The sequence below is a fragment of the Rathayibacter sp. PhB152 genome, from assembly GCF_003751395.1.
In the GTDB taxonomy this organism is placed as follows: domain Bacteria; phylum Actinomycetota; class Actinomycetes; order Actinomycetales; family Microbacteriaceae; genus Rathayibacter; species Rathayibacter festucae.
Window position 1 is genome coordinate 1 of sequence record NZ_RJUT01000008.1, and the last position, 54,661, is coordinate 54,661.

The window sequence follows — 54,661 nt, forward strand, 5'->3', positions numbered from 1 at the left end:
AAGCGCTTCGTCGCACGCCGCGTCTTCCACGACCTCGCCACCGACCTCCGACCACCCAGACTCACTGCTTGACATCCATAGGACCATCCAGCATGTGTGCGGACACCGGACAGGAACTCTGCAGATCGCCGACCGCCCGCAAGGCGAACGTGCGAATCGCGTGCCAGCGATTCGCGCTAGGCGGACGCAGGACGCTCTGCGGAACGCGACCGCCTCGTCAGCCGACCGCGGTCGGGATCGCCGAAGGCGATCCCGACCAAAAGGTTCAGTCCTGGGCGGCGATCAGTGCCGTGTCGGTCGTCGCGCGGACCGCCGGGTGGCCGGCGCCCTTGCGGCCGCCGGTCTTGGTGCGGATCTCGACCCACTTGGCGATGCCGGAGAGGATCAGGCAGATGCCGATGTAGATCGCGCCGACCACGATGGCGGCGGGGATGATCGGGCTGTCCAGGCTCGGCTGGTTGCCGAGGTAGCGGGCGTAGTAGAGCAGCTCGTTGTAGGTGATGATCGAGCCGAGCGCCGTGTCCTTGAGGGCGACGACGAGCTGGGCGATGATCACGGGCAGCATCGAGCGGATCGCCTGCGGGAAGAGGATGAGGCGCATGACGCCCGCCTTGCGCAGGCCGATCGCGTAGCCCGCCTCCTTCTGGCCGCGCGGGAGGGCCTCGATGCCGGCGCGGAAGATCTCGGAGAAGACGGAGCCGTTGTAGAGCGTCAGTGCGATGACCACGGCGAGGTACGGCGTGAGCTTGAGCCCGACGAACGGGAGCCCGTAGTACATCAGCATCATCAGGATGAGGACCGGGATCGCGCGGAACAGCTCGATGAAGAGCGTGACCGGAATGGTGATCCAGCGGCGGTCGGAGAGGCGGCCGATCGCCAGCAGCAGGCCGAGCACGATGCTCGCGACGCCGGCGGTGGCGAAGGCGGCGAGCGTCTGCCCGAGAGCCGCGCCGATGCTCTGCCAGACCAGCGGGTAGCCGAAGGCACGCCATTTGGCCGCGGAGAACTGCCCGGACTCGGCGAAGCGCCAGAGCACGAAGGCCAGCAGAGCGACGAGGACGAGCAGGACGACGGCGCCGATGACGCGGTAGCGGGCGACCGCGCGGGGTCCGGGGTTGTCGAAGAGGACGGAGCTCATCGGGCGACCCTCCACTTCTTCTCGAGCTGGCGTTGGAGGAGGGAGAGCCCGGTGACGAGGATCACGAAGGCGAGCGCCACCCAGAGCACGACGATGAGGCTGTTCTCGCCGCGCTCGTTGAGCACGCGGACGATCGTCCCAGCCTCGGCGACCGAGAAGCCGGCGGCGACGGTCGTGTTCTTGAGGAGGGCGATCAGCACGCTCATCAGCGGCGGGATGACCGAGCGGAACGCCTGCGGCAGCACCACCTGGGTCATCGTGAGCCCGAAGTCGAGGCCGATCGCGCGGGCCGCCTCGGCCTGGCCGATCGGCACGGTGTTGATCCCGGAGCGGAGCACCTCGGCGACGTAGGTCGCGGTGTAGATGCTCAGCGCAGTGATGGCGAGGTTCGTGTAGCCGACGTCCGGCAGGTCGAGCTTCGGGTACCCGAAGGCGAAGAAGAACATCAGCAGCGTCAGCGGCGTGTTCCGGATGGTGTTGACGTAGACGGTGCCGACCGCTCGCGCGATCGGGACGGGCGAGACGCGCATCGCTCCGACCACGGTGCCGAGGAGGAGATCGAAGACGAGCGACACGACGAACAGCAGCAGGGTGTTGCCGAACGCGGGGACGAACACGTCGAGGTTGTTCAGGAGAACATCCATGCTGCGTGCCCTTTCATCGGGGAGGTGGAAGCGGACGCCGGTGCGGCGCGGGGCAGAGGAGGTCCCGGGGCGGTGCGCGACGCGCCGCCCCGGGACTCCTCAGGGGTGTCGGCCTAGTAGGCGTCGACTGCGGGCTGCTCGACCGTGGTGCCGGACTGGCCGAGGGTCTCGTCGTAGATCGCGCTCCAGGTGTCACCGCCGTCGGTCAGCATCTCGTTGATGAAGCCGCGCAGTGCGGTGTCGTCCTTCGCGAGGCCGATGCCGTAGAGCTCGGTGCTGAAGGGCTCGCCGACGACTTTGAGCTCGTCGGGCTTCTGCGCCGCGTAGCCGATCAGGATCGCGCCGTCGGTGGTGACCGCGTCGACCTGACCGTCGGCCAGGGCGTCGACGCACTGCGAGTAGGTGTCGAACTCGACGGGCGGGACCTCGGGGTAGTTCGCGCGGATGTTCTGGATCGGGGTGGAGCCGGTCGCGGAGCACACGGTGGTGTCGGCCGAGAGATCCTCCGGACCCTTGATCGTGTCGTTGTCCGCGGCGACCAGCAGCTGCTGTCCGGTCTCGAAGTACGGTCCGGCGAAGCCGACCTGCTCCTTGCGCTTGTCGGTGATCGAGTAGGTGCCGACGTAGTAGTCGATGTCGCCGTTCACGATCGAGGCCTCGCGGTTGGCGGAGGGGATCGGCTGGTAGTCGATCTTGTCGGCGGAGAAGCCGAGGGACGCGGCGACCCACTTCGCGATCTCGATGTCGAAGCCGGAGCGCTCCCCGGTCGCGGCGTCGAGGTAGCCCAGACCGGGCTGGTCCTCCTTGACGCCGATGGTGACCCGGCCATCCGCCGTCATGGCGTCGAAGGTGGGGCTGCCCTCGAGGGTGACGTCGGTGGCGACCTCGTACGCCGCTCCGCTCCCCTCGGAGCCGGAGTCCGAGCCGCCGCCGGTTCCGGAGTCACCGGCGCAGCCGGCGAGGGTGAGGGCCGCTGCGGCGAGTCCCGCGGTCATGAACATGAGCTTGGTGCGCATGATCGTCCTTCCTGGGGTGTGGCCCGCTGGAGCGGGCGATGTCCGGTCGCTCCCCGGGGTTCGGGGGGCGACCTGTCGAACGGCGGCCGAGGCGGGGTCCGCCCGCGGCGCCGGAGACCTAGTGGGTGATCAGCTTCGAGAGGAAGTCCTTGGCCCGGTCGGTCCGGGGGGCGGTGAAGAACGACTCGGGATCGGTGTCCTCGAGGATCTCGCCGTCGGACATGAAGACGACGCGGTGCGCGGCCTTGCGCGCGAAGCCCATCTCGTGGGTGACGACGATCATCGTCATCCCCTCCTCGGCGAGGCCGACCATGACGTCGAGGACCTCGTTGATCATCTCGGGGTCGAGCGCGGAGGTCGGCTCGTCGAAGAGCATCACCTTCGGCTTCATCGCGAGGGCGCGGGCGATGGCCACGCGCTGCTGCTGACCGCCGGAGAGCTGGGCGGGCGTCTTGCCCGCCTGGTGCCCGACGCCGACGCGGTCGAGCAGCGCCTGCGCCTCCGCCTCGGCGGCCTTGCGCGAGAGCTTGCGAACCTTGATCGGCCCGAGCGTGACGTTCTCGAGGATCGTCTTGTGCGCGAAGAGGTTGAAGGACTGGAAGACCATGCCGACGTCGGCGCGCAGGGCGGCGAGCCCCTTGCCCTCCTCCGGCAGCGTCTGACCGTCGATCGAGATCGTGCCGCCGGAGATGGTCTCCAGCCGGTTGATCGTGCGGCAGAGCGTGGACTTGCCCGACCCGGAGGGACCGAGCACCACGACCACCTCGCCGCGGTTGATCGTCAGATCGATGTCCTTCAGCGCCTGGAACTCGCCGTAGTGCTTCTGGACCCCGTCGAGGACGACGAGGGGCTCGCGGGCGGCAGCGGACGATCGCCCGGCCTGGGAGGGTGCTTCCATTCCGTCAGAGAATCACACGGGCATGGGTGGGTCAAATCATGAGCGGATTCTTAACCAGAGCGCAACAACCGGGGCTCGCTCCCAGCCTCATACCATGCCGAGGTGGTCTTCTCTCAGTTCTGGCGTGAAACGTCTCAGATCGAGTGCGCGTCGGGACTTCAGGAGCGGAGCGCGAAGGCGCTCTCGTAGAGGCAGACCGAGGCGGCGGTGGCGAGGTTGAGCGACTCCGCGGCGCCGTAGATCGGCACGGCGACGACGCCGTCCATCAGCTCGAGCGACTCGTCCTCGAGGCCGCGGGCCTCGTTGCCGAACACCCAGACCGTCGGCTGCGCGAGGTCGCCCCGGGCGCGCACGTCGAGCAGGCCCTCGCCCTTGACGTCGGCGGCGACGGCGCGGAGGCCTGCGGAGCGCAGCCGCTGCAGCACGTCGGGCAGCTCGGCTCCGACCGCGACGGGCAGGTGGAACAGCGAGCCCGTGGTCGAGCGGACGACCTTGGGGTTGTAGAGGTCGACGGAGCGGCCGGTCAGCACGACGGCGTCGGCACCCGCGGCGTCGGCCGCCCGGATGATCGTGCCGAGGTTGCCGGGGTCGCGGACCTCCTCGAGCACGGCGACGAGGCGGGGCTCGGAGGCGACGACGTCCTTGAGGGAAGTCGGGAACTGCCGGCAGACGGCCACGAAGCCCTGCGGCGTGACGGTGTCGGCCATCGAGTCGAGGACGTCCTCGGTCACGTACTCGATCTCGACCTCCGCCTCCTCAGCCGCGGCGACGATCTCGGGGTGGCGCTCGAGCGCGGTGGGGGTCGCGAACGACTCCATCAGCAGCTCGGGCCGGTAGCGCAGCGCCTCGGACATGGCCTGCGGGCCTTCGAGGAGGAAGAGCCCCGACTCCTGCCGTGCCGGACGCCGGGTGAGCTTGGCGACGGAGCGGACACGGGGAGAACGGGGGTTGTCGAGCATGCGGCGAGCCTATCGGCGCACCGTCGCGGGGCCCGGTCGACACGTCGCCCGCGGGGAAGGCCAACCCGCGGGAAGGAGGTCCTGCGACAATTCGGTCCTGCGGGAACGACGAAGGGGGCCACAACTCTCGTCGTGACCCCCTTCGGGGACGTGCTGCGGACTACGCGGCCTTCGGGGCCGAGGTGTCGGCCGGCAGTGCGGCCTTCGCGCTCGCCACGAGGGCGGTGAAGGTCGCGGGCTCGGTGATCGCGAGGTCAGCGAGGATGCGGCGGTCGACCTGGATGCCGGCCAGGGCGAGGCCCTGGATGAAGCGGTTGTAGGTCAGGCCGTTGGCGCGGGACGCGGCGTTGATGCGCTGGATCCAGAGGCGGCGGAACTCGCCCTTCTTCGCACGGCGGTCGCGGTACGAGTAGACGAGGGAGTGGGTGACCTGCTCCTTGGCCTTGCGGTACAGACGCGAGCGCTGGCCGCGGTAGCCCTTGGCGCGCTCGAGGATGACGCGACGCTTCTTGTGGGCGTTGACCGCCCTCTTGACTCTTGCCATTTCTCTTTCTTCCTTACGATCCGGGTCGGTTGTCGAGGACTACGACGGCAGCGGACTGCCGCGGTGGTCGACTACAGGCCGAGAAGCTTCTTGGCGACCTTGGCGTCCTGCGGGGCGAGGACCTGGTCCTGGTTCAGGCGGCGGGTGCGGACGCTGGACTTCGACTCCAGGTTGTGACGCATGCCGGCCTGCTGCTTCATGAGCTTGCCGGAGCCCGTGACCTTGAAACGCTTCTTGGCACCCGAGTGGGTCTTCATCTTGGGCATGTTCTCTCCTTGTCGACGTCGCACGCGCACTCGGCGGGCGAAACTGGTGCCCCGCGAGCGGGGCGTCCACCGGCCCCGAGGACGGGGCGGCGAAGTATCAGACGGATTCGGACTCGGCCGATTCCTCTTCGGGGGTGTTGGCCTCGCGACGAGCGGCGCGGACGGCGTTCGCCTCGGCCTTCGCCTCGGACTTGTTCTTCAGCGGGCCGATGACCATCACCATGTTGCGACCGTCGATGGTCGGGGTGGACTCGACCTGGCCGAACTCGGACACGTCCTCCGCGAAGCGCTGCAGGAGCCGGACGCCCATCTCGGGGCGGGACTGCTCGCGACCGCGGAACAGGATCATGGCCTTGACCTTGTCGCCGGCCTTCAGGAAGCCCTCGGCGCGCTTGCGCTTGGTCTCGTAGTCGTGCTTGTCGATCTTCAGGCGGAAACGGACCTCCTTGAGGATCGTGTTCGCCTGGTTGCGACGGGCTTCCTTGAGCTTCTGGGCCTGCTCGTACTTGAACTTCCCGTAGTCCATGATCTTGGCGACGGGAGGCTTGGAGTTGGGAGCAACCTCGACCAGATCCAGGTCTGCGTCCTGCGCGAGTCGCAGGGCGACCTCGATTTTCACGACGCCGACCTGTTCTCCGGCGGGACCCACGAGGCGGACCTCGGGGACGCGGATTCGGTCGTTGGTACGGGGATCGCTGATTGCGTTTCTCCTCTGATCTCGGTGAGTTGCTGCTCTGCGGCCGGATTCTTCGTCCGGCGCATCCCGAGAGAGGTGATTCCCTGTGCGAAGCGCGTCTACCGCGCTGCGCTGCACCCTACGACGCGCTCCCCGAGACGTGTCTCGAGGACCGCAGCCCTGCCCCCGTTGCCGGAGGCGGAGTGCTTCTGACCCGGTAACCTAGTGAAGCGGTCAAGCGCGGGTGGGAGAATCTCCACTTTCGAACCGAGGACATGCCTCGGAGCCCGCATCACCATAGCAGACTTCCGGCCGGAAGGGCAGCGGGCGGCGCCCGCCACTCGCCCTCCCCCGCGAGTGCCCCCTCGAGCACCGCCTCGGGGTCCTCGCGAGCGCCGGACTCACCGAACGAGGGACCCATGGCTCAGCACGACGACGATTACGCCCGACGGTTCGGCGACGACTCCGACGTGGAGGCGACCCGCGACATCGCCGAGGTGCCGGCGGTCGAGATCATCACGACCGCCGCGGTGCACCTGATGAGTGCCGCCGCGGTGAAGTGCGGTCTCGCCGACGAGCCGGGCGCGCAGGTCGACCTCGACGAGGCGCGCAAGCTGATCAACGCCCTGGCCGGACTGGTCACGGCCGGTGCTCCCGACATCAGCGACATGCACGCGCGCAGCCTGCGCGACGGACTCCGGACGCTGCAGCTCGCCTTCCGCGAGGCCTCCCCGATCGCCGACCCGATCGGCAAGGGCCCGGGCGAGAAGTGGACCGGCCCGGTCACCTGAGCGGCTAAGCCCGGGTCAGCCCGTCGAAGCGGACGCCAGCTGGAGGGTCATCGAGTCGACCCGGGCGGCGACGATCTCGTCGGCGGCCCAGCGCTCGCCCAGTCGCGCGACCAGCTCGCCGAGCGCCGCGCGGTCGAGGCCGGGCCGCAGCTCCAGCACGATGACGAGCTCCGGTCCCGTCAGCCGCTGACGGGCGTCGCCCGGCCGCACGGCGAGCGAGACGACGGCGTCCTCCCCCTCGGCGCTCGCCCGCAGCGCGGCGAGGACCTCCGGATCGGCCGGGCTCGACCGCCACGGCGAGCCCTCGGCGATCGCCCAGAGCGCGGGGCGCCGGACGGCGAACTCGTGCGGCGAGGCGGGGTCGAGGACCATCAGCTCGGTCTCCTCCGCCACTGCGGCCAGCGCCGCGCGCCGGCCGTCGACCGGGACGGGGCGCGCGATGCGGTCCCAGCGCCGCATCGCCTCGACGTCGCTGAAGACCGGGAGCACGGTGCGGCCGTCCGGACCGGCGACCGTGACGATCGACAGCTCCTGCGACTTGTCGGCACGCAGGCCGGCGACCCCCTCGGCCTCCTCGCCGAGCTTCGCGACCAGGGGGATGAGCAGGCGCGAGACGCGCAGCGCGTCGACCACCGCCTCCGGACCCGCGTCGCCGGCGCCGAACGAGCGCAGGGCAGCGACCAGGGCCTCGGGCGCGCTGCCGTCGTCGTCCGTCGAGGCGCTCTGCTCGAAGTGGCGGCCGGCCCACGGGGTCCCTGCCGAATCGGTCAGGTGCGCGGGAAGCGCCCGGCCCTCACCCGAGGGCGACCCGGTCACTCGGAGGCGACGTCGAGCGCCTCGGCGAGCGTGAACGCTCCGGCGTAGAGCGCCTTGCCGACGATCGCGCCCTCGAGGCCCTGCGGCACGAGGTCGCGGAGCGCGGCGATGTCGTCGAGGTTGGAGATGCCGCCCGAGGCGATGACGGGGCGGTGGGTGCGCGCCATGACCTGCTCGAGCAGCTCGAGGTTCGGGCCCTTGAGGGTGCCGTCCTTGGTGACGTCGGTGACGACGTAGCGGGTGCAGCCGGCCTCCTCGAGGCGCTCGAGGACCTGCCAGAGGTCGCCGCCCTCCTTGGTCCAGCCGCGGGCCGCGAGGGTGGTGCCGCGCACGTCGAGGCCGACGGCGATCTGGTCGCCGTACTGCGCGATGACGCTGGCGGCCCACTCCGGGTTCTCCAGGGCGGCGGTGCCGAGGTTGATGCGCTTCGCCCCGGCGTTGAGCGCGGACTCCAGGCTGCGGTCGTCGCGGATGCCGCCGGAGAGCTCGACGTTCACGCCCTTGACCTGGCGGATGACCTTCTTCATGATGCCGTGGTTGTCACCGCGGCCGAAGGCGGCGTCGAGATCGACGAGGTGGATCCACTCCGCGCCCTGGTCGGCCCAGTCGCCGGCCGCGTCGATCGGGTCGCCGTAGTTCGTCTCGGTGCCCGCCTCGCCCTGCGTCAGTCGGACGGCCTTGCCGCCGGCCACGTCGATCGCGGGGAGAAGGACCAGGCCCGGGGCCTTGGTGAACTCGCTCATCGTCATCCTCAGTCTCGGAGCTGGTGCGGCCGCGGCTCCACCGGAGCCGCCGACCACCGGCCGATCCTAGTTCGTGCGGAGCCCGCCCAGCCAATTCGAGAGCAGGCGCAGGCCCGCGGCACCGGACTTCTCGGGGTGGAACTGCGTCGCCGAGAGCGGGCCGTTCTCCACCGCGGCGATGAAGGGGCCGCCGTGGTCGGCCCAGGTGACGGCCGGACGCGGGAACGGCGGCATGACGTCCAGCGTCCACTCCCGGGCGCCGTACGAGTGCACGAAGTAGAAGCGCTCGTCCTCGATGCCGTCGAACAGCCGCGAGCCGGTCGGCACCGCGACGGTGTTCCAGCCCATGTGCGGCACGACCTCGGCGGGGAGCAGGTCGACCGTCCCCGGCCACTCCCCCAGGCCCTCGCTCTCGACGCCGCGCTCGACGCCGCGCTCGAAGAGCACCTGCATCCCGACGCAGATGCCGAGCACCGGGCGACCGCCGGCGAGGCGCTTCTCGATGATCTCGCCACCGCGCGCCGCGGTCAGCGCCGACATCACCGCACTGAACGCGCCGACCCCCGGGACCAGCAGGCCGTCGGCCTCGAGGGCGCGGGTGCGGTCGGAGGTCAGCTCGACGTCGGCGCCGGCGAGCTCGAGCGCCTTGACGGCCGAGTGGACGTTGCCGGAGCCGTAGTCGTAGACGACGACGGACGGCTGGGCGCCGCTCACAGCGCGCCCTTCGTCGACGGCACCCCGGCGACCAGCGGGTCGAAGGCCTTGGCCTGGCGGAACGCCCGCGCGAACGCCTTGAACTCGGCCTCGGCGATGTGGTGCGGGTCGCGCCCGCCGAGCACGGTGACGTGCACGGTCAGGCCGGCGTTGAAGGCGATCGCCTCGAAGACGTGGCGCACCATCGATCCGGTGAAGTGGCCGCCGATCAGGTGCAGCGCGAAGCCCTCCGGCTCGCCGCCGTGCACGAGGTAGGGGCGGCCGGAGATGTCGACCACGGCCTGGACGAGCGCCTCGTCGAGCGGCACGAGGGCGTCGCCGAAGCGGGAGATGCCGGCCTTGTCGCCGAGCGCCTGCTTGATCGCGGTGCCGAGCACGATGCCGATGTCCTCGGCGGTGTGGTGGATGTCGATCTCGATGTCGCCGGTGGCGCGGACGGTCAGGTCGGTCAGCGAGTGCTTCGCGAACGCCGTCAGCAGGTGGTCGAAGAAGGGCACGCCGGTGGAGAGGTCCGCGACACCGGTGCCGTCGAGGTCGATCGACAGCTCGATGCTCGACTCGCTGGTGGCACGACGGAGGGAGGCGGTGCGCCCGGGAGCGGCGCTCGAGGAGGTCATGGTCTCCAGTGTATTCGGGGGCCGCCGACCCTCCGGGCGGCTACTCGCGGGCCAGGGCGACCGCGCGGTCCGCCGACGGGGCGGGCAGCGCGGCGACCGCCTCGAGGAAGGCGGTGGTCTCGGCCTCGGTGCCCGCGCTCACCCGCAGGTGGTTCGGGATGCCGACGTCGCGGATCAGGATGCCGCGGGCGAGGAGCGCCTCGAACATCGCTCCGGGGTCGGCGACGCCGCCGAAGAGGACGAAGTTGCTGCCGGTCTCGTGCGGGGTGTAGCCGAGCTCGCGCAGTCCGTCGATCATCCGATCGCGCTGGACGATGATCTCGCCGACCATCGCGAGCATCTCGTCCGCGTGGGCGAGCGCCGCGGTCGCGGCCGCCTGGGTCAATGCGGAGAGGTGGTACGGCAGGCGCACCAGGCGGAGGGCGTCGACGACGGCGGGGTCCGCGGCGAGGTAGCCGAGGCGGACGCCGGCGAAGGCGAAGGCCTTGCTCATCGTGCGGGAGACGAGCAGGCGCGGGCGGCCCTCGAGCAGGCTGAGGGCGGTCGGCGCGTCCCGTCCGGCGAACTCGGCGTAGGCCTCGTCGACGACGACGATCCCGTCGGTGGCGTCGTAGACGGCGGCGATCGTCTCGAGGTCGAGCGGCGTTCCGGTGGGGTTGTTCGGCGCGCACAGGAAGACGATGTCGGCGCGCTCGCGGCGCACCGCGTCGGCGGCGTACGAAGCGGACACGCGGAACTCGGCCTCGCGCTCGACGCCGATCCAGCGCGTGCCGCTGCCGGAGGCGAGGATCGAGTACATCGAGTAGGTCGGCGAGAAGCCGAGCAGCGAGCGGCCCGGGCCGCCGAAGGCCTGCAGGATGTGCTGGAGCACCTCGTTCGAGCCGTTGGCGGCCCAGATCGAGTCGGCGGTCAGACCGTGGCCGAGGTAGCCGGCCAGGGAGTCGCGCAGCTCCCGGAACTCGCGATCGGGGTAGCGGTTCACCGTGCGGAGGGCGACGGACACCCGCTCGACGATGTCGGCGATGACGTCGTCGGGAACGGGGTGGGTGTTCTCGTTGACGTTGAGGGCCACGGGCACGACGGCCTGCGGAGCGCCGTAGGGCTGCTGACCGCGCAGGTCGTCGCGGAGGGGGAGATCGTCGAGAGTCGTCACCCCGGAATGGTACCGGGGCACTCGATGCGCTCGATCAGCCCGCGAGGTCGTACTGCGCCGGGATCGCGAGGCGCTGCCCGGGCTCGAGGCCGGCGTTCGCCAGCTGGTTGAGCGACTGGATGTCGTAGACGACGTCGCGCGGGTCGGAGTCCGGTGCGAGCTCCTCCGCGAGGGACCAGAGGGACTCGCCGGCGCGGACGGTGACGTACTGGAACTCGACGTCGGCGCTCTCGCCCGAGGCGACGGCTCCACCGCCGTTGAGTCCGAAGACGAAGGCGCCCGCGACGAGGGGCAGGGCGCCGAGCGTCGCGAGGACGGCGCGGCCACGACGGGTCAGGCGCAGGCGGGTGCGCGCACCAGGCTGCTCGGCAGCGGTGACGTGCTGTGCGGAGGTCTGGTGCTGCGCGATGGTGGAGGGCTGTGCGGTCATGGTGATCGCTCCTTTCAGCAGGGGTTCGGGCCGGGTCCTCGGCCGGGAGGACCCGGTCCGAACCTCTGTTCCGAATATATCTTCGAATACCGCGCCGGGCAAGACCCGGTCGCGTCGCATCCGTTGCTGGATCGCGCGACACACTCGAACGAATGTTTCGAACGCGGACCCCCGCCGGATACAGTTTCGAGAGTCCGCAGTCAGTACAGCAGCGACCACCGACATCGGTGCTCGACGCGGACGGAGAGGGCGCGCACGCGGCGTGCGCACCGAGAGAGGGACGATCGTGAGCGACGCGCAGACGGCCGGGGCGAAGGCGGCCGGGGCGAAGGCGGCCAGGACGACGACTCCGGCGCCGAAGGCGAAGGCGGCGGCGAAGCCCGCGGCGGGCCGCCGCCGGAAGAACCTCAGCGCGAAGCAGCTCGCGATCCTCGACGCCATCCAGCGCTCGGTGTCCAGCCGCGGCTATCCGCCGAGCATGCGGGAGATCGGCGACGCCGTCGGCCTCGCCTCGCTCTCCAGCGTGACCCACCAGCTCAACCAGCTCGAGCTGAGCGGGTATCTGCGCCGCGATCCCAACCGCCCCCGGGCGCTCGAGATCCTCATCGACGTGCCGAGCTCGACCGAGGACGACGGCTCGTTCGAGTCGACGGCGACGGTCGCCGACGCGGCGATGGTGCCGCTGGTGGGCCGGATCGCGGCGGGTGTGCCGATCATGGCGGACCAGCAGATCGACGAGGTCTTCCCGCTCCCCCGCCAGCTGGTCGGCAAGGGCGAGCTCTTCATGCTCAAGGTGGTCGGCGAGTCGATGATCGACGCCGCCATCTGCGACGGCGACTGGGTCGTCGTCCGCTCGCAGCGCACCGCGGAGAACGGCGAGATCGTCGCCGCGATGCTCGACGGCGAGGCGACCGTCAAGGTCCTCCGCCAGCGCGACGGCCACACCTGGCTGCTCCCCCGCAACTCCAACTTCGAGCCGATCCTCGGCGACGAGGCCGAGGTCCTCGGCAAGATCGTCGCGGTGCTCCGCTCCGTCTGACGCGGCGGCGCACACGCGCAGGAGGGGCGGACGGCGTCGAGCCGTCCGCCCCTCCTGCGTTCACCGGGAGGCACGGCGAGCAGCTCGCGCAGCGTGACGACGAAGCGCCCGCGACCGCGGAGGTGATCCGTGGTCGCGGGCGCTTCAGGCGCGGGTGCCGGCTCCGCCGCTACGCCTCGACGGCGGCGACGGGAGCCGCGAACTCGCCGAGCGAGCCGGCCAGGTCCTCGTGCACGAGCGCGTGGACGTGCGTGCCGCCCTCGACGTACTGCGTCGAGAGGATCCGGCCGTTGCGGTGCAGCGAGGAGACCACGTCGCCCCGGTCGTACGGCACCAGCAGATCGATCTCGATCTGCGGCTCCGGCAGGATCTCGGCGATCTTCGCCTGGAGCTCGTCCATCCCCTCGCCGGTGCGCGCCGACACGAAGACGGCGCCGGGGGCGAGACCGCGCAGCACGAGCCGCTGGCCCTCGTCGACGAGATCGGACTTGTTGAACGCGATGATCTCGGGGATGCTCCGTGCGCCCACCTCGCCGATGACGTCGCGGACGGTGGCGATCTGCCCCGCGGGGTCCGGGTGCGAGGCGTCGACGACGTGGACGATGATGTCCGAGTCGGCGACCTCCTCCAGGGTCGAGCGGAACGCCTCCACCAGCTGGTGCGGCAGGGCGCGCACGAAGCCGACGGTGTCGGCGAGCGTGTAGCCGCGCCCGTCCGGAGTCTCGGACTTGCGGATGGTCGCGTCGAGGGTCGCGAAGAGCGAGTTCTCGACGAGCACGCCCGCGTGCGTCATCTGGTTGAGCAGGCTGGACTTGCCGGCGTTGGTGTAGCCGGCGATGGCGACCGACGGCACCGCGTTGCGCTTGCGGTTGGCGCGCTTCGCCTCCCGGGCGGGCTTCATCGCGGTGATCTGCTTGCGCAGGCGCGCCATGCGGGTGTGGATGCGGCGGCGGTCCAGCTCGATCTTCGTCTCACCCGGACCACGCGAGCCCATGCCGGCGCCGGCGCCGACCTGGCCGCCGGCCTGGCGGGACATCGACTCGCCCCAGCCGCGCAGGCGCGGCAGCAGGTACTCGAGCTGCGCGAGCTCGACCTGCGCCTTGCCCTCGCGGCTCGTGGCGTGCTGGCTGAAGATGTCGAGGATGACGGCCGTGCGGTCGATGACCTTGACCTTCACCACGTCCTCCAGCGAGCGGCGCTGGCTCGGAGCCAGCTCGGTGTCGGCGACGACCGTGTCGGCGCCGAGGGCGGCGACGAGCCCGGCGAGCTCCTCCGCCTTGCCCTTGCCCAGGTAGGTGCTCGGGTCGGGGTGCGGCCGGCGCTGGAGCAGACCGTCCAGGACGGTCGCTCCCGCGGTCTCGGCCAGGGCGGCGAGCTCGTGCAGCGAGTTCTCCGCGTCCTCGATCGAGCCCTGCGAGTAGACGCCGATCAGCACCACGTTCTCCAGCCGCAGCTGGCGGTACTCGACCTCGGTGACGTCCTCGAGCTCGGTGGAGAGGCCGGCCACGCGCCGGAGCGCCTGGCGGTCCTCACGATCGAACTGGTCGCCGTCACTGGTCTGCTCGGCGTCGCGCTCGACGTCGCCTCCGGCGCTCTGCAGCGCCTGGGCTCCGCCCGCGACGAACCGCGAATATCCCGACGAGCGCGACTGCGCGTTTGCCAGGACCCGCGAGACGACGTCCACGGCCTCGGTCGTGTCGGTCTCGTTCAGGTCTTCCGTCATCCGGATAACACTAACTCCTCAGCTGTTGATAAGTTCACTTCTCATGGCCGCCGAGCACTACTTCACCAGCACTCCCGACGGCGACCTCCGACCCCGGAGGATCAGCGCCCGGATCGCCGGCCGCGACCTCGAGGTCACGACTGCGGGCGGGGTGTTCAGCCCCGGCCACGTCGATCTGGGCACCCGGGTCCTGCTGGACGCGGTCCCCGACGCCCCCGCGAGCGGAGACCTCCTGGACCTCGGCTGCGGCTGGGGACCGATCTCGCTCGCCCTGGCGCTCGGCTCCCCCGACGCCCGGGTGTGGGCGGTCGACGTCAACCAGCGGGCGCTCGAGCTCGTCCGCCGCAACTGCGCAGATCTCGGTGTCACCAATGTCAACGCCGTGCTGCCCGAGGATGTTCCCGAGGACGTCCGCTTCGCCGCCGTCTGGTCGAACCCGCCGATCCGGGTCGGCAAGGCCGAGCTGCACGCGCTGCTCGAGCGCTGGCTGCCGCGCCTCGAGGCGGACGCGGAGGCGTGGCTCGTCGTCCAGCGCAACCTCGGCGCCGACTCCCTGCTGACCTGGCTGACCGAGACGTTCGAGGGCCGGCTCGAGGTCGACCGGATCTCCTCGGCCAAGGGCTTCCGCGTCATCCGCACCACGCGCACCGCCTGATCGCAGGTATCGGGCGGGCTCGCCGGAGCGGATCGGCGCCGCGCCGGTCGACCGATCGAGCGATCCCGAGCTAGTCGATCCGGATCGTGCCGGTGTAGACGAGGTCGGCCGGGCCGGACAGGCCGACGTGCTCGCCCTCCTCGGTCGGGAACATGGTCACGCCCAGCGTGCCGCCGGGCACCTCCACGCGCCAGGACTGCGGAGCGCGCGCTCCGGCCCAGTAGCGCACGGCGAGGGCCGCCGCGGCGGCGCCCGTGCCGCAGCTGAGCGTCTCGCCGCTGCCGCGCTCGTGGACACGCATCCGGATCCGGCCGATGCCGTCGTGCACCAGCGGCTCGCCCGGCACGACGAACTCGACGTTCGCCCCGTCGGCCGGCTCCGGCTCGATCTGCGGGATGTAGCTGAGGTCGGCCTCGTCGAGCTCCTCGTCGTTGCTCAGGGCGACGACGATGTGCGGGTTGCCGAGGTCGAGCCCGAGACCGGGACGGGGAACCTTCAGCTCCTTGGCCCGGACGAGCGGCTCGCCGCCGGCCAGCTCCCAGCGGCCGAGGTCGACCTGGAAGCCGGCACCGCTGCGGGTGACGTCGCGGACCCCGGCGCGCGTGCCGATGGGGAGGGTGTCTCCCTGCTCGAGCGCCGCGAGACCGCCGGCGAGCAGGAACGCCGCGTAGACGCGGATGCCGTTGCCGCACATCTCGGCGATCGAGCCGTCGGCGTTGCGGTAGTCCATGAACCACTCCGCCTCCGGCTCCTGCTCGAGGGCGGCGGCGCCGTCGGCGAGGGAGCGGGAGCGGACCGCGCGGATGATGCCGTCGGCGCCGACGCCGAAGTGCCGGTCGCAGATCATCGCGATCTGCGCGGGCGAGAGGTCGACCTCACCGTCCGGGTCGCTGAAGAGCACGAAGTCGTTGCCGGTGCCCTGGCCCTTGGTGAAGTGCAGCTCGATCGTCATGCCGATCAGCCTAGCGAGGCGCTGGAGCGCCGACCTGGGCGAGGGCGAGCGCCTGCTCGAGGAGGTCCGGAGCGTCGAAGGGCAGCCAGTGCGCCGCCTGGTAGCGGCGGAACCAGCTGTTCTGCCGCCGGGCGTAGCGGCGGGTGAGCGCCTGGGTGGCGGCGATCGCCTCCGCCTCCGTCAGCTCGCCCGAGCGCTGCGCCAGCGCCTGCGCGTAGCCGATGGCGCGGCTGGCGGTGACGCCGCGCTCGATGCCGAGCGGCACGAGGCGCTCGACCTCCTCGAGCATGCCGCCCGCCCACATCCGCTCGACGCGGCGGTCGAGCCGCTCGACGAGGACGTCCCGCGGCGCGGACAGCGCGAGGACCGTGCTCGGGCGCCACGGGACGGGAGTGTCGGACATCAGAGCGCTGTTCGGCGAGCCGGTGAGCTCGGTGATCTCGAGGGCGCGCACGATCCGGCGGACGTTGTGCGGCCCGATCCGTGAGGCGACCTCGGCGTCGACGGCGCGGAGCCGCTCGAAGAGCACGGCCGGCCCCTCGCGCTCGGCGGTCTGCTCCAGTGAGCGCCGGACGGCCGGGTCAGTGCCGGCGAAGGAGAACTCGAAGATCACGCTCGAGACGTACAGACCGGAGCCGCCGACGAGGATCGGGGTCGCGCCGCGCGCCAGGACACCGTCGATCACCGCGCGGGCCTCGCGCTGGTACCGGGCGACGGAGGCGTCCTCGGTGACGTCGAGGACGTCGAGCAGGTGGTGCGGAACGCCCTGGCGGTCCTCCGGCGGGAGCTTCGCGGTCCCGATGTCCATGCCGCGGTAGAGCTGCATCGCGTCGGCGTTGACGACCTCCGCGGCACCGCCGGACGCGCGGATCGCGGCGGCGAGGGCGAGCGAGAGGTCGGACTTGCCGGTGCCCGTGGCGCCGACGACGGTGAGGAGGGCGGGCGCCGCCCGCTCAGCGCTCGCCATCGAGGGCGTCGTAGATCGGCGTGGTCAGCGTCTCCGGCGCGACCGGCGTGATCGGGCGGAGGCGGAGCGACGGCAGGCCGAGCGAGACCTTCGGTGCGCCGCTGGCGCCCGGAGCCGCGGGGACTCCGCACGACTCCGCCTGCGCGCGGTCCCAGGCGTCGCCGGCGCGGGTGCGGCGGACCTGAAGCGGAGCACCGTCGGTCGAGTCGGCGATCAGGTAGAAGGGTGCGGCGCGGGTGACCTCGACGCTGACGACGTCGCCCGGGCGCGGCTGCTCGGAGCCGGCGGGCACGTCGAAGTGCACCAGGCGGCTGTCCTCGGCGCGGCCGCTGAGGCGGTGCGTCGTGCTGTCGCGGCGGCCTTCGCCGGTCGCGACGAGCACCTCGACCCGGCGGCCGACGACCGTGCGGTTCTCGCTCTCGCTGATCGAGTCCTGCAGCGCGGCCAGGCGCTCGAAGCGCTCCTGGACGACCGCCTTCGGGATCTGGTCGGGCAGCGTCGCCGCGGGCGTCCCCGGGCGGACGGAGTACTGGAAGGTGAAGGCGGAGGCGAAGCGGGCCGCCTCGACCACACGGAGGGTCTCCTGGAAGTCGGCCTCGGTCTCACCGGGGAAGCCGACGATGATGTCGGTGCTGATCGCCGCGTGCGGGATCCGGTCGCGGACGCGGTCGAGGATCCCGAGGAAGCGCTCGGAGCGGTAGGAGCGGCGCATCGCCTTGAGGATGCGGTCGGAACCGGACTGCAGCGGCATGTGCAGCTGCGGCATGACGGCCGGCGTCTCGGCCATCGCGTCGATGACGTCATCGGTGAAGGCGGCCGGGTGCGGGCTGGTGAAGCGGATCCGCTCGAGGCCCTGGATCGTGCCCGCGGCGCGGAGCAGCTTCGAGAACGCCTGCCGGTCGCCGAACTCGACGCCGTAGGAGTTCACGTTCTGGCCGAGGAGGGTCACCTCGATCGCGCCGTCGTCGACGAGCGCCTGGATCTCGGCGAGCACGTCGCCGGGACGGCGGTCCTTCTCCTTGCCGCGCAGGGCGGGGACGATGCAGAAGGTGCAGGTGTTGTTGCAGCCGACGGAGATGGAGACCCAGCCGCTGTACGTCGAGTCGCGCTTGGTCGGCAGCGTCGAGGGGAAGACGTCGAGCGACTCGAGGATCTCGAGCTGGGCCTCGTCGTTGTGCCGGGCCCGCTCGAGCAGTCTCGGCAGCGCCCCCATGTTGTGCGTCCCGAAGACGACGTCGACCCACGGAGCCTTCTCGAGGATGACGTTCTTGTCCTTCTGCGCGAGGCAGCCGCCGACGGCGATCTGCATCCCCTCGTGCCGGCGCTTGACCGAGGCGAGGTGGCCGAGGTTGCCGTAGAGCTTGTTGTCCGCGTTCTCGCGGACCGCGCAGGTGTTGATGACGACGATGTCGGCTTCGGCGCCGTCGGCCGAGACGTAGCCGGCCGCCTCGAGCGAGCCGCTCAGCCGCTCGGAGTCGTGGACGTTCATCTGGCAGCCGAAGGTGCGGACCTCGTAGGTCCTCGGCCGCGCATCGACGAGGGGAGAGGTGACCGGACCGAGCGTGCTCATGGTGTGCGATTCTACGCGCCGCTCCGGCCGCCTCTCGGCGACCGGGCGGCACGGTGGCTCAGCGGAAGCGGACGCTCGAGCCGGGCTTGCGCACCGTCTCGCGGACGACGCGCTGGACCAGTGCGCCGGAGTAGCCCCGTCGCGCGAGGAACCCGGAGAGGCGGCGCTCAGCGACCTCGTCGGAGAGCGACCGCAGGCTCGGCAGGCGCTTGCGCGCGAGCTCCATCGCCGTGCGGTACTCGTCGTCGCCGTCGAGCTCGTCGAGCGCCGTCGCGATCGCGTCCGGGTCGAGCTTGCGGGCGCGCAGCTCCTGCATGATCGACGAGCGCCCGAGCTTCTTGCGCTCGCGCAGCTGGATGACCAGCGACTCCGCCATCTTGTAGTCGTCGAGGTAGCCGAAGCGGGTGAAGCGCTCGAGGATGTCGATCGCGTCCTTCTCGGCGACTCCCTCGGTGTAGAGGCGCGCCTCGACCTCGGCGACCGAGAGGCTCTTGCGCGACAGGCCGCGGACGATGCGGTCGGCGATCTGCTCGGGGTCGGGCTCCTCGGGGAGATCCTCCGCGAAGGAGTCCTCCTCCGGGGAGTCGTCCTCTGCGACGTCCGCCGCGGAGTCGTCCGATCGGGACGACCGGCCCGGAGCCCTCGAGGGCGCTGCGTCCCGCCGTGCGACGTGCGCCGAGAGCTCTGCGATCGCGTCGACGGCGGGCTCGACCGCCTCGGCGGCCGCCCCGTCGTCCTTCACCCAGGGGAGGAAGGCCACGGGCCGACCCTGTGCCCCCTCCGCAGCCTTCTCCCCCACGGGCTACGCGCCCTTGCGGACGGGCGGCTTGGTCTCGCGGACCGGCTGCTTCGTCTCGATCGCGACCGGGGCGGCGTCGACCACGGCGTTCGGGTCGGCGACGACGCCGAGCTTGATCAGGATGCGCTTCTCGATCTCGGCCGCGATGTCCGGGTTGTCGATGAGGAACTGGCGCGCCTTCTCCTTGCCCTGGCCGAGCTGGTCGCCGTCGTAGGTGTACCAGGCGCCCGACTTGCGGACGATCTCGTGCTCGACACCGAAGTCGATCAGGCTGCCCTCGCGGGAGATGCCGATGCCGTAGAGGATGTCGAACTCGGCCTGCTTGAACGGCGGCGCCATCTTGTTCTTGACGACCTTGACGCGGGTGCGGTTTCCGACCGCGTCGGTGCCGTCCTTGAGGGTCTCGATGCGGCGGATGTCGAGGCGGACCGACGCGTAGAACTTCAGCGCCTTGCCGCCCGCGGTGGTCTCGGGGCTGCCGAAGAAGACGCCGATCTTCTCGCGGAGCTGGTTGATGAAGATCATCGTGGTGTTCGTGGTGTTGAGGCCACCGGTGAGCTTGCGGAGGGCCTGCGACATCAGGCGGGCCTGGAGGCCGACGTGCGAGTCGCCCATCTCGCCCTCGATCTCAGCGCGGGGCACGAGGGCCGCGACGGAGTCGATGACGATGAGATCGATGGAGCCGGAGCGCACGAGCATGTCGGCGATCTCGAGCGCCTGCTCGCCCGTGTCCGGCTGCGAGACCAGGAGCGAGTCGATGTCGACGCCGAGCTTCTTGGCGTACTCCGGGTCGAGCGCGTGCTCCGCGTCGATGAAGGCCGCGATGCCGCCGTTGCGCTGGGCGTTGGCGATCGCGTGCAGGGTCAGCGTGGTCTTTCCCGAGGACTCGGGGCCGTAGATCTCGACGATGCGGCCGCGCGGGAGTCCGCCGATCCCGAGCGCGACGTCGAGCGCGATCGAGCCGGTCTGGATCACCTCGACGGGGGCGCGGTCATCGCTGCCCAGGCGCATGACGGCGCCCTTGCCGAACTGGCGGTCGATCTGGGCGAGTGCGGTCTCGAGGGACTTCTCGCGGTCTGAGGAACTGGGCATGGCCGTCTCGCTCTCGTGTCGTGGTGGTATCGCCTACAGGCTGTCGTGTCGTACCGGAGCCGTTCGCGGGCGAGTGCCCCTGAATGCGGTCCCGGCCGGTTGCGACAAGGCGGTGAAGCAGTCCGTGTGACTGATGTCGACGGTAGGCCCGACCACCGACATCGGCGCCGAGCCGGACCGCTTCTGTGGAGACGGAGGCGATCCTGCTTCTGGTGAGGAGCTTAGACCCGTTCGAACAGGGATTCGAGGGTGGCGCGCCCGGCGTGTCGAACACGACTTCGGGCGGCAGGCGACCGCGGGAGCCGCTCGGCGTCAGTGCCGGCGCTTCGCCGGGTCGATCCCGTGCCAGCGGCCCTCGGGGACGTCGTTGGCGCGGCACAGCGCGATCCAGACCTCTCGAGGCTCCGCGCCGTCGCGGAGGGCCTTCTGGGCCGTCCTCCCGCCGAGCTCGGTCAGCACGAGGTCGGAGACGAGGACGCGCGCGTACGCGTCGCCGAACTCGTCGTCGACCAGCTGCTGGAACTCGCTCAGGCGCATGCGTCCACGGTAACAAGCCGAACCGGGGCGGAAGCCCGGAGGGTGCGGGCGGGTGCGTCTCCGGGAACGACGAAGGGCGCCGGAGCCGGAGCTCGGGCGCCCTTCGCGAGGTGCGGTGCGGTGGGTGGGAAGAGGACGGGTCCGCTACTGCGAGACGAGGTCCGCGTCGAATCCGGCGACCATGTCGGCCGGGATGGTGTCGGGGATCGTGTCGATCCCCTCGATGACTGCGAGACGGTCGCCGACCTCGCGCATGATCACCGAGATCGGGGTGTCGAGCGCATCGGCCACCGAGGCGAGGATCTCGGACGACGCCTCCTTCTGACCGCGCTCGACCTCGCTGAGGTAGCCGAGAGCGACACTCGCCTTGCTCGCCACCTGGCGCAGGGTGCGACCTTTCTGCAGGCGAAAGTCCCTGAGGACATCGCCGATCTCCTGACGAACTAGAACCACTGGACCCTCCTTCTCCACGTCAACCGCTTCTCGCGCACCGCTTCGAGGAATGCCGGAGCATCGGATTCGAAGGGGATGTGTACGAGAGAGCCGGATAGCTGTTCACTACCCGGCTCGTGTGAGTCGACTCTAATACCGGATGACTGGACTTTGCGTGTGAGCGACGTCAGATGTAACCCGGCCGAAACCCTGCGCATTCCACGATTCCGAGGCGGTTCGGGGACTCTCGGACGTCACACGGCCGAGGCCGCGAGCTCGCCGGCCAGATCGAGTGCCGCGGCGACGGACGCGGCGCGGATCTCGGGCCGCCCGCCGTCGAAGCGGTGCTCGCGCACGAGCTCGGCCTCGCCCAGGACCGCCGCGACGAACACGGTGCCGACGGCCGCTCCGCCCTGCGGCTCCGGGCCCGCGACCCCCGTCGTCGCGACGCCGACGGTCCGCGCGCCGGCCTCGCCGAGCTGCCGGGCGACGCCGCGCGCCATCTGCACGGCGACCACGGGGTGGACGGGTCCCTCCTGCGCCAGGAGCTCCGCGTCGACCCCGAGCAGGCGGTGCTTCAGATCAGTGGCGTAGGACACCACTCCCCCGCGGTAGACGGCGGACGCGCCGGGCACCTCGACCAGGGCGGAGCTCAGCGCCCCGCCCGTCAGCGACTCCGCGACCGCCAGCGCGAGACCGCGCTCCGCGAGTGCCTGCAGCAGCTCCTCGGCGCTCATCGGCGCCCGCGGGCCGCGCGACTCTGGCGCGCCGCGTCGGCGAGGTAGTCGATGCCGGTCACGACGGTGAGGACGACCGCGGCTGTCATCGTGATGCCGTTCAGCCAGTGCACCCACTCGCCGAGGAAGGTCCAGAGCGGCAGGAGCGCGAGCGAGATCGCGACGGACTGCACGATCGTCTTCAGCTTGCCGCCGCGAGAGGCGGGGATCACTCGGTCCGAGAGGACGGCCATCCGGAAGACGGTGATGCCGATCTCGCGGACCAGGATGACGATCGTGACCCACCAGGGCAGCTCGGCGAGGATCGAGAGGCCGACCAGCGCGGCACCGGTGAGCACCTTGTCCGCGATCGGGTCGAGCAGCTTGCCGAGGTCGGTGACCAGCCCGCGGCTGCGCGCGATGTGGCCGTCGATGCCGTCGGTCGCGATCGCGACGATGAAGAGCAGCGCGGCCGCGATGCGCACCCCGCCGTCCTCGCCGCCGTCGGCCAGGAGCAGCCAGAAGAACACCGGAGCGAGCAGGATGCGCACCACGGTGATCGCGTTGGGCAGGTTCCAGTTGCTCGGGGCGGCGTCGGCGTGCGCGGTGGGGCTGGTCATCGGTCTGAGCCGTTCCTCGTGATCGGTCGATTCGGCGGCGTGGTCGGCGTGGTCATCGCTCAGTCGCGCCCCGTGAGCGCCCAGGCGTCGTCGTGGGAGCCCTCGTCGTCGTCGTGGTAGTCGGTCGCGACCGGGCCCGAGGGCTCCGCCAGCGGATCGGCGTAGGCGTCGGGTGCGGTCGGCGACGGCGCGGCGGAGTGCTCGCCGGGCTCCTCGCCGCGCATCCGCGAGAGGACACCCGGCAGCTGCTCGGCGGTCACCAGCACGTCGCGCGCCTTCGACCCCTCGGAGGGGCCGACGACCTCGCGGGACTCGAGCAGGTCCATCAGGCGGCCCGCCTTCGCGAAGCCGACGCGGAGCTTGCGCTGCAGCATCGAGGTCGAGCCGAACTGCGTGCTGACCACGAGCTCGGCCGCAGCCATCAGCAGCTCGAGGTCGTCGCCGATGTCGGAGTCGATCTCCTTGCGCTGCGCCTGGACCGTGATGTCCTGGCGGTACTCGGGCTGGGCCTGCCGGGTGACGTGCTCGACGACCTTGGCGATCTCCTCTTCGCGGACCCAGGCACCCTGGACGCGCATCGGCTTGTTCGTGCCCATCGGCAGGAACAGCCCGTCGCCCTGGCCGATGAGCTTGTCGGCGCCCGGCTGGTCGAGGATGACCCGCGAGTCGGTGACGCTCGTCACGGCGAAGGCGAGCCGGCTCGGCACATTGGCCTTGATGAGTCCGGTGACCACGTCGACGCTCGGCCGCTGGGTGGCGAGCACGAGGTGGATGCCGGAGGCGCGGGCCAGCTGAGTGATGCGGACGATGGAGTCCTCGACGTCGCGCGGGGCGACCATCATCAGGTCGGCGAGCTCGTCGACGACCACCAGGAGGTAGGGGTAGGGCCGGAGGACGCGGTTGCTGCCCGCGGGGAGCTTGATCTCGCCGCTGCGCACCGCCGCGTTGAAGTCGTCGATGTGCCGGTAGCCGAACGACGCGAGGTCGTCGTACCGCATGTCCATCTCCTTCACGACCCACTGGAGTGCCTCGGCGGCCTTCTTGGGGTTCGTGATGATGGGCGTGATCAGGTGCGGGACGCCGCCATAGATCGTGAGCTCGACGCGCTTGGGGTCGATCAGCACCATCCGGACGTCCTGCGGGCTCGCCCGCATCAGCAGGCTCGTGATCATCGAGTTCACGAAGCTGGACTTGCCGGAGCCGGTCGAGCCGGCGACCAGGAGGTGCGGCATCTTGGCGAGATTGGCCACCACGTAGCCGCCCTCGACGTCCTTGCCGACGCCGATCGTCATCGGGTGGGTCGACGTCGTCGACGCGGCGGAGCGCAGGACGTCGCCGAGCGAGACGATCTCGCGGTCGGTGTTCGGGATCTCGACGCCGATCGCGCTCTTGCCCGGGATCGGCGAGAGGATCCGCACCTCGTTGCTGGCGACCGCGTAGGAGAGGTTCTTGCTCAGCGCCGTGACGCGCTCGACCTTGACGCCCGGGCCGAGCTCGATCTCGTAGCGGGTGACCGTCGGGCCGCGGGAGAAGCCGGTGACCGTCGCGTCGACGTTGAACTGCTCGAGCACCTCGGTGAGCGCGCGGACCATCTCGTCGTTCGCCGCCGAGCGCGCCTTCGACGGCGTACCGGTGGAGAGGGCGGAGGCGGACGGCAGGCGGTAGGGGGTCTCCTCCTCGAACGAGGAGTCGAAGTCGGCGGTGGGGTCGGCGACGACAGGGGCGATCGGACCGGTCTCGATCATCGGCGGCAGCGGGACGGCGGGGGCGACGTCGAGGTCGTCGAGCGCGATCACGCCCGTCGCGTCGTCGTCCACCACGCCCAGCGGGATGCGGGTGGTCGCGCTCTGATCGTGGCGGGCCAGGGCGGCCTCGGCCGACTCGGCCTCGGAGATCACCTCGGTGGCGTAGGAGCGGGTGGGCGGGTCGGCCGGCTCGTCCCGCTCGGCGGACGCCGGCTCCTCGAGCGCGGTGTCGAAGCCCTTCGCGCGGCCCCGGCCCTTGCGGCCCTTCGGCGCCTCGTCCTCGTCGCCGAGCGCGTCGATCGGCAGCTCGGCCTGGACCGTCGGCTCGTCCTCGCGACCGGAGTCGGTGCGGCGCCACCAGGGCAGCTCGCCGCCCTCCTCCTGCTCGTCGTCGGCCTTCTCGCTCTCGGCCTTCGCAGCCGCCTTGCTCGCGGCCCTCTCCGCCTTGAGGCGCGCGCGCTCCTCGTCGTCGAGGACGGGAGCGCCGAAGAGGTAGCCGTAGAGCTCGCGCGAGCGGGCGGCGATCCGGTTCGGCGGGGTCTTGGTGATGATGAAGAGGGAGAGCAGGACGACCAGGGAGAGGAGCACCGTGGCGCCCGGCACGGTCGCGATCGCCACGAGCGGCGCACCGACGAGCCAGCCGAGGACACCGCCGGCGGCGGCCATCTGCTCGATGCCCGAGCCCGGCTGCGGCGCGCCGAGGTGCGCGTGGCAGAGACCGGCGGAGGAGATCAGCAGGACGGCGAGGCCGACGCCGATGCGGCCGTTGTCGTCGACCGAGCGCGGGTGGCGGAACAGCCAGAGCGAGAAGAGCAGCAGCACCACGGGGAGGACGTAGGCGACGCGGCCGAACAGGCCGCCGAAGCTCCAGGCGTCCAGCACGAGGGCGACCGGGTCGGTCGCGAGGAACCACTCCACCACCGCGCCGGCGACGGCGAGCAGCAGGAGCAGGAAGGGGACGCCGTCGCGGCGCTCCTCCTTCGCCAGGCGCTCCGGACCGAGCGCGCGGGCGGCACCGCCGGCCAGGTGCGCCAGCGCCATCCAGACGGTGACGAGCGGATTCGTGCGCGGGGTCGAGCTGAACGCGACCGTGCTCTTCTCGGACGATCCCCGCCCGGAGCCGCGGCCGGAGCGCGGAGTGCTCGAGCGCGCGGGGGCGCTCGCCTTCGCGCGGGAGGTCGTCTTCGGAGTCGTCGCCATAGGGCCACCGTACCCGCCGCCTCCGTCATCGCCGCGGACCCGCGCCGGAGGGCGGCGGCCGCGCGGGGCCCGCACCGCGCCCGCACCGCGCCTGCTCAGCGCAGCGTCGCGACCATCGTCTCCGCGTCGCCGCGGTCGGCCACCGCGCTGAAGCCCTCACTCCGGTAGAGCCGGCGGGCGAAGTTGTCCGTCGACACGTTGAGCGAGATGCGCGCGTAGCCGGCGGCGCGCGCCTGGTCCAGTGCGGCGCGCAGCAGCCCACGCCCGATGCCCTGCGCGCGCCAGACCGGGCGCACGCCGAGGGTCAGCTCGGGCACGCCCGCGGCGACGAAGCCGCGGCCGGGTGCGGCGGCGCTGAAGAGGCGGAACCAGCAGGCGCCGATCCGCTCGCCGTCGACGGTCTCGGCGACCGAGCCCAGATCGCCGGGGCGGGGCCAGCCGGCGACGTAGCGGCGGGTCGACTCCTCCTCGAGGACGTCGATGCGGGTGCGGGCCGACGTCCAGTTCCAGTTCGCCGCGTCGACGAGCATGTCGGCGAGGAAGGGGGCGTCCTCGCGGCGGGCGGGGCGGATCGAGTGGTCCATGCGCGGTCTCCGTGGGGGATCGGGTCTGGCATGAGGTGCGGACGGGTGCCCGGGGGTGGGGGACGGTACGGGAGCGGGTCGGAGCGTCGGGGGCACTCCGTCCGGGGGTCAGGCCTCGATGACCAGGGGGAGGATCATCGGGCGGCGCCGGTAGGTGGTGTTCACCCAGCGGCCGACGACGCGGCGGATGCTCTGCGAGAGCGCGTGCTGGTCGCTGACTCCGCTCTGCACCGCCTCCTCGAGGGCCTTCGCGATGCGCGGCTTCACGTCGTCGAAGACGCTGTCGTCCTCCGCGAAGCCCTTGGCGTGGATCTCGGGACCGACCACGATCCGGCCGGTGCCCGCCTCCACGACCACGATGATCGAGATGAAGCCCTCCTCGCTGAGGATGCGGCGGTCCTTGAGGTCCGCGTCGGTGATCTCGCCGACGGACGAGCCGTCGACGTAGACGAAGCCGAGGTCGAGCTGGCCGGCCACGGTCACCACGCCGTCGCGGAGGTCGAGCACCGTGCCGTCCTCGGCGATGATCGTGTTCTCCTCCGCGATGCCGGTGGCCTGCGCGAGCTTCGCGTTCGCGACGAGGTGGCGGTACTCGCCGTGCACCGGCAGGACGTTGAGCGGCTTGAGGATGTTGTAGCAGTAGATCAGCTCGCCGGCGGCGGCGTGGCCCGACACGTGCACCTTCGCGTTGCCCTTGTGCACGACGGTGGCGCCGAGCCTGGTCAGGCCGTTGATCACGCGGTAGACGGCGTTCTCGTTGCCGGGGATGAGGCTCGACGCGAGGATGACGGTGTCGCCCTCGCCGGGCTGGATCTGGTGGTCGAGGTTCGCCATCCGGCTGAGCACCGCCATCGGCTCGCCCTGGGAGCCGGTGGACATGTAGACGATCTCGTCCTCGGGGATGTCGCCCGCCTTCTTGACGTCGATCAGCACGCCCTCCGGCACCTTGAGGTACCCCAGGGTGGCGGCGATGCCCATGTTGCGCACCATCGAGCGGCCGAGCAGCGCCACGCGGCGGCCGTTGGCGTGCGCGGCGTCGAGCACCTGCTGCACGCGGTGCACGTGGCTGGAGAAGCTCGCCACGATGACCCGGCGGGTCGCCTTCGCGATCACGCTCTCGATGACCGGGCCGATGTCGCGCTCGTTCGGCGTGAAGCCGGGCACGTCGGCGTTGGTCGAGTCGACCATGAACAGGTCGATGCCCTCCTCGCCGAGGCGGGCGAAGGCGCGGAGATCGGTGATGCGCCCGTCGAGCGGGAGCTGGTCCATCTTGAAGTCGCCGGTGTGCAGCACGGAGCCCGCGTCGGTGATGATCGCGACGGCGAGCGCGTCCGGGATGGAGTGGTTGACCGCCACGAACTCGAGCTCGAAGGGGCCGAGGTTCTCGACGTCGCCCTCCTTCACCGTCAGCGTGTAGGGCTTGATCCGGTGCTCCTTCAGCTTCGCCTCGACCAGCGCGAGCGTCAGGGTCGAGCCGATCAGCGGGATGTCCCGCTTGAGCTTGAGGAGGTAGGGGACGGCACCGATGTGGTCCTCGTGGCCGTGGGTCAGCACGACGCCGACGATGTCCTCGAGGCGGTCCTTGATCGGGGTGAAGTCGGGGAGGATCAGGTCCACGCCCGGCTGGTTCTCCTCCGGGAAGAGCACGCCGCAGTCGACCACGAGGATCTTGCCGTCGATCTCGAAGACCGTCATGTTGCGGCCGATCTCGCCGAGGCCGCCGAGCGGGATGATCCGCAGCGTGCCCGCCTCGAGCGCGGCAGGAGTGATCACGGGACTGGGCATGCGCCCTCCTCTTCCTCGGTCGGGAGTCGTCCGTGCCGCTCGTGCGGCGTCAGCGTGTGGTGCCGGCGACCTTCGGCAGCGCGCCGCCCGCGGCGGCGTTGCGGTCGGGCCGGAAGTTGCGGAAGTCGACACCGGGGATGTCGCGGACGAGGCCGAGCTCGTCCTCGATCAGGGCGGCCTCCGACTCCTCGGGGCCGACCAGCGGCAGGCGCACGCGGGGCGAGGAGATGCGGCCGAGGCCGTGCAGGATGTACTTCGCCGCGACGGTGCCGGGGACGTGCGTCATCACCGCGCGCACGAGCGGCTCGAGCTGCTGGTGGGCGAGGGTGGCGGCCCTGAGGTCGCCGGAGTTCACGGCGTCGACGATGGTGCGGTAGGGCGAGGCGGCGATGTTGGCGGTGACGCCGATCAGGCCGGTGGCGCCGATGGCCAGCTCGGGCAGGACGTTGGCGTCGTCGCCGCAGAAGTACATCAGGTCGGTCTGGTTGAGGACGCGGCTGACCTCGGAGAGATCGCCCTTGGCGTCCTTCACGGCGAGGATGTTGGGGTGCTTGGCCGCGCGGAGGATCGTCTCGTAGCGGATGGGCACGCCGGTGCGGCCGGGGATGTCGTAGAGGATGACCGGGAGGTCGGTCGCGTCGGCGATCATCCGGAAGTGCGTGAGGATGCCGGCCTGGGTGGGCTTGTTGTAGTACGGCGTGACGATCATGTTGCCGTCGGCGCCGGCCTTCTCGCTCTGGCGGGCGAGCTGCATCGCGTGCGCGGTCTCGTTCGAGCCGCCGCCGGTGATGATCTTCGCGCGTCCCGCGGCGACGGACTTGCCGACCTCGACGAGCCGGATCTTCTCCGGGTCGGTGAGGGTGCTGGTCTCGCCGGTGGTGCCGGTGACGACGATGCCGTCGGCGCCCTTCGCGATGCAGTCGTCGATGTGCTTCTCGACGCCGGGCCAGTCGACCTCGCCGTCGGCGGTGAACGGGGTGACCAGGGCGACCAGGACCTGGCCGAAAGGATTCTCCGGAGTTGACACGAGCCCAGGGTAACGGGTCGGCGGCCGCGGGCTCGTGGCGTTCTGATCCGCGGGTGCCGGCCGGGTCTGCGGGCTCTCGTTCGATCTGCAGGAGTCTCCGAGCCGAACGGGTCTTCAACCGCGCCGGAGACCTCGACGGGGAACCGAACACCTGCAGATCGAACGGATCCGCGCCGTGCGCAGACGGACGGAGTCAGGTGCGGACGTGATCCCCGCGGGAGAGGGCGGCGAGGATGTCGGCCTCCATGAAGGGCCGGTCATCGAGGACGAGGGAGGTGCGGTAGTGGCGGACGCGGTAGCCGAGCAGGCCGAGCTCGACATCGCGCCGGTTGTCGTGCTCGGGATCGTGGAACGCAGCACCGTCCACCTCGAGGGCGAGCACCTCGCCGAGCAGGAAGTCGATGCGCCGGCGGCCGATGCGCACCTGCTGGCGGAAGGCGATCCCGAGAGTTCGCAGCCGGAAGGCGACCATTGACTCCAGCCCGCTCTCGGAGGACGAACCGGCCCGGCGGAGGAGCCGCCGGAGCGTCGTCGGCAGCCGAGCCAGGATCCGCGCTCGGCCTGCGGAGTCGAGGAGCCGCCGGTGCAGCGCCGATTCCAGGAGGACGAAGGCGAACTCGGCGCCCTGGCAGGCCGCCGCCTCGACGACGCAGTCCTCGAGCGCCTGGACCAGCGCGGAGGGTCGCGGTGCCTCCTTCGACCAGTGGACGACGACGTCGGGATCATGGGAGAGCCGGACGGCGTGACGGTCCGGATCACGGAGTCGTGAGGTGTGGGCACCGACGGCGACGTGCAGGCCGCGGAAGCGCGGGACCCAGAGCCCGTGCGCGACGGCGGCGTTCGCGCAGGCGAGGGCCCCGCCGACGCGGAAGGCGCGCTCGATTCCGGTGTCGACTCCGGGAAGGGCGTACCAGCCCTTCCGGACGCGGAGGAGCGCTCCGGTCTTCACCGCCTCGCGGAGCTCGCGTGCGGAGGAGCCCTCGCGGAGGAACTGCTCGGTCTTCACCAGGCCTCCGGCGCGGAGGACGGAGCCGGAGGACGCGCGCACAGGGAGAGCGTGGCCGCGCAGGAAGGGCGCGCGGGCGGCGCACACTGCGATCGGTGGACAATTTGCCGCCACGGCTCCTGTGGAGGGGGACGCTTTCGCGGGGAGTGGTGCGATGTGCAGGCGATCCCGGCCCGCCCGGGCCTACTCGCGCGGCTCGAGGCGGCTTCGTCGTCGGATCGCCTGCAGATCGGACGAGCACCTGCACAGCGGAGAAGCACCTGCAGAGCGGACGGGCGCGGGGAGTGCGGGCAGGGACGCTGCTAGGGGGCGACGCGGCCGTTCGCGGTGAAGGCGGCGGCGGTGAGGGGCATGAGCTGCTCGAAGTGCTGCTCCATCTGCTCGGCCGCCATCTCGATCTCGCGCTGCGGGAAGGAGGGGAACGTCGAGTCCTCGCGCTTGGTGCGCAGGGAGAGGAAGTTCATCAGCGAGCGGGCGTTCAGCGTCACGTACATCGAGGAGTAGATGTTGAGCGGCAGAACGATGCGGGCGACCTCTCGGGCGACGCCCTCGCCGAGCATCCGCTGGTACGCCTCGAAGGCCTGGGTGCTGGCGCGGCGCGTCTCGGCGACGACGAGCTCCGTCTGCTCGGGGGTGCCGGGCTCGAAGGAGTAGGCGCCGGGCTTGCCGACCTGGACGAGGTTGCGCTGCGGGCCGGGCACGTAGAAGACGGGGCGGAGCTCGCGGTAGCGGCCCGACTCCTCGTTGTAGGAGGCGATGCGGTGCCGCATGAACTCGCGGAAGACGAAGATCGGCGCCTGCACGTAGAAGGTCATCGAGTTGTGCTCGAAGGGCGAGCCGTGGCGGTCGCGCATCAGGTAGTTGATCAGGCCGCGGTCGCGCTTGCCCTGCAGCTCGCTGTCGGCCGACTCCTCGTCGAGGGCGCCGGCGAGGGTCTTCTCGCCCTGCGTCGAGACGCGGGCGGCGAAGAGCACGTCGGAGTCGTGGGCACTGGAGCGGACGAGCTCGACCACGACATCGGAGCGGAAAACGGGGCTGTCGGGTTCGCTCTGCTCGGTCACGGCTTCGACGATAGAGCACGGTCCGTCGACGCAGAGCGCAATGAACGGGCGTGCAGGGACGCCGGCGCCTACCGTGATCGCGTGGACCCTCTTCAGATCGCGGCCGCCCTGCTCGGTCTCGTCGCGCTCGGAACCGCCCTCGGGCTGCTCCGGCGGCGCGCGGCCGGGCGTGTCCGCGCCCGGCCCGCCGCCTCCGCCGAGCGCATCGATCCGGCCGCGCTGGTCGACGGCGCGGTCCTCGGCCCGCGAGCGACGATCGTGCAGTTCTCCACCGAGTACTGCGCCCGCTGCCCGGCGGTGCACCGGATGCTCGCCGACGTGTCCGCCGGTCGCGACGGCGTCGTGCACCTCGACGTCGACCTGACCCGCCGGGCGGACCTGGCCGACCGCTTCCGCATCCTGCAGACCCCGACCCTGCTCGTGCTCGACGCCGACGGCGTGGCCCGCAGCCGCATCGCCGGCGCTCCGGCCCGCGCCGTCGTCCTCGCCGAGCTCGACCGACTGGAGACAGCATGACCACCGCCCCGCCCGCCGACTCCGTCGATCCGCGTGGACCGCGCTTCGCCGCCTCCGTCACCGCCGTGCTGCTGCTCGCGACCGTGGGGCTCGGGCTCGCGGCGCCGGTGCCGGCGGACTCCGTCGCCCGGCTCGTCCAGCCCGGCTTCCTGCTGCTGGCGGTCCTCGCGGCGCTGTTCGCCTGGTCGGCCTCCCGCGGTGTCGGCTCGGGGCCCTGGGCGGTCGTCTTCCGCCGCCTCCTCCGGCCCCGCCTCGCTCCGCCGACGGAGTGGGAGGACGCCCGCCCGCCGCGCTTCGCCCAGCTGGTCGGGCTGCTCGTCACCGCCGCGGGAGTCGTCCTGCACCTCGCCGGAGTGCCGGGCGCGGTCCCCGTCGCCGCCGCGATCGCCTTCCTCGCCGCCTTCCTCAACGCGGCGTTCGGCCTCTGCCTGGGCTGCGAGCTCTACCTGCTCCTGGTGCGCGCCGGGGTCCTCGGCCGCACGGCCGGCTCCCGGGCCTGAGGCCCTAGGCTGAATCCCGCTTCGCGGGCGGCCCGCGACGGGCCTCGGGAGGCACCATGAGCGAATCGACCGCACGGCACTCGGACCAGGACGGCACCGGCGGCGCCGGCGACTCCCCCCGGCGCTCGACCCACACGGCGTCACCGCGGCCTGCCGTGCCGCCCGGCGAGGCGCAGGACACGGCGACCCGCGCACAGGAGGAGCACGCGGCTCCGAAGCGCCTGCGGGTCCTGATCTCCGGGGCGAGCGGCATGATCGGCTCGGAGCTGGTGCGCCAGCTCCGCTCGGACGGGCACGAGATCTTCCGCCTGGTCCGCCACGCCCCGACCAGCCCGGACGAGTTCCACTGGGCGCCCGCCTCGCACATGCTCGACTTCAGCGTGCTCGACCGCGTCGACGCCGTGATCAACCTCTCGGGCGCCTCGATCAGCCGCCTCCCGTGGACCTCCTCGTACAAGCGCGAGATCCTCGATTCGCGGGTGCAGGCCACGCAGACCATCACCGACGCGATGCGGATGGCGTCCACTCCCCCGTCGATCCTGCTGAACGCCTCGGCCGTCGGCTACTACGGCGACCGGCCGGGCGAGGAGCTGACGGAGGAGTCCCCCCGCGGCGAGGGCTTCCTCGCCGACGTCGTCGAGCGCTGGGAGCAGGCGGCGCTGCTCGCTCCCGAGACCGCGCGCGTCGTGACGGTGCGCACCGGGCTCGTGCTCGGGAACGGCGGCGCGCTGAAGCCGCTGCTGCCGCTGACGAAGCTGGGACTGAGCGGCCCGCTGGGCGGCGGACAGCAGTACTGGCCGTGGATCAGCCACTACGACGAGGCCGCCGCGATCCGGCACCTGCTGACCTCGTCGCTGTCCGGCCCGGTCAACCTCGCGGGGCCCGAGGCCGCGACGGCGAACGAGGTCATGAGCACCCTGGCCGAGCTGCTGCACCGGCCGTTCAAGCTGCCCGTCCCCGAGAAGATCATCGAGCTCGCACTGCGCGACGCGGGGCACGAGCTGCTGCTCTCGAGCCAGCGGCTGGTGCCGCAGCGGCTGCTCGACGACGGCTTCGTCTTCCGGCACCGCAAGGTCGCCGAGGCGCTGCAGGCGGTGCTGGCGGACTGAGCGCCGCCGATCAGGCGGGCCGCTCGCGCTCCAGGGCGATCGAGCGGCGGATCGCCCCGCGGGCGCGCTTGCGGTCACCGCTCGCGTCGTAGGCGAGGCCGAGCCGGTACCAGGCACGCCAGCTCTCGGGGTCCTCGTCGACATCGGCCGCGTAGCGCGGGAACAGCGCGTCGGCCTCGGTCCGGTCGATTCGGCCGGTCGCGCTGGATTCGAGGACCTCGGAGGGCAGGGCGTCCTCGGACTCGAGGCGCCGGGCCAGCTTCTCGGCCCGGACGCCGAAGGAGATCTCGCGCACGAGACCCCAGACGCCGACCCCGCCGAGGACGAGCAGGCCGACGCCCATCACGATGCCCGGCACCGTTCCGGCGGCGAAGGCGACGTACGAGTACTGCAGGCAGACGAAGAGGTAGAGCGCGAGGAGGACGGCCATCAGGCCGACGCCGATGCGGGTCGTCACGGGGCGCTCGTGGCGGCCGCGGCCTGGCCGGAGGGCGCGTCGTCGCTGATCGCCGGCTCGTCGCGGACCTGCTCGGCCAGGGGTGCGGCGTCGAAGGCGGCGCGGAGGTCGATCAGCGCGTCGAGGCCGACGACCACGCCGGTGGTGCTGCGGACGGCGTCGAGGGCACGGAGGATGCCGGCCTCGTAGGACGCGGAGGACGTGGTGTCGTGGCGGATCGTGACCGTCTCGCCGGTGCCGCCGAAGACCACCTCCTGGCGCGCCTCGACCCCGGGCAGGCGCAGGCTGTGCACCGGGATGCTCGCCACCTGCTGGCCGCGGGCGCGCTGGTCGGTGTGCGGCGCCTGGACGGGGCCCAGCTCGGCGCGCGCGCGGAGCAGCAGCTCGGCGGTGCGCACGGCGGTGCCGGAGGGCGAGTCGACCTTGCGCGCGCCGTGGGTCTCGACGATCTCGACCGCGTCGAAGAAGCGCGCCGCGACGGTGGACAGCGCGGTCGCGAGCACCGAGCCGAGCGAGAAGTTGGGGATGATCACGACGCCGGCGCCGGGCTGCGCGTCGACGCTGCGGCGGAGCGCCGCGATGCGATCGCCGGTCCAGCCGGAGGTGCCGACGAGCACCTTCCTGCCGTTCGCGACGGCGAGGTCGACGATCTGCTGGCTGACGGCGGGGAGCGTCATGTCCACGACGACGTCCGCCGCGAGCATCTCGCGCGGGTCGCTGCGCGAGCCGAGCCGGGCGACGAGGTCGAACTCCTCCGAGGCCTCGAGGAGCGAGCAGGTGAGGGAGCCGAGTTTGCCGGTTGCACCGACGACGGCGACGGAGGTGGTCACCCGGCCAGCCTAACGACCGCGGCTGACGCGGGGCTGCTGGTGGCGGTGGATCTCGATACGCCCGCTGCGCGAGCTACTCGATCAGCATGCAGCGCGACCCCTGCTGGTCGAGTAGTCCCGGAGGGGCCTCTTCCCCTGCTGGTCGAGTAGCCCCGGAGGGGCGTATCGAGACCGACGTCCTTGAGGGGCGAGCAGCGCAGCTTCCTCGCCGCCGTCGCGGGGGTCAGTAGGACTGGGCCTCGGGGAGGCCGGTGCGCAGCTCGACGGGGAGGTGGGCGAGGTCGTTGTGGACGACGAGGACCGGGGGCTTGCGGGAGCGGACGCGGATGATCGTCAGGCCGCAGTTCGCCTGGTTCACGCCGAGCCAGCGCCAGTCCGGGGCGTCGAACACGTGCCGGACGAACCAGCCGATGACGAAGTTGTGCGTGATGAGCAGGTCGTGGCGGTCCTCGCGGGACGGGGCGAGGAACTCGGCCACGGCGTCCTGCATCTGCGCGTGCCCGGCGTCGATCTCGGCCGGGGTGACGCTGCCGAAGAAGGGCTCGAAGGCGCGCGGCATGTCCGGGGTCGGGCCGGAGGGGATGCAGTCGAACAGCAGCGAGGACGGCTCGATCGACAGCCCCGGCAGGACCGCCTGAAAGCGTGCGGCGGTCTCCTCCGCCCGGCGCAGCGGCGAGTGCCACGCCCCGGTGAAGGGGACGCCGCCGAGCCGCTCGGCGATGAGCCGGGCCTGGCGCTCGCCGCGGGCCGACAGCGGCCCGTCGGGCATGCCGTGCTCGGCGTCCTGCTGCTCGCCGTGGCGGACGAGGTAGATGTAGTGGGACACGGAGGTCCTCCCTGGTGCGGCGCGACGGTGCGCGGTCAGCGGGTGTTCTCGGAGCGGGTCAGGCCGCGGGAGTGGTCTCGATCTCGGCGATGCCGGCGAAGGTCGACTCGTCGACCGCTCCGACGGCCGAGATCGACGACGGCCCCCGGGCCAAGTCTGCCGCGAGTGCCTGGACGTCCTCCGCGCCGACGAGGGCGAGTCGGCGCAGGCTCTCGTCGAGGTCGACGAACTCGCCGAAGGTCAGCTCGGAGCGGCCGAGCCGCGACATCCGGGTGTCCGAGTCCTCCAGGGCGAGCGCTGCCGCGCCGGAGAGCTGGCCGCGGGCGCGGGCGAGCTCGTCGGCGGTGACGCCGTGCTCGGCCAGCCGCGTGAACTCGGCCAGCAGCAGCTCGGCGACGGTGCCCGCCTTCGACGGCGTGCAGGCCGCGTAGAGGCCGAAGAGGCCCGCGTCGGAGTAGGACGGGGCGAACGAGTAGACGGAGTAGGCCAGGCCGCGCTTCTCGCGCACCTCCTGGAAGAGGCGCGAGGACATGCCGCCGCCAAGGATGGAGTTGAGCACGCCCATCGTCATCCGCCGGTCGTCCGCGGCGGCCAGGCCGGGGAAGCCGATCAGCAGGTTCGCCTGCTCGGTCGGGCGGTGGGTGATCGAGAGGGCGGTGCCGCGGGTGAAGACGGCCGAGCCGCCGACGCGGCGCTCGACCGGCGCGGACGGGGTGCTGAGGTCCCAGCCGTCGGCGGCGAGGACGCGCTCGAGCTGCGCGACGAGCACCTCGTGGTCGACCGCTCCCGCGACCGTGACGACGAGGTCGCGCGGGCGGTAGGCGGCGCGGTAGTGCGCCCAGACGGCGTCCCGGGTGGCCTCGCCGATGATGGCGGGGGTGCCGCCGATCGGGCGCCCGAGCGGGTGCTCGCCGAAGACGGCCTCGAAGAGCCGCTCGCTGGCGACGTCGGCCGGGTCGTCGTCGGCCATCGCGAGCTCCTCGAGGATGACGCCCCGCTCGGTCTCGAACTCGGCCGGGTCGAGCAGGCTCGACGTGACCATGTCGCCGATGACCTCGACCGCCATCGGCAGATCGCGGTCCTGCACCTTGGCGTAGTAGCAGGTGTACTCCTTGGCGGTCAGCGCGTTGTGCTCGCCGCCGACCGAGTCGAAGGCGACCGCGATGTCGAGCGCCGACCGGGTGCCCGTGCCCTTGAAGAGCAGGTGCTCGAGGAAGTGCGTGGAGCCGAAGTTGGACGGCACGGCGGGACGGCCGTCGACCGCGGGCAGGGCGGGCGCCTCGTCGCGGGAGCCGGCTGCGACCCAGAAGCCGATCGTCGCGCTGCGGGCCCCGGGCATCGCCTCGCTGAGGATGCGGACACCGCTCGAGAGGACGGTCCGGCGGACGAGCGAGCCGCCGGCGGCCCCGATGGTCGTCTCCGGCTGTTCGAGAGGGAGTGCGACACCGTGGTTCATCCGGCACAGCCTAGGCCACCTGCACCGGATGATCCCTGCGCGACCCGTCAGCGGCGGGCGCGCTCCAGCGCCGCCAGGTGCCCGGCGTCGAGCTCGAGCGAGACGGCGCGCACCACGGCGTCGACGTCGGCCGGAGAGCGTGGGGCGACCGCAGCCGCGGTCACTCCCGGCCGGGAGAGCAGCCAGGCCAGTGCGACGGCGGCCGGGGTGGCCGAGAGCTCGGCGCCGATGGCGTCGAGGGCGACCAGCACGCGCCGCCCGCGCCGCCCGACGTGGGCGGCGGCGAGGACGCCGTCGGGGAGCCGGCCGAGCTGCCGGCGGCCTCGCTCGACGCCGTCGAGGAAGCCGTGCGCGAGCGGCGCCGTGCAGAGCAGCGAGAGACCCTGGCCGGCCGCGACCAGACCGAGGTCGCCGTCCGCCCGGGTGCTGTCGAGCAGGCTGTAGGGCAGCTCGACGCCGGCGAACCGCGGGTGGCCGTGGCCGGCGAGCACGCGCGCCTCGAAGAGCTCCTCGGCGGCGAACCCCGAGGCGACGGCGGTGCCGACGAGCCCGCGGGCGAGCAGCACCTCGACGGCGCTGAGCAGCTGGTCGAGCCGGCCGGCACCGTCGGGGCGGACCGCGAGGACGTCGAGTCGCTCGGCTCCGAGCCGCCGGAGCGACTCCTCGACGCGGGTCACCAGGGCGCGCGGGGAGGCGACGGCGGACGGGGAGCCGCCGAAGCGGCCGAGCAGCCGGAACCGATCGCGGTCGCGGTGCCCGGCGAGCCAGGCGCCGACCCGCTCCTCCCCCGTCGCGGTTCCGACCGTGTCCGCGACGACGACGCCGTCGCCGCCCCAGGCCGCGAAGCGCTCGAGCAGCTCGGGGCCGCCGACCTCGCGCCGCGCGAGCGCTGCGGCGTCGAGGACGAGCGGGAAGAGGGCCTCGGCCGTGTCGCCGAGAGAGCGCCGGAGGGCGGCGGGGGCCACGACGGGCCCGCTGTCCGCGAGGGGCGGATGCGCCGCGGTGCCGCGCATCGTCCGAGCGCCGGAGCCGGCCTTCACCCTCGCCACTCGTCCACTCCCCCGCGGCGGTCGGGTCCGCCGAGACCGAGGGTATCCGAGCGCGGCGGGCGCCTCGCGGGGCGCCCGGGAACGCTTAACCCGATCGTTACACGGTGTTCTCCGGCGGTCTCGCGAGGGCGGCCGGCGACGGTGCGGCGACCCCGCCGGCGTCGGTGGTGGCGGCTAGATTCGGGCCATGGAGCCCCTCACCCCGACCCCCGCGACGCCCTGGTGGACGAGCGCGGTCGTCTACCAGATCTACCCCCGCTCGTTCGCCGACTCGAACGGCGACGGGTTCGGCGACCTCGGCGGCATCCGCGCGCATCTCGACCACCTCGCCGACCTCGGCGTGGACGTCGTCTGGCTGTCGCCGGTCTACCCGTCGCCCCAGCACGACAACGGCTACGACATCTCGGACTACCAGGACATCGACCCGCTGTTCGGCTCGCTCGAGGAGTTCGACCTGCTCCTCGCCGAGGCGCACGAGCGCGGCATCAAGCTGGTGATGGACCTCGTGGTGAACCACACCAGCGACGAGCACGCCTGGTTCGTGCAGTCGCGCTCGTCGCAGGAGGACGCGAAGCGCGACTGGTACTGGTGGCGGCAGGGGCGCGAGAACGCGCCTCGGGAGGCGCCGCTCGCGCCGGACGCCGAGCTCGAGGCCACCGCCGCCGCGAGCCTCGACGTCGCCGAGCCCAACGGCTGGCGCTCCTACTTCTCCGGCCCGGCCTGGACCCTCGATCCGGCGACCGACGAGTACTTCCTGCACCTCTTCGCGGTGCAGCAGCCCGACCTCAACTGGGAGAACCCGGAGGTCCGGCACGCGGTGCACGCGATGATGAACTGGTGGCTCGACCGCGGGGTCGACGGCTTCCGGATGGACGTCATCAACCTGGTCTCGAAGAACGTCGAGGAGATCGACGGGCCGGGCGGCGGCTCCGGGATCGTCGGCGGGGTGGGCCCCCGGCTGCACGAGTACCTCCGGGAGATGAACGAGGCCGTCTTCGCCGGGCGCGAGGGCGCCCTGATGACGGTCGGCGAGATGCCGGGCGTCACGCTCGAGGAGGCCGTGCTCGTCACCGACCCGGAGCGGCGCGAGCTCGACATGGTCTTCCAGTTCGAGCACGTCGGCATCGACCACGGCGTCGACAAGTTCCACCCGGTCCCGCTCGATCTCGTCGCCCTGAAGGCGAATCTCGCCCGCTGGCAGGACGGGCTGGCGGAGCGCGGCTGGAACAGCCTCTACCTCGGCAACCACGACCAGCCCCGGCTGGTGTCCCGCTTCGGCGACGACGCCACCTGGCGCTACGAGTCGGCCACGCTCTGGGCGACGCTCCTGCACCTGCAGCGCGGCACGCCGTACATCTACCAGGGCGACGAGATCGGCATGACCAACGTGCCGTTCGCCGGCATCGAGGACTTCCGCGACGTCGAGTCGCTGAACTACTACGCCGAGGCGGTGGAGGAGCGCGGCGAGGACCCGGAGCAGGTGCTCGCGGGCCTGCGCGCGCAGAGCCGCGACAACGCGCGGACGCCGGTGCAGTGGGACGGCGGACCGCAGGCCGGCTTCACGACGGGCGAGCCGTGGATCCCGGTCAACCCGAACCACGTCGAGGTGAACGTCGCGGCCGACCGTGCGGCGGAACGCTCCGTCTTCGAGTACTACCGCGCGCTGATCGCGCTGCGGCACGAGGACGAGACGGTGCAGCTGGGCCGCTTCGCCCTGCTCGAGGCCGAGCATCCGACGCTCTTCGCGTTCACCCGCACCGGAGCGAGCGAGCTCCTCGTGGTCGGCAACGTCTCCGGCGAGCCGCTCGAGGTCGCGCTGCTCGAGGGGTGGGCCGCAGCCGAGACGGTGCTGGGCAACGTCGCGGGCGCGTCGGGGTCGACGCTCGGGCCGTGGGAGGCGCGCATCCTGCGTCGCTGACCGCCGGCCCGGCAGCGCCCCTGCTCCGACGGGGCGCTGCCGGGCCGGCCTGTGCTGCCGGCCGACCCGTGGGGGCGCCGCTCAGGCGGAGGCGCGGTCGAGCTGGGCGATCTCGCTCCGGGTGATCGGCAGCGTCGCCGCGCCGAAGATCGACGCCAGCTCCTCGGCGCCGCGGGCGCGCACGATCACGGCCGAGACCTCCTGGTGCGCGAGCACCCAGGCGAGCGCGGCGGTGCCGGGGTTGCTGCCGTGCGCCTCCGCGACCTCGTCGAGCGCCGCGAGCACCTTGTTGCCGTGCCGGCCGACGTAGTCGAGCGCGGCCTCGAACATGACCGACTCCGGCTCGTCGGAGCGGTGGCGCAGCCGCCCGGTGAGGTAGCCGCTCGCGAGCGGCAGGCGGGCGAGGGTGCCGAGACCTTGGCGGAGCACTTCGGGGGCGACGTCGGCCTCGTAGTGCTTGCGCTCCATCAGGTTGTACTCGGCGATCACCGCGGTGAAGGCGGGCAGGCCGAGGTCGCGGGCGGCCGCCTCCGCCTCGGCCAGGGCGGCGCCGCTGAAGTGGGCCGCACCGAGGGCGCCGACCGAGCCGTTCTCGATGAACGGGGCGACGGCGGCGAGGCTCTCGGCGATCGGGACCTCCGGGTCCTCGCTGTCGAAGGAGAGCAGGTCGATCCGGGTGCCGAGCCGCTCGAGGCAGCCCTCGATCGCGACCCGCACGTCCTCGGCCGCGAGGCCCGGGGCGTCGGGGTGGCGGCCGACCTTGGTGGCGACGAGCAGCTCGTCGCGCCGGGTGGACTGCTCGAGCCAGCGGCCGATCATGTACTCGCTGCGCCCGGTGGCGTAGTGGTCGGCGGTCGAGATCAGCGTCCCGCCGAGCTCGGCGAAGGCGTCGAGGACCTCGGTGGTCTCGTCGATGCTCGCGGCCCAGCCGAAGACGGAGCCGTCGAGGGCGACCGGGTGCACGGGCAGACCGGTGGCTCCGAGGAGGCGGGGCGGAAGGGGCGTCTCCGGCGCGAGGGCCGGGGGCGTCGAGTCGGTCACGGGGTCCTCCGGTCGGGGCGGTGCGACGGCACGGTCCCGCCACCGTACCCCACGGACGACGGGCCGCCGGGCCACCGCGGTGCAGCCGCACCCGGGAACGACGGACGCACGCCCCACCGGAGTGGGACGGCCATTACCCCGGGAACGACGGACGCCCGCCCCACCGGAGTGGGACGGGCGTCGGTCGTGCGGGAGGGATCAGCTCTCGGCGGGGACCTCGACGGGCGCCTCGGCGTCCTCGGCCACGACGGGCGCGAGGGACAGCTTGCCGCGGTCGTCGATCTTGGTGATCGAGACGAGCAGCTTCTGGCCGACTCCGAGGACGTCCTCGACGTTCTCGACGCGCTTGCCACCGGCGAGCTTGCGGACCTCGCTGATGTGCAGCAGGCCGTCCTTGCCGGGGAGGAGCGAGACGAACGCGCCGAAGGTCGCGATCTTGACGACGGTTCCGAGGAACTGCTCGCCGACCTCGGGGTTGGTCGGGTTCGCGATCGCGTTGACCTGGGCACGAGCGGCCTCGGCCGACGGTCCGTCGACGGCGCCGATGTAGACGGTGCCGTCCTCCTCGATGGAGATGTCGGCGCCGGTCTCGTCCTGGATCGCGTTGATCGTCTTGCCCTTGGGGCCGATCAGCTCGCCGATCTTGTCGACGGGGATCTGGACCGAGATCACGCGGGGCGCGGTCGGGGCCATCTCGTCGGGCTGGTCGATGGCCGCCGTGAGCACCGCGAGGATCGTGGTGCGGGCGTCCTTGGCCTGCTTGAGCGCGGCATCGAGGACCGACGACGGGATGCCGTCGAGCTTCGTGTCGAGCTGGATGGCCGTGACGTACTCGGAGGTGCCGGCGACCTTGAAGTCCATGTCGCCGAGCGCGTCCTCGGCGCCCAGGATGTCGGTCAGCGCCGCGTAGCGGGTGTGACCGTCGACCACGTCGGAGACGAGGCCCATCGCGATGCCCGCGACCGGGGCGCGCAGCGGCACACCGGCGTTGAGGAGCGACAGGGTCGACGCGCAGACGGAGCCCATCGAGGTGGAGCCGTTGGAGCTGAGCGCCTCGGACACCTGGCGGATCGCGTAGGGGAACTCCTCGCGGCTCGGCAGCACCGGCACGAGGGCGCGCTCGGCGAGGAAGCCGTGCCCGATCTCGCGACGCTTCGGCGACCCGACGCGGCCGGTCTCACCGGTCGAGTAGGGCGGGAAGTTGTAGTGGTGCAGGTAGCGCTTCTTCGTGACGGGCGACAGCGAGTCGATCTGCTGCTCCATCTTGAGCATGTTCAGCGTGGTGACGCCCAGGATCTGGGTCTCGCCGCGCTGGAAGATCGCCGAGCCGTGGACGCGCGGGATGACCTGCACCTCGGCGTCGAGCGGTCGGATGTCGGCCAGGCCGCGGCCGTCGATGCGGACGCCGTCGCGGAGGATGCGGCCGCGGACGACCACCTTCGTGACGGACTTGTACGCGGCGCCGACCTGCGCGAAGGCCTCGGCGGAGAGGCGGCCGGAGGCGATGCGCTCGGCGATCTGCTCCTTGACCTTCGCCTTGAGGGCGTCGTCGGCGTCCTGACGCTCGACCTTGTCGGCGATCTGGTAGACGCGGACGAGCTCGTCGTAGCTGAGCTCGGCGACGTTGTCGTAGGTCTCCTGCGCGTAGGGCAGGAAGACCGGGTAGTCCTTGACCGGCTTCGCGGTCTCGGCGGCCAGCTTCGACTGCGCCTCGACGAGCGCGCGGAGGAAGGGCTTGGCGGCCTCGAGGCCCTGGGCGACGACGGCCTCGTCGGGCTTGGTGGCGCCCGCCTTGATGAGGTTCCACGAGACGTCGGTGGCCTCGGCCTCGACCATCATGATGGCGACGTCCGAGGAGCCGTCCTCGTTGGTGACGACGCGGCCGGCGACGGTGAGGTCGAAGACGGCGTTCTCGAGCTGCGAGGCCTTGGGGAAGGCGACCCACTGGTCGTTGCCGGAGCCGTCGGACATGAGCGCGAGGCGCACACCGGCGACCGGGCCCGAGAAGGGCAGGCCGGAGATCTGGGTCGAGGCGCTCGCGGCGTTGATCGCGAGGGCGTCGTAGAACTCGTCCGGGGCGATGCTGAGGACCGTGATGACGATCTGGACCTCGTTGCGCAGGCCCTCGACGAACGAGGGGCGCAGCGGCCGGTCGATCAGACGGCAGACCAGGATCGCCTCGGTGGAGGGGCGGCCCTCGCGGCGGAAGAACGAGCCGGGGATCTTGCCGGCGGCGTAGGAGCGCTCCTCGACGTCGACGGTCAGCGGGAAGAAGTCGAAGTTGTCCTTCGGGTTCTTCGACGCCGAGGTGGCGGAGAGGAGCATGGTGTCCTCGTCGAGGTACGCGGCGACCGCGCCCTGAGCCTGCTGCGCGAGGCGGCCGGTCTCGAAGCGGACGGTGCGGGTGCCGTACGAGCCGTTGTCGAGAACGGCTTCGGCGAATGTGATTTCAGGACCTTCCAAGAGGTCTGTCTCCTTAACGTCTGCAGCGGCACCCCTCTGGGCGCCGGCGTTCGTCGGAGCGGCATGACGGTCAGGAATCGCACGCGATCCCACGGCAGGGCTTCGCGCCGTGCCGTCGTGTGGAGGGCGTTCGTGCTGGCCACCAGTAGAAGGGCTCCGGGTCTGCCCGACATCGTCCACTGCGCTGCAGCAGCGCGTGATGTCGCGAACCGGGACTCCACCACCGAGGACCAGCTTCCTGCCGGCCTGCTCCGTGGTTCGAACCCGACGGCGACCGGCGGTCGCTTCCGGATTCGGAACCGGTTCATGCTATCAGTGCGGGCCCCGATCGACCAGGAACCGCGGATCCGCCGCGCGGCTCCGGCCCGGGAGCACCGCCGCGCGACTACCAGATCGTGCCGGCCCCGACGGTGATCGCCGCGAGCATCAGCGCCCCGAGGACGAGTCCGACCACCGCGCGGGTGACGCCCGCGCCCCGGCGCGCGCCGCCCTTGACGAGGCCGACGACTCCGAAGACGACGGCGAGCACGTCGAGCGGGCCGCCGAGCAGGAGACCGATGAACAGCGGGATCGGGGTCAGGAGCACGCCCAGGACCCCGAGCACGAGAGACGCGGTCGCGGCGGCGTTGCCGACGGCGGGTGCCGCGGGCGCGAGCGGGGCGTGGTGTCCGGTCCAGGCCCGGCCGTCCCAGTAGCGCTGCGTGTTCACCTGAGCGGGATCCGGGTACCAGCCGGGCGGCGGACCGGCGGGGGCGGGGCTGCCCCAGAACTCCGCCGGGGACGACGATCCCTGCGGCCCCCGGTCGTCAGCCACGGGTCTCGTGCATCAGCAGCTGGACCCGGAGACCGCCCTTGCCCTTCACGATGCGGGCGGGGATGCGCGGCTGCTTGCCGGCCTCGGTGAGCCGGGCGAGCGCCGCCTCGACGACGTTCTCGAGCCCGCGGGGGACGTAGCCGACGAGGTCGGTCGGCCGGTGGTTCGCGAAGAGCCGGACCGGCATCGGGGCGTCGGTGCGCTCCTCCTCGATCGTGCGGCGCGGGATGACCGCCGTGATCTCCTCCTCGCCGAGGGCGTGCACGCGGGCCAGCTCGTCCTGGTGCGGCAGGGAGTCGGCGATGCCGAGGAGGGTGTCGCCGCGCTTGGACTTGGGCCGCAGCTCGTAGTCGTAGTCGTCGAGCTTGCCCGAGCCGCGGTCGCCGGCGGGCAGGGGGTCGGAGTCGGAGCGGCCGAACGAGAAGAGCTTCATGCCTCCATCATGGAGCGCCGGGGCCGCCCGTGTCGCGGGCCGCGCCCGCCTCCCGCGGCGGGCGTCCTCAGACGGCCGAGCGCAGCATCCGCGCGATCGCCACCAGCACCAGCGCGAGCACGATCGCCACGAAGCCGACCAGCACCGGGACCGCGGGGAGGACGGCGAGCGCCGCGCCGATCAGGAGGACCGGGACCGCGAGACCGACGTAGGAGGCGAGGAACATCCCGGCGAGGACCTCGCCGCGGGTCTCGTCCGAGGCGAGCGAGCCGGCGACCCCGAGCGCCAGGCGGAAGATCAGGCCGACGCCGGCCCCGGCGATCACGCCGCCGCCGATGAAGGCGGGCAGCACCACGGCGACCGCGCCCCAGGCGACGAGCACGAGCCCGACGGTGAGGGCCGCGGCGGAGAGGAGCAGCGCGCGGCGGACGGGCAGCCGCGCGGCGGTCAGCTGGGCGACGGCGCCGGCCGCGAAGACGCCGAACGAGACGACGCCCGCCAGCAGGTGCGAGGTCTCGCCGAAGCGGCCGGCCAGGAAGGTCGGCGCGAGCGAGGTGAAGAGGCCGAAGACGGCGAAGCCGGCGAACGCGCCGACGGCGGCCGAGAGGAAGGTGCCGCGCGAGGCCGCGGGCACGGCGAGCCGCTGCGGCCGGTAGGCGGGCAGCTCCTCGCGGCGCTCGACGGTCTCGGGGACGAGGGCGACCGCGATGCCGAGCACGACGAGCAGCACGAGGAAGACCTCGTAGGGCACGACGAGCGGGCGGTCGACGGTCACCGCGAGGACGCCGCCGATCAGCGGGCCGAGCGCGAGGCCGCCGACGTTGACGAGGGTCGAGACGGCGCGCGAGGCGCCGGGTCCCTCCTCCGGCCGGGCGATCGCGCGGAGCTCGGAGAGGTGGGCGGTCGCGGTCGCGGTGAGCGCGCCGACGCCGATGCCGGTCAGCAGACGGGCGACGATCAGACCCGGCACGTCCGGCCAGAGCAGGAAGACGATGCTCGCGAGCACTTCGACGAGGATCGCGGCGAGCAGGATGCGGCGCCGGCCGAGCCAGTCGCTGACGTGACCGGCGAGGAAGAGGCTGGCCACCACTCCGACGGCGTAGGCCGCGAAGATCACCGTCACGACGAAAGCGGGGAAGCCGTCGCGCTGCTGGTAGATCGCGTAGAGCGGGGTCGGCACGGTGGAGAAGGCCATCACGGAGAGGAAGGCGAGGGCGATCACCCAGAAGCCGAGGTGGTGCCCGAGCTCGGGGCGGCGTGAGGCGGAGGAGGCGGTGCGGGCGGTCGTGCGCTCGGCGGGGGTTCCGGTGGTCGGCATGCGCCCAGACTGCTCCTGCCGATCGTCCACGTCCAACGGAGGATCGTGGACGCATTGATCGACGATCCTGCATGATTCACGGATGGACGATCGTCAGCTCGCCGCCTTCGTCGCCGTCGCGGAGGAGCTCAGCTTCACCCGCGCGGCGGCGCGTCTCTACGTGGTGCAGTCCACGCTGTCGGCGACGATCCGCGCGCTCGAGCAGGACCTGGGGGCGCCGCTGTTCACCCGCTCCACGCGGCGCGTGGCGCTGACGGCCGTCGGCGAGGCGCTGCTGCCCTCGGCCCGCGCGGCGATCGACAGCGTCGACCGGATGCGCTCGCTCGCGGCGGAGGACGCGGCGGGGCTCCGCGGCCGGGTCCGGGTCGGAACCTTCTCGGCGCTCGACATCCTCGACCTGCCGGGTGTCCTCGGCGCGTTCCGGCGCCGGCATCCGCTGGTGGACCTGCTCCTGCGCACCTCGCCGAGCGGATCGACCGGGCTGGCGGAGGACCTGCGCCGTGGCCGTCTCGATGTGGCGCTGCTCGCGTTGCCGGTCGCCGAGCTGGACGATCTCGCCGTGACGACCGTCGTCCGCGACCGCTACGTGCTGCTGGTCGACAGCGCGGACCCGCTGGCGGGGCTGGTGCAGCCCTCCCCCGCGGACCTCGAGGGCGCGGCGTTCATCGACACCCCGTCCGGGTTCGGCAACCGCGTCAGCGTGGACCGGGCCTTCCGCGCGGCGGGAGCGACGCGACGGGTCGCGACCGAGGTCGCCGACCTGCCCGCGATCCCGCTCTTCGTGCAGGCCGGTCTCGGACCCGCGGTGGTCCCCCGATCGGGCATCGCGCCGCTGGAGGGGGTGACCGCGATCGAGCTCGACTGGCCCGGACTGGTCTGGGAGGTCTCGGTCTGCAGTGCGCAGCGTCCCTCCGCGGCCGTGCAGGCCCTCACCGCGCTGCTGGCGGAGCGGACCGGGGCGGTCTGACGATCGGCCGGTCCGGTCCGGCGCGGGCTCAGCCCTCGCGAAGGGGTCCGCGGACGATCGAGTCGCCCGAGTGCTGCGGGTCGCCGTCGTCGGGCTCCTCGGAGATGTCGACGAGCGAGTACTCGGCCAGGTCGAGGTCGGCGGGGACCGTGAAGCGGCCGTCCGTGCCGTCCAGAACGCCGAGCCCCACCAGTCCGGTGGCGTCGGCGGCGATCAGCCAGACCTCGCGGTAGGAGTCGGCCGCGCCGTCCGCGTCGAGGTGCACGACGAGCTGCCGCTCGCCGTCGGCGTCCTCGAGCTCGGCGCTGCCGCTCGCCCCCTGCCAATCGGGGAAGGCCGCGAGGTCGGCGCGCGCGACGACGACCGCGTCGGTGCTCCGCGAGGCCTGCAGCCAGAAGCCGCCGACGACGCCGATCGCCAGGGCCGCGAGGGCGGCGAGCGCCGCGGGGAGCAGTCGAAGAGCGCGCGGTCGGCGATGCGAGGGCGTGTGGCGACCCACCGGGAGCGCGGTGACCGGGGCGATCGGCGCATCCGCGGTCCCCAGCGCGAGCTCGCCGCGGATCCGATCCCAGACCTCCGCCGGCGGCGCCTCGAGGGTCAGCGAGCGGCTCTGCCGGCCGAGACCGGCGGCGTGGCCGAGCTCGACCAGCTGCTGGGCGCACTCGGGGCACGCCTCGAGGTGGGCGGCGGCGTCGGCGGAGGAGTCCTCGCCGAGGGCGAGGAGGGCGAGCTCGTCGGGATCGAGATGCGTCATGGGCTGCTCACCTCCAATCGGGAGCGGAGTCTGTCGAGACTGCGGCGGATGTGGCTCTTGACGGTGCCGAGCGGCAGGCCGGTCCGCTCGGCGATCTCGGTGTGGGTCAGGTCGTCGTAGAAGGCGAGGCTCATCACCCGCCGCGGGACCGGGTCGAGGCGGGCGAGCTCGTCGGCCACCAGGACCCGCTCCTCGAGATCGACCGCCGGCTCGCCCTCGTCCACGGGGGCGACCGCGACCAGCGCGGCGGTGAGCCGGCGCTCGCGCGAGCGGTTCTCGTGGGCGTCCGCGATGCGCTTGCGCGAGATCCCGACCAGCCAGGCGCCGAGCGCCGCGCGGCCGGGGTCGAAGCTGCCGTGCCCCGTCCAGGCGGAGACGAAGACCCGCTGGACCACGTCCTCGGCGTCGCCGCGGTCGCCGAGAGAGCGCAGGGCGAGGGTGAAGACGAGCGGGGACCAGCGCGAGTAGGCCTCGGCGAGCGCCGACTCCTCCCCCGCCGCGAAGCGCAGGCCGAGGCGCTGGACGAGGGCGCGCTCGTCGGCGGCCTCGTCGTCGGGCTCGCGGGTCTGGGCGTCGCTCAGGGGGGTCCTCCAGGACTGGGGGCGGTGCCGAGGCGGAGGGCTCGGCAGCGCTGCGGCGATGCTCATGCTACGGCGCGCTCTCGGCGGGAGCACGAACGCGGCCGGGCGGGGTCATCGTCGGGCGGTCATGTCGCAGGGGTCGCGGTGACGACCACGTTGCTGAGGTAGTGCCGGGTGTCGTAGTCGAAGTCGCCGCCGCAGGTGATCAGGACCAGCCGGGCGGCGCCGTCCTGGACGAAGACGCTCGAGAGGTCGACCGTGGTCTTCTTCGTGGTCTCGACGGTATCCACGGTGTAGACGCGCTGGACGCCGTCCTCGCCCGTCAGGCCGATGCGCTGGCCGGGCTGCGCCTTCTTCAGCTCGGCGAACGGGCCGAGCCCGTAGGTGAGGGAGTCGACGTGGGCGGCGATCACGGTCGTCCCCTCGGCGGCGTCGAGGCCGCGGCCGTAGCGGTACCAGCCGGCCACGTCGGTGTCGGGGACCAGCTCCATCGTGCCGTCATCGGCCACGCCGACCGGCTGGACGGGCATGTCGATCGGCAGGCCGTCGACGACCAGGCGCGTCGGCGCGAGCACCACCGGCGCGGGAGTCGCACCGAGGCGGGCGTCGGCGACCGGGACGTCCGGCACCGCGGCGGCGGACGGACCGGGCGTGCTGGAGGGGATCGCGGCCGGCGTCGACGTCGGGAGCGGCGCACTCGCGTCAGGGGCGGGCACGACCCCGACCGCCTGTGCCGAGCAGCCGCCGAGGCCGAGGCCGACCGCGATCGCGCCGACCACGAGGAGAGCGCGCGGCCGGGTGGGGATCCTGCTCATCACGTCCTCCTCTCGTCGTGGTCGGCGGCCGGCCCGGGTGCGGGGGCACACCGGGCCGGCGGTCTTCGGTGCCGGTCTAGGACCGGCGGTCGTTCTCGTCGGTCAGCGACCGGCGACGGCCTTCCGGCGCCCGATCAGCGCGGCGCCGATCAGCGCGAGCGAGGCGAGCGCGGCAGCGCCCCACCAGCCGGCGGCGGCGTCGGTGCGGTTGTCGGCGGCGAGGCCGGCCTCACCGGCGGGGACACCGGACGGCGACGAGTGCAGACCGCCGATGGTCTGCGTCGCGAGGGCGAGGTTGCCCTTCTCCAGGCTGCCCCAGGCGTAGACGATCGTGTTGACGCCCTCCTGGACCTGGACGTCCGCCGGGCCGATGACCGGAGTGGTGGTCCCGGTCGCGGCGACCACGGTCGAGATCGTGGCCGGAGCGAGGTTCAGGATGCCCTCGTTCGGGTTGGTCACGTTCGTCAGCACGGGCGAGCCGCCCGCGAGGATGTCCACGGCGGGCGCCGCGGCGATGTGGCGGACCGTGAGGCGTCCCTCTCCGGCCGCGGTGGCGGAGATGTCGTTCGGGAACAGCGTCGCGGTCGGGGTGTTGTCGGGCTTGAGGTGCGCGGCGACGGTGTAGCTCTTGCCTGCCTCGAGCGCGAGGTCGACCGGGCCGATGACCGGGGCGCTCGCGTCGGCGGCGTCCGCGGCGGTGATCGCGACGGTGTAGGTGCCGGTGGGCAGGTCGAGCGGGCCGGCCAGCGAGCCGGGCGTGAAGTCGTCGAGCGTCAGTGCTCCGTTGACGTACACGTCGACCGGGGTGTCGGGGACCGCGTGCAGCACGTAGAGGTCGGCCGAGTCGGCGTCGGCCGCGCTCGCGGGAGCGGCGGCGAGACCGGCGACGGCGAGGGTGCCGAGGCAGGCTCCGGCGAGCAGGCGGTGGGTGAGGCGGGAGGTGGTCACGGTGTTCCTCTTTCACGATGGGACCCGCGGACGGGTCGGTGGGTTCTCGAGAAGGGCCTTCACCACTACTTCCGGCCGAGTGGCCTCCGCGGATGCACCGGACCGGAGAATTCTCGAAGGAATTCCCGACCCTCCCAGCTCGGTCGCACGCAGGGCCTGGTCAGGTGCCTGTTCCGGGTCTAGCCTCCGAGCAGAGGGAGTCCCGCATGGTCCGTCGAGACACGGTGGCGTCCGCGCTCGATCGGGTGCGGCGGGGTCGAGTGCGGCCGGGCGGCCGTCCCGGGACCGCTGTCCGCGGCGACTCCCCCGGCCGGCTCCTCGGCGCGGGCGCGGCCTCCGTCGTCGCGATCGCGGTGCTCGCTCTCGCGCTCGGCGCGCTCGCTCCCCTCGCCGCCCTGCCCTCCTCGGCGGGAGCGGCCTCGGGACCGTGCGACGAGCCTCGCGAGCTGCTCGCCTCCTCCTCGGTGCTCGACCGCGAGGGCGAGGCGCTGGCGGGGCACCTGCTCGCCTGCGTCGACGACGACCATCGGAGTCTGACGATCCACAACGGCACCCCCGTGGTGTGGGTGCTGAGCGATCCGTCGGTGCGCGGAGTCGTCGGCCAGGACGACCCTCGCCGGGACGCCGGCGTCACCGGCCTGCTGAGCTCCTACTCCGCGCGGATCGGGCGCGGACTGGTGCTCGCCCCGGGAGCGTCCGCCGCGATCTCGGCAGGACCGGGCCGGCTCGCGCCGCGGCCGGACGAGGAGACGACGCGGCTCTTCCTCGCACTGACCGCGATCGTCGGCGCGCAGGACCAGGTGCGCGCCTCCGAGCCGCCGCGGGCGCCACGGAGCGTCGTGCGGACGGCGGCGCTGACCTGCGCGCTCGCGCTCGTGCGGGACGGTGCCGCCCCCGGGGCCCACTCGATCACCCGGGCAGCCGGCGAGCCCGCCTGCGCCGACGCCTGGCAGCGGGCGCAGGCGAAGGCACTCGACGACCGGTGGAGTCTCCCCGGTCTCGCCGAGGCCCTGGCGCTGCCCGGACGGCCGGAGGAGGACGCGGCGCTCGCGCGGTCGGCGTCCGACTGGTTCGCGGCGTCGGCCGGCTTCTCCTGGGGTGTCGTGGACCGCCCGGAGCGGCTGGACTGAGCGGAGCCCCTCGGTGCTCCGACCCCGGGAACGCGGAAAGGGCCGCCCTCCCGGAGGAGAGCGGCCCGTTCTGAAGAAGATCGCGGTGTCATCGAGACCCCGCGCTCGACCCTGTGAGGGGAGGAGCGGAGGGGACTATCGACGCAGGCCGAGACGCTCGATCAGCGAGCGGTAGCGGCTGATGTCCACGTCCGACAGGTAGCCGAGGAGTCGACGGCGCTGACCCACCAGCAGCAGCAGACCACGACGCGAGTGGTGGTCGTGCTTGTGCTCCTTGAGGTGCTCGGTGAGGTCCTTGATCCGCTTGGTCAGGACGGCCACCTGCACCTCGGGGGATCCGGTGTCACCGGGGTGGGTCGCGTACTCTTCGATGATCACCTTCTTGACGTCTGCTTCGAGTGCCATGAATGGGATCCCCTCTCTCTCGTTGCGCGGTGCCCGGCGCCTGATGCGTGGGCTCTCTTGATCCGCGGCCGTTGGACGGCAACCTGAGGAGCTTACCAGAGCGCAGGGGCCGGTGGTCGAGCGGATCGGGAGCCGGCCGCCGGGGACCGGTGGGTCAGGTGCCGACGGCCCGGTTCCAGAGCTCGACGAGCCACGGCGAGACGAGCAGCTCCCAGAAGAGGACGACGAGCACGTTCAGCACGACGCCGATCCAGCCGGCGACCGCCGGACGGCCCTCGCGGCGCCGCGCACGGATCGAGGAGACGCCCAGCAGCACGCCGGCGAGCAGGAGCGCGTGGATGATCGCCGTGTAGAGGACGCCGACGAGCAGGTCGCTGACGGCCTGGTCGCCCGGGTAGGCGCCGAGGGAGATGATCGCGTACCAGACGAAGAACGCGATCGGGACGACGACGATCGCGAGGAGGATCGAGGCCGTCGCGGTCCCGTAGCGACGACGGAGCGCGGCGAAGCGGCCCCCCGAGGACGCGGCGCTCGGGCTCGCGGTGCGGGTCCGGGTGCGCGGAGCGGGGGCGGCGGCGCGGCGCGCGGGGGCGGTGCCGGCGACGCGCGACGCGGTGGTGCGCGGGCGTCGGGGCGCGCCGTCGGATGACGTGCTCATGCTCCCCACCCTACGGGCTCCGTCCTGACGGCCCCGTGCGGCCGATCGCCGCGCAGCACCACCGCGCAGCACCACCGCGCAGCACCACCGACGTCGCCTCCGCACGGCCCCTGCGGGCAGGCACGAGAATGGAGCGGGTGAGCCAGCCCCCCTCCGCGCCGCGGCGCAGCCACGTCGTCGACCTCTCCCCGCTCCGCGAGTCCCCCGCCTTCGCCCGACTCTGGGCGGGCAACGTGATCTCCGGCATCGGCGGGCAGATGACGATCGTCGCCGTCGGCCTGCACATCTACGAGCTGACCGGATCGACGCTCGCCGTCGCGATGGTCGGCGTGGTGGCGCTGGTGCCGACCGTGATCGCCGGGCTGTACGGCGGGATGCTCGCGGACGCCTTCGACCGGCGGCTGGTGCTCCTGCTCTCCGCGATCGTCGCCTGGGGCTCGACCGCGGCGATCGCGGCGCTCGCCTGGTTCGGGGCGGAGACTCCGCTGACGCTCTACGCGCTGACGGCGGTCAACGCGGTGGCGACGACCATCATCGGCGCGACCCGGATGACCGTGGCGCCGCGGCTGCTCCGGCTCGAGCTGGTGCCGGCCGCGGCGGCCCTCGGCGGGATCGCCGGCGGAGTCGAAGTGACGGTGGGGCCGGCTCTCGCGGGCGTGCTGGTCGCCTCCTCCGGCTTCGCGGTGACCTACACGATCGACGTGGTGCTCTTCCTCGCGGCGTTCCTCGGCATCGCCGGGCTGCCCGCGCTGGTGCCGGAGGGCGAGCGGCAGCGGCCGGGGCTGGAATCGCTGCGCTACGGGCTGCGGTTCCTCCGCGGGGCGCCGAACATCCGGCTGTCCTTCCTCGTCGACATCGTGGCGATGACGTTCGGGCAGCCGCGGGTCGTCTTCCCGGCGGCGGCCGCGCTGCTGCTCGGCGGCGGGGCGGCGACCGTCGGCTTCCTCACCGCGGCGTACGCGGTCGGGGCGCTGCTGAGCAGCGTCTTCTCGGGGCGGCTGACCGGGGTGCGGAGCCAGGGGCTCGCGATCGGCCGGTCGATCCAGGCCTACGGAGCGCTGATCGTCGGCTTCGGCGCGGTGCTGCTGGTGGCGGAGCTGACGGCGCACGATGCCTCGGAGCCGAACCTCGGCCTGATCGCGGCGGCCTCGGTCGCGCTCGCGGGAGCCGGTGCGGCCGACAACGTCAGCTCGATCTTCCGGCAGACGATGCTGCAGACCGCGGTGCCCGACAACATGCGGGGGCGGCTGCAGGGCGTCTTCATCGTGGTGGTGACGGGCGGCCCGCGGGTCGGCGACCTCTACACGGGGCTCCTCGCCTCGCTCGCGCTGCTCTGGCTGCCGCCGCTGGCCGGTGGCCTCGCGATCGTCCTGATCCTGGCGGCGGTGCTGCGGCTCAGCCCGGGGTTCCGGCGCTACGACGCGCTGCACCCGGTGGCCTGAGGCCCGAGGCGGGGCGACCGCGCCGCACCCCGCTGGACGGGCGTGCGACGCAGTCGAGGGGCTACTCGCCCGCGTAGGCGCCGGCGGCGTTGCCGTCGGTGAGGTCGTCCGAGACCTCGCCGCTGTCGTCGTCGCGTCCCTCGACGCGGACGGGGCGGTAGACGTGGAAGCCGTCGATCTCGCCGTCGAGCTCCCAGACGACCTCGACCTCCTCGCCGTCGATGTCGGCGACGCGGGTGAGGGAGCGCTGCGGGGAGCCGTCGATGAGTTCGAGGCGGATGCTCTCCTGCTCCGCGCCGCTGTCGAGCATGGCCGTGTACGTGGTGGTGTCCATTCCTCGACGCTAGCCAGGCCCCGCGCGGGCTCGCCACCCCTTGCGCCCTCCGAGCATCCGCGTAGCGTCGGGGCCATGACCGACACCACCATCACTCCCGCCACCGACGACGACCGCGCTCAGATCACCGAGATCGTGAAGAGCGCGAAGATCGGACTCCTCACCACCGTCAACGAGACCGGGCAGCTCGTCAGCCGGCCGCTCGCCGCGCAGGACGTCGACTTCGACGGCGACCTCTGGTTCTTCACCCAGGACCCGTCGGCGAAGGTCGACGACATCCGCGCCAACCCGAGCGTCAACGTCGCCTTCGAGTCGAAGAAGGGCTACCTGTCGGTGGCCGGCTCGGCGACCGTCGTGCACGACCCCGCCAAGGTGGACGAGCTGTGGTCGCCCTCGGTCTCGGCCTGGTTCCCGGACGGCAAGGACGACCCGAGCGTCGCGCTGCTGCGCGTCTCGGCCGAGACCGTCGAGCTCTGGGTGACCGACTCCCCCGCGCCCGTCGTGCTCTTCAAGGTCGCCAAGGCGGCCGTCACCGGCGGCCAGCCCGACATCGGCGAGAACCGCACCGTCTCCTTCGAGTAGCCGCGGCTTCTTCCCCTCCGCGAGATGCCACTTGTGCACACCTTTCACGGCGTGTCGCGTGCACAAGTGGCATCTCGCGGGAGATCAGCGCTAGTCGACGGCGATGCCGCGGGACTCGAAGAAGATCCGCGGGTCGAGGAGGTTCCCGTTCTGCGTGATCGTCAGGTGGCAGTGGTTGCCGAAGCTGACGCCGGTGTTCCCCGTGTATCCGACGACCTGCCCCTTCGTGACCCGATCGCCGACCGAGACGATCGGCGATCCGGCGATCAAGTGGCCGAGCAGTGAGACGACCCCGTCCGCGTGCCGGATGTCGACCCTGTGTCCGTAGACAGGGTCGGACGTGGTGGCGAGGATCACCGTGCCGTCGCTCATGGCGCGCTGCGGCCAGTTCTGCGGCAGC

Annotated in this window: 59 protein-coding genes (1 of these 59 cut by a window edge); 11 read left to right on the forward strand and 48 right to left on the reverse strand. The window is 72.2% G+C overall.

Annotation, left to right across the window (positions count from 1 at the left end):
* Positions 1–265 precede the first annotated feature (265 nt).
* The 8 genes from EDF36_RS17170 to infC form a co-directional block, all read right to left on the reverse strand.
* Entirely contained in the window at positions 266–1,138 is an 873-nt protein-coding gene (locus tag EDF36_RS17170; protein WP_123733929.1) for an amino acid ABC transporter permease, read from the reverse strand.
* Entirely contained in the window at positions 1,135–1,782 is a 648-nt protein-coding gene (locus EDF36_RS17175) for an amino acid ABC transporter permease (protein ID WP_123733930.1), read from the reverse strand. The genes EDF36_RS17170 and EDF36_RS17175 overlap by 4 nt, the downstream gene beginning before the upstream one ends.
* Positions 1,783–1,895: 113 nt before the next feature.
* Positions 1,896–2,798, reverse strand: coding sequence for a glutamate ABC transporter substrate-binding protein (locus EDF36_RS17180; RefSeq protein ID WP_123733931.1), 903 nt, complete (start codon positions 2,796–2,798; stop codon positions 1,896–1,898).
* A gap of 118 nt (positions 2,799–2,916) precedes the next feature.
* A complete protein-coding gene (locus EDF36_RS17185) occupies positions 2,917–3,696 on the reverse strand; it encodes an amino acid ABC transporter ATP-binding protein (protein WP_123444517.1) in 780 nt (259 codons plus the stop codon).
* Positions 3,697–3,854: 158 nt separating this feature from the next.
* On the reverse strand, positions 3,855–4,655 hold the full coding sequence (locus tag EDF36_RS17190) for an RNA methyltransferase (RefSeq protein ID WP_123444518.1): 801 nt from the start codon (positions 4,653–4,655) through the stop codon (positions 3,855–3,857).
* A 160-nt stretch (positions 4,656–4,815) separates the two neighbouring features.
* The gene (rplT, locus tag EDF36_RS17195) at positions 4,816–5,199 is read right to left on the reverse strand and encodes a 50S ribosomal protein L20 (RefSeq protein ID WP_123444519.1); all 384 of its coding nucleotides are present in this window, start codon (positions 5,197–5,199) and stop codon (positions 4,816–4,818) included.
* Positions 5,200–5,270: 71 nt separating this feature from the next.
* Positions 5,271–5,465, reverse strand: a complete 195-nt coding sequence (gene rpmI / locus EDF36_RS17200; RefSeq protein ID WP_056042364.1) for a 50S ribosomal protein L35 — start codon at positions 5,463–5,465, stop codon at positions 5,271–5,273.
* Between the two features lie 97 nt (positions 5,466–5,562).
* The gene (gene infC, locus EDF36_RS17205) at positions 5,563–6,165 is read right to left on the reverse strand and encodes a translation initiation factor IF-3 (RefSeq protein WP_123444546.1); all 603 of its coding nucleotides are present in this window, start codon (positions 6,163–6,165) and stop codon (positions 5,563–5,565) included.
* Between the two features lie 395 nt (positions 6,166–6,560).
* Here infC and EDF36_RS17210 point away from each other — a divergent pair, with 395 nt between their 5' ends.
* A complete protein-coding gene (locus EDF36_RS17210; RefSeq protein ID WP_123444520.1) occupies positions 6,561–6,932 on the forward strand; it encodes a DUF1844 domain-containing protein in 372 nt (123 codons plus the stop codon).
* Positions 6,933–6,947: 15 nt separating this feature from the next.
* On the opposite strand, the gene EDF36_RS17215 is transcribed toward EDF36_RS17210, so the two are convergent.
* The 6 genes from EDF36_RS17215 to EDF36_RS17240 form a co-directional block, all read right to left on the reverse strand.
* Complete coding sequence (locus tag EDF36_RS17215) at positions 6,948–7,748, reverse strand: SseB family protein (RefSeq protein ID WP_260300767.1); 801 nt, start codon at positions 7,746–7,748, stop codon at positions 6,948–6,950.
* Positions 7,745–8,491, reverse strand: coding sequence for a bifunctional 1-(5-phosphoribosyl)-5-((5-phosphoribosylamino)methylideneamino)imidazole-4-carboxamide isomerase/phosphoribosylanthranilate isomerase PriA (gene priA, locus EDF36_RS17220; RefSeq protein WP_123705565.1), 747 nt, complete (start codon positions 8,489–8,491; stop codon positions 7,745–7,747). Before priA ends, EDF36_RS17215 begins: the two co-directional genes overlap by 4 nt.
* Positions 8,492–8,557: 66 nt before the next feature.
* The gene (gene hisH / locus EDF36_RS17225) at positions 8,558–9,205 is read right to left on the reverse strand and encodes an imidazole glycerol phosphate synthase subunit HisH (protein WP_123733932.1); all 648 of its coding nucleotides are present in this window, start codon (positions 9,203–9,205) and stop codon (positions 8,558–8,560) included.
* Positions 9,202–9,822, reverse strand: a complete 621-nt coding sequence (gene hisB, locus EDF36_RS17230) for an imidazoleglycerol-phosphate dehydratase HisB (protein WP_123444522.1) — start codon at positions 9,820–9,822, stop codon at positions 9,202–9,204. Before hisB ends, hisH begins: the two co-directional genes overlap by 4 nt.
* Positions 9,823–9,862: 40 nt before the next feature.
* Positions 9,863–10,975 (reverse strand): histidinol-phosphate transaminase, encoded by a 1,113-nt coding sequence (locus EDF36_RS17235; protein ID WP_123733933.1) that lies wholly within the window; start codon positions 10,973–10,975, stop codon positions 9,863–9,865.
* 34 nt (positions 10,976–11,009) lie between these two features.
* Positions 11,010–11,405 carry a LysM peptidoglycan-binding domain-containing protein gene (locus EDF36_RS17240; protein ID WP_123733934.1) on the reverse strand — a complete coding sequence of 132 codons (396 nt, stop codon included), beginning with the start codon at positions 11,403–11,405 and terminating at the stop codon, positions 11,010–11,012.
* 427 nt (positions 11,406–11,832) lie between these two features.
* Between EDF36_RS17240 and lexA the strand changes: the two genes are divergently transcribed.
* Positions 11,833–12,444: a transcriptional repressor LexA gene (gene lexA / locus EDF36_RS17245; protein ID WP_243582392.1), complete on the forward strand. Its 612-nt coding sequence runs from the start codon at positions 11,833–11,835 to the stop codon at positions 12,442–12,444.
* Between the two features lie 169 nt (positions 12,445–12,613).
* Here lexA and hflX read toward each other — a convergent pair whose 3' ends face one another.
* Complete coding sequence (gene hflX, locus EDF36_RS17250; RefSeq protein WP_123733935.1) at positions 12,614–14,167, reverse strand: GTPase HflX; 1,554 nt, start codon at positions 14,165–14,167, stop codon at positions 12,614–12,616.
* Between the two features lie 43 nt (positions 14,168–14,210).
* On the opposite strand from hflX, the gene EDF36_RS17255 reads away from it, so the two are divergent.
* A complete protein-coding gene (locus tag EDF36_RS17255) occupies positions 14,211–14,822 on the forward strand; it encodes a class I SAM-dependent methyltransferase (protein ID WP_123733936.1) in 612 nt (203 codons plus the stop codon).
* A 70-nt stretch (positions 14,823–14,892) separates the two neighbouring features.
* Here the strand turns inward: EDF36_RS17255 and dapF are convergent, their stop codons facing one another.
* The 15 genes from dapF to thyX form a co-directional block, all read right to left on the reverse strand.
* Positions 14,893–15,774, reverse strand: a complete 882-nt coding sequence (dapF, locus tag EDF36_RS17260; RefSeq protein WP_123733937.1) for a diaminopimelate epimerase — start codon at positions 15,772–15,774, stop codon at positions 14,893–14,895.
* Between the two features lie 10 nt (positions 15,775–15,784).
* Entirely contained in the window at positions 15,785–16,741 is a 957-nt protein-coding gene (gene miaA / locus EDF36_RS17265) for a tRNA (adenosine(37)-N6)-dimethylallyltransferase MiaA (protein ID WP_123733938.1), read from the reverse strand.
* Positions 16,728–18,311, reverse strand: a complete 1,584-nt coding sequence (miaB, locus tag EDF36_RS17270) for a tRNA (N6-isopentenyl adenosine(37)-C2)-methylthiotransferase MiaB (protein WP_123733939.1) — start codon at positions 18,309–18,311, stop codon at positions 16,728–16,730. Before miaB ends, miaA begins: the two co-directional genes overlap by 14 nt.
* Positions 18,312–18,369: 58 nt before the next feature.
* Positions 18,370–19,071, reverse strand: coding sequence for a regulatory protein RecX (locus tag EDF36_RS17275; protein ID WP_166674191.1), 702 nt, complete (start codon positions 19,069–19,071; stop codon positions 18,370–18,372).
* Positions 19,072–19,113: 42 nt separating this feature from the next.
* Positions 19,114–20,202 (reverse strand): recombinase RecA, encoded by a 1,089-nt coding sequence (recA, locus tag EDF36_RS17280; RefSeq protein WP_123444530.1) that lies wholly within the window; start codon positions 20,200–20,202, stop codon positions 19,114–19,116.
* A 312-nt stretch (positions 20,203–20,514) separates the two neighbouring features.
* Positions 20,515–20,739, reverse strand: a complete 225-nt coding sequence (locus tag EDF36_RS17285; protein ID WP_123444531.1) for a DUF3046 domain-containing protein — start codon at positions 20,737–20,739, stop codon at positions 20,515–20,517.
* Positions 20,740–20,883: 144 nt separating this feature from the next.
* Positions 20,884–21,192 carry a helix-turn-helix domain-containing protein gene (locus EDF36_RS17290; RefSeq protein WP_123704950.1) on the reverse strand — a complete coding sequence of 103 codons (309 nt, stop codon included), beginning with the start codon at positions 21,190–21,192 and terminating at the stop codon, positions 20,884–20,886.
* Positions 21,193–21,425: 233 nt separating this feature from the next.
* A complete protein-coding gene (locus EDF36_RS17295) occupies positions 21,426–21,908 on the reverse strand; it encodes a CinA family protein (RefSeq protein ID WP_123733941.1) in 483 nt (160 codons plus the stop codon).
* Positions 21,905–22,507, reverse strand: a complete 603-nt coding sequence (pgsA, locus tag EDF36_RS17300; protein ID WP_123704954.1) for a CDP-diacylglycerol--glycerol-3-phosphate 3-phosphatidyltransferase — start codon at positions 22,505–22,507, stop codon at positions 21,905–21,907. Before pgsA ends, EDF36_RS17295 begins: the two co-directional genes overlap by 4 nt.
* Positions 22,508–22,566: 59 nt before the next feature.
* Positions 22,567–25,452 (reverse strand): DNA translocase FtsK, encoded by a 2,886-nt coding sequence (locus EDF36_RS17305; protein ID WP_123733942.1) that lies wholly within the window; start codon positions 25,450–25,452, stop codon positions 22,567–22,569.
* A 95-nt stretch (positions 25,453–25,547) separates the two neighbouring features.
* On the reverse strand, positions 25,548–26,036 hold the full coding sequence (locus EDF36_RS17310) for a GNAT family N-acetyltransferase (protein ID WP_123733943.1): 489 nt from the start codon (positions 26,034–26,036) through the stop codon (positions 25,548–25,550).
* A gap of 108 nt (positions 26,037–26,144) precedes the next feature.
* The gene (locus EDF36_RS17315; RefSeq protein ID WP_123733944.1) at positions 26,145–27,821 is read right to left on the reverse strand and encodes a ribonuclease J; all 1,677 of its coding nucleotides are present in this window, start codon (positions 27,819–27,821) and stop codon (positions 26,145–26,147) included.
* Positions 27,822–27,870: 49 nt separating this feature from the next.
* Positions 27,871–28,848, reverse strand: a complete 978-nt coding sequence (gene dapA / locus EDF36_RS17320) for a 4-hydroxy-tetrahydrodipicolinate synthase (RefSeq protein ID WP_123704963.1) — start codon at positions 28,846–28,848, stop codon at positions 27,871–27,873.
* A gap of 193 nt (positions 28,849–29,041) precedes the next feature.
* Positions 29,042–29,896, reverse strand: a complete 855-nt coding sequence (locus tag EDF36_RS17325) for a DUF559 domain-containing protein (RefSeq protein WP_148060086.1) — start codon at positions 29,894–29,896, stop codon at positions 29,042–29,044.
* Between the two features lie 260 nt (positions 29,897–30,156).
* Positions 30,157–30,915: an FAD-dependent thymidylate synthase gene (thyX, locus tag EDF36_RS17330; RefSeq protein ID WP_123733946.1), complete on the reverse strand. Its 759-nt coding sequence runs from the start codon at positions 30,913–30,915 to the stop codon at positions 30,157–30,159.
* A gap of 81 nt (positions 30,916–30,996) precedes the next feature.
* On the opposite strand from thyX, the gene EDF36_RS17335 reads away from it, so the two are divergent.
* Genes EDF36_RS17335 through EDF36_RS17345 form a run of 3 tightly spaced genes read left to right on the forward strand, consistent with a single transcriptional unit; the run spans position 30,997 to position 33,040 of the window.
* A complete protein-coding gene (locus EDF36_RS17335; RefSeq protein ID WP_123733947.1) occupies positions 30,997–31,431 on the forward strand; it encodes a thioredoxin family protein in 435 nt (144 codons plus the stop codon).
* Positions 31,428–31,931, forward strand: a complete 504-nt coding sequence (locus EDF36_RS17340) for a DUF4395 domain-containing protein (protein WP_123733948.1) — start codon at positions 31,428–31,430, stop codon at positions 31,929–31,931. Before EDF36_RS17335 ends, EDF36_RS17340 begins: the two co-directional genes overlap by 4 nt.
* 56 nt (positions 31,932–31,987) lie before the next feature.
* On the forward strand, positions 31,988–33,040 hold the full coding sequence (locus tag EDF36_RS17345) for a TIGR01777 family oxidoreductase (RefSeq protein WP_123733949.1): 1,053 nt from the start codon (positions 31,988–31,990) through the stop codon (positions 33,038–33,040).
* A gap of 10 nt (positions 33,041–33,050) precedes the next feature.
* Here EDF36_RS17345 and EDF36_RS17350 read toward each other — a convergent pair whose 3' ends face one another.
* From EDF36_RS17350 to EDF36_RS17370, 5 genes are all read right to left on the reverse strand, one after another.
* A complete protein-coding gene (locus EDF36_RS17350) occupies positions 33,051–33,497 on the reverse strand; it encodes a hypothetical protein (protein ID WP_123733950.1) in 447 nt (148 codons plus the stop codon).
* On the reverse strand, positions 33,494–34,327 hold the full coding sequence (dapB, locus tag EDF36_RS17355; protein ID WP_123733951.1) for a 4-hydroxy-tetrahydrodipicolinate reductase: 834 nt from the start codon (positions 34,325–34,327) through the stop codon (positions 33,494–33,496). The genes EDF36_RS17350 and dapB overlap by 4 nt, the downstream gene beginning before the upstream one ends.
* A 223-nt stretch (positions 34,328–34,550) precedes the next feature.
* Positions 34,551–35,153, reverse strand: coding sequence for a histidine phosphatase family protein (locus EDF36_RS17360; protein ID WP_123447881.1), 603 nt, complete (start codon positions 35,151–35,153; stop codon positions 34,551–34,553).
* Positions 35,154–35,211: 58 nt separating this feature from the next.
* The gene (locus tag EDF36_RS17365; protein ID WP_123733952.1) at positions 35,212–36,609 is read right to left on the reverse strand and encodes a pitrilysin family protein; all 1,398 of its coding nucleotides are present in this window, start codon (positions 36,607–36,609) and stop codon (positions 35,212–35,214) included.
* Positions 36,610–36,656: 47 nt separating this feature from the next.
* Complete coding sequence (locus EDF36_RS17370) at positions 36,657–37,649, reverse strand: aldo/keto reductase (RefSeq protein ID WP_123733953.1); 993 nt, start codon at positions 37,647–37,649, stop codon at positions 36,657–36,659.
* Positions 37,650–37,845: 196 nt separating this feature from the next.
* On the opposite strand from EDF36_RS17370, the gene EDF36_RS17375 reads away from it, so the two are divergent.
* Positions 37,846–39,576, forward strand: a complete 1,731-nt coding sequence (locus EDF36_RS17375; protein ID WP_123733954.1) for an alpha-glucosidase — start codon at positions 37,846–37,848, stop codon at positions 39,574–39,576.
* Between the two features lie 81 nt (positions 39,577–39,657).
* Here EDF36_RS17375 and EDF36_RS17380 read toward each other — a convergent pair whose 3' ends face one another.
* From EDF36_RS17380 to EDF36_RS17400, 5 genes are all read right to left on the reverse strand, one after another.
* Positions 39,658–40,617 (reverse strand): aldo/keto reductase, encoded by a 960-nt coding sequence (locus tag EDF36_RS17380; RefSeq protein WP_185020530.1) that lies wholly within the window; start codon positions 40,615–40,617, stop codon positions 39,658–39,660.
* 198 nt (positions 40,618–40,815) lie between these two features.
* Positions 40,816–43,080, reverse strand: coding sequence for a polyribonucleotide nucleotidyltransferase (locus EDF36_RS17385; RefSeq protein ID WP_123447886.1), 2,265 nt, complete (start codon positions 43,078–43,080; stop codon positions 40,816–40,818).
* A 385-nt stretch (positions 43,081–43,465) separates the two neighbouring features.
* Positions 43,466–43,894 carry a DUF2510 domain-containing protein gene (locus tag EDF36_RS17390; RefSeq protein WP_123733956.1) on the reverse strand — a complete coding sequence of 143 codons (429 nt, stop codon included), beginning with the start codon at positions 43,892–43,894 and terminating at the stop codon, positions 43,466–43,468.
* The gene (locus EDF36_RS17395) at positions 43,887–44,327 is read right to left on the reverse strand and encodes a hypothetical protein (RefSeq protein ID WP_123447888.1); all 441 of its coding nucleotides are present in this window, start codon (positions 44,325–44,327) and stop codon (positions 43,887–43,889) included. Before EDF36_RS17395 ends, EDF36_RS17390 begins: the two co-directional genes overlap by 8 nt.
* Before the next feature lie 67 nt (positions 44,328–44,394).
* Positions 44,395–45,645: an MFS transporter gene (locus EDF36_RS17400; RefSeq protein WP_123733957.1), complete on the reverse strand. Its 1,251-nt coding sequence runs from the start codon at positions 45,643–45,645 to the stop codon at positions 44,395–44,397.
* An 82-nt stretch (positions 45,646–45,727) separates the two neighbouring features.
* Between EDF36_RS17400 and EDF36_RS17405 the strand changes: the two genes are divergently transcribed.
* Positions 45,728–46,612: a LysR family transcriptional regulator gene (locus tag EDF36_RS17405; protein ID WP_123733958.1), complete on the forward strand. Its 885-nt coding sequence runs from the start codon at positions 45,728–45,730 to the stop codon at positions 46,610–46,612.
* A gap of 28 nt (positions 46,613–46,640) precedes the next feature.
* Here EDF36_RS17405 and EDF36_RS17410 read toward each other — a convergent pair whose 3' ends face one another.
* From EDF36_RS17410 to EDF36_RS17425, 4 genes are all read right to left on the reverse strand, one after another.
* Positions 46,641–47,366: an anti-sigma factor gene (locus EDF36_RS17410; RefSeq protein WP_123733959.1), complete on the reverse strand. Its 726-nt coding sequence runs from the start codon at positions 47,364–47,366 to the stop codon at positions 46,641–46,643.
* Positions 47,363–48,013, reverse strand: a complete 651-nt coding sequence (locus tag EDF36_RS17415) for an RNA polymerase sigma factor (RefSeq protein ID WP_123733960.1) — start codon at positions 48,011–48,013, stop codon at positions 47,363–47,365. The genes EDF36_RS17410 and EDF36_RS17415 overlap by 4 nt, the downstream gene beginning before the upstream one ends.
* A 59-nt stretch (positions 48,014–48,072) precedes the next feature.
* Positions 48,073–48,762, reverse strand: a complete 690-nt coding sequence (locus EDF36_RS21895) for a class F sortase (protein ID WP_123733961.1) — start codon at positions 48,760–48,762, stop codon at positions 48,073–48,075.
* 102 nt (positions 48,763–48,864) lie between these two features.
* The gene (locus EDF36_RS17425; protein WP_123733962.1) at positions 48,865–49,710 is read right to left on the reverse strand and encodes a DUF4397 domain-containing protein; all 846 of its coding nucleotides are present in this window, start codon (positions 49,708–49,710) and stop codon (positions 48,865–48,867) included.
* Positions 49,711–49,916: 206 nt separating this feature from the next.
* Between EDF36_RS17425 and EDF36_RS17430 the strand changes: the two genes are divergently transcribed.
* Positions 49,917–50,840, forward strand: coding sequence for a hypothetical protein (locus tag EDF36_RS17430; RefSeq protein WP_148060088.1), 924 nt, complete (start codon positions 49,917–49,919; stop codon positions 50,838–50,840).
* A gap of 135 nt (positions 50,841–50,975) precedes the next feature.
* On the opposite strand, the gene rpsO is transcribed toward EDF36_RS17430, so the two are convergent.
* Together rpsO and EDF36_RS21395 are read right to left on the reverse strand one after the other, a co-directional pair.
* Positions 50,976–51,245, reverse strand: coding sequence for a 30S ribosomal protein S15 (gene rpsO / locus EDF36_RS17435; RefSeq protein ID WP_123733964.1), 270 nt, complete (start codon positions 51,243–51,245; stop codon positions 50,976–50,978).
* Positions 51,246–51,399: 154 nt separating this feature from the next.
* The gene (locus tag EDF36_RS21395; RefSeq protein ID WP_185020531.1) at positions 51,400–51,903 is read right to left on the reverse strand and encodes a hypothetical protein; all 504 of its coding nucleotides are present in this window, start codon (positions 51,901–51,903) and stop codon (positions 51,400–51,402) included.
* Positions 51,904–52,031: 128 nt separating this feature from the next.
* Here EDF36_RS21395 and EDF36_RS17445 point away from each other — a divergent pair, with 128 nt between their 5' ends.
* A complete protein-coding gene (locus EDF36_RS17445; protein ID WP_123733965.1) occupies positions 52,032–53,345 on the forward strand; it encodes an MFS transporter in 1,314 nt (437 codons plus the stop codon).
* 61 nt (positions 53,346–53,406) lie between these two features.
* On the opposite strand, the gene EDF36_RS17450 is transcribed toward EDF36_RS17445, so the two are convergent.
* On the reverse strand, positions 53,407–53,679 hold the full coding sequence (locus EDF36_RS17450) for a hypothetical protein (RefSeq protein WP_123704987.1): 273 nt from the start codon (positions 53,677–53,679) through the stop codon (positions 53,407–53,409).
* Between the two features lie 75 nt (positions 53,680–53,754).
* Between EDF36_RS17450 and EDF36_RS17455 the strand changes: the two genes are divergently transcribed.
* Entirely contained in the window at positions 53,755–54,261 is a 507-nt protein-coding gene (locus EDF36_RS17455) for a pyridoxamine 5'-phosphate oxidase family protein (protein ID WP_123704988.1), read from the forward strand.
* Positions 54,262–54,351: 90 nt separating this feature from the next.
* Here the strand turns inward: EDF36_RS17455 and EDF36_RS17460 are convergent, their stop codons facing one another.
* On the reverse strand, positions 54,352–54,661 hold the 3' portion of the coding sequence (locus EDF36_RS17460; protein ID WP_185020532.1) for a peptidoglycan DD-metalloendopeptidase family protein. It continues 1,211 nt past the right edge of the window; only the last 310 of its 1,521 coding nucleotides appear in the window; the start codon falls outside the window, past its right edge; it ends in the stop codon at positions 54,352–54,354.

What these genes read in the sequence shown, in the direction of transcription:
- EDF36_RS17170 (WP_123733929.1), bottom strand. Translation starts at nt 1,138, where the DNA reads ATGAGCTCCGTCCTCTTCGACAACCCCGGACCCCGCGCGGTCGCCCGC.
- EDF36_RS17175 (WP_123733930.1), bottom strand. Translation starts at nt 1,782, where the DNA reads ATGGATGTTCTCCTGAACAACCTCGACGTGTTCGTCCCCGCGTTCGGC.
- EDF36_RS17180 (WP_123733931.1), bottom strand. Translation starts at nt 2,798, where the DNA reads ATGCGCACCAAGCTCATGTTCATGACCGCGGGACTCGCCGCAGCGGCC.
- EDF36_RS17185 (WP_123444517.1), bottom strand. Translation starts at nt 3,696, where the DNA reads ATGGAAGCACCCTCCCAGGCCGGGCGATCGTCCGCTGCCGCCCGCGAG.
- EDF36_RS17190 (WP_123444518.1), bottom strand. Translation starts at nt 4,655, where the DNA reads ATGCTCGACAACCCCCGTTCTCCCCGTGTCCGCTCCGTCGCCAAGCTC.
- rplT (WP_123444519.1), bottom strand. Translation starts at nt 5,199, where the DNA reads ATGGCAAGAGTCAAGAGGGCGGTCAACGCCCACAAGAAGCGTCGCGTC.
- rpmI (WP_056042364.1), bottom strand. Translation starts at nt 5,465, where the DNA reads ATGCCCAAGATGAAGACCCACTCGGGTGCCAAGAAGCGTTTCAAGGTC.
- EDF36_RS17210 (WP_123444520.1), top strand. Translation starts at nt 6,561, where the DNA reads ATGGCTCAGCACGACGACGATTACGCCCGACGGTTCGGCGACGACTCC.
- priA (WP_123705565.1), bottom strand. Translation starts at nt 8,491, where the DNA reads ATGAGCGAGTTCACCAAGGCCCCGGGCCTGGTCCTTCTCCCCGCGATC.
- hisB (WP_123444522.1), bottom strand. Translation starts at nt 9,822, where the DNA reads ATGACCTCCTCGAGCGCCGCTCCCGGGCGCACCGCCTCCCTCCGTCGT.
- EDF36_RS17240 (WP_123733934.1), bottom strand. Translation starts at nt 11,405, where the DNA reads ATGACCGCACAGCCCTCCACCATCGCGCAGCACCAGACCTCCGCACAG.
- hflX (WP_123733935.1), bottom strand. Translation starts at nt 14,167, where the DNA reads ATGACGGAAGACCTGAACGAGACCGACACGACCGAGGCCGTGGACGTC.
- EDF36_RS17255 (WP_123733936.1), top strand. Translation starts at nt 14,211, where the DNA reads ATGGCCGCCGAGCACTACTTCACCAGCACTCCCGACGGCGACCTCCGA.
- dapF (WP_123733937.1), bottom strand. Translation starts at nt 15,774, where the DNA reads ATGACGATCGAGCTGCACTTCACCAAGGGCCAGGGCACCGGCAACGAC.
- miaA (WP_123733938.1), bottom strand. Translation starts at nt 16,741, where the DNA reads ATGGCGAGCGCTGAGCGGGCGGCGCCCGCCCTCCTCACCGTCGTCGGC.
- miaB (WP_123733939.1), bottom strand. Translation starts at nt 18,311, where the DNA reads ATGAGCACGCTCGGTCCGGTCACCTCTCCCCTCGTCGATGCGCGGCCG.
- recA (WP_123444530.1), bottom strand. Translation starts at nt 20,202, where the DNA reads ATGCCCAGTTCCTCAGACCGCGAGAAGTCCCTCGAGACCGCACTCGCC.
- EDF36_RS17285 (WP_123444531.1), bottom strand. Translation starts at nt 20,739, where the DNA reads ATGCGCCTGAGCGAGTTCCAGCAGCTGGTCGACGACGAGTTCGGCGAC.
- EDF36_RS17295 (WP_123733941.1), bottom strand. Translation starts at nt 21,908, where the DNA reads ATGAGCGCCGAGGAGCTGCTGCAGGCACTCGCGGAGCGCGGTCTCGCG.
- pgsA (WP_123704954.1), bottom strand. Translation starts at nt 22,507, where the DNA reads ATGACCAGCCCCACCGCGCACGCCGACGCCGCCCCGAGCAACTGGAAC.
- EDF36_RS17305 (WP_123733942.1), bottom strand. Translation starts at nt 25,452, where the DNA reads ATGGCGACGACTCCGAAGACGACCTCCCGCGCGAAGGCGAGCGCCCCC.
- EDF36_RS17310 (WP_123733943.1), bottom strand. Translation starts at nt 26,036, where the DNA reads ATGGACCACTCGATCCGCCCCGCCCGCCGCGAGGACGCCCCCTTCCTC.
- EDF36_RS17315 (WP_123733944.1), bottom strand. Translation starts at nt 27,821, where the DNA reads ATGCCCAGTCCCGTGATCACTCCTGCCGCGCTCGAGGCGGGCACGCTG.
- EDF36_RS17340 (WP_123733948.1), top strand. Translation starts at nt 31,428, where the DNA reads ATGACCACCGCCCCGCCCGCCGACTCCGTCGATCCGCGTGGACCGCGC.
- EDF36_RS17345 (WP_123733949.1), top strand. Translation starts at nt 31,988, where the DNA reads ATGAGCGAATCGACCGCACGGCACTCGGACCAGGACGGCACCGGCGGC.
- EDF36_RS17365 (WP_123733952.1), bottom strand. Translation starts at nt 36,609, where the DNA reads ATGAACCACGGTGTCGCACTCCCTCTCGAACAGCCGGAGACGACCATC.
- EDF36_RS17375 (WP_123733954.1), top strand. Translation starts at nt 37,846, where the DNA reads ATGGAGCCCCTCACCCCGACCCCCGCGACGCCCTGGTGGACGAGCGCG.
- EDF36_RS17395 (WP_123447888.1), bottom strand. Translation starts at nt 44,327, where the DNA reads ATGAAGCTCTTCTCGTTCGGCCGCTCCGACTCCGACCCCCTGCCCGCC.
- EDF36_RS17400 (WP_123733957.1), bottom strand. Translation starts at nt 45,645, where the DNA reads ATGCCGACCACCGGAACCCCCGCCGAGCGCACGACCGCCCGCACCGCC.
- EDF36_RS17405 (WP_123733958.1), top strand. Translation starts at nt 45,728, where the DNA reads ATGGACGATCGTCAGCTCGCCGCCTTCGTCGCCGTCGCGGAGGAGCTC.
- EDF36_RS17410 (WP_123733959.1), bottom strand. Translation starts at nt 47,366, where the DNA reads ATGACGCATCTCGATCCCGACGAGCTCGCCCTCCTCGCCCTCGGCGAG.
- EDF36_RS17415 (WP_123733960.1), bottom strand. Translation starts at nt 48,013, where the DNA reads ATGAGCATCGCCGCAGCGCTGCCGAGCCCTCCGCCTCGGCACCGCCCC.
- EDF36_RS21895 (WP_123733961.1), bottom strand. Translation starts at nt 48,762, where the DNA reads ATGAGCAGGATCCCCACCCGGCCGCGCGCTCTCCTCGTGGTCGGCGCG.
- EDF36_RS17430 (WP_148060088.1), top strand. Translation starts at nt 49,917, where the DNA reads ATGGTCCGTCGAGACACGGTGGCGTCCGCGCTCGATCGGGTGCGGCGG.
- rpsO (WP_123733964.1), bottom strand. Translation starts at nt 51,245, where the DNA reads ATGGCACTCGAAGCAGACGTCAAGAAGGTGATCATCGAAGAGTACGCG.
- EDF36_RS21395 (WP_185020531.1), bottom strand. Translation starts at nt 51,903, where the DNA reads ATGAGCACGTCATCCGACGGCGCGCCCCGACGCCCGCGCACCACCGCG.
- EDF36_RS17445 (WP_123733965.1), top strand. Translation starts at nt 52,032, where the DNA reads ATGGAGCGGGTGAGCCAGCCCCCCTCCGCGCCGCGGCGCAGCCACGTC.
- EDF36_RS17450 (WP_123704987.1), bottom strand. Translation starts at nt 53,679, where the DNA reads ATGGACACCACCACGTACACGGCCATGCTCGACAGCGGCGCGGAGCAG.
- EDF36_RS17455 (WP_123704988.1), top strand. Translation starts at nt 53,755, where the DNA reads ATGACCGACACCACCATCACTCCCGCCACCGACGACGACCGCGCTCAG.